Raw genomic sequence first — 42767 nt, 5'->3', positions numbered from 1 at the left:
CCCCCCCCCCCCCACCCCCCCCCCCCCCCCCCCCCCCCCCCGCGCGCCCCCCCCCCCCCCCCCCCCCCCCCCCCCCCCCCCCCCGGGGCAGGGACGCCCCGTCGCGGCGGCCCGCTGCGTAATATCGGAGTGAGGGCATGCCGAGCCACAGCGAGGCACCGAGTGGTGGGGCAAGAGCGTTTTACTTTTGTGCTTTTCAAAAGTGACCCGCTGTAAGAGCGGAACCGATATAAGCCATAACCTCAACAACGGATATGCACCCAAAACCCTCACGATGCAGGCACCTCGGTCCCTCAGACACACCGAATGCGACGCCATCGCGAGCAACCTCGCTGCCACACGTGCACTCAACCCATTTAATTTTCAACGCGCATGGCTTTTTTTCACTGGCCAAAGGTCAACATCCTTCAAGCACCTTTGAACCCAGGAGTAAGCCCCCCATGACCACCCCCAAGGCACTGTTGATCCTCCACGGCAAACAAGCCCTGAACGAGGATGTACGCGCAGCCGTCACGGCCCAACGTGAACTGGGCTGGGAGTTGGCGGTGCGGGTCACGTGGGAGGGCGGCGACGCCCAGCGCCTGGTCAATGAGGCGCTGGCCGATGGTTACACGCACATCATCGCCGGTGGCGGCGACGGCACCTTGCGCGATGTGGCTGAAGCCATGGCGCTGGCCAAAACCGACGCCAGCCTGGTGATGATGCCGCTGGGCACCGCCAATGACTTCGCCCGCGCTGCCGGCGTGCCGCTTGAGCCCGCACAGGCGTTGGCGCTGCTCGATGTAGCGCCCAGGGCGATCGACCTTGGCCAGGCGGGCGAGCAAATGTTCCTCAATATGGCCACCGGCGGCTTTGGTAGCCAGGTCACCGCCAACACCTCTGAAGACCTGAAAAAAGTACTCGGTGGCGCTGCCTACCTGTTCACCGGCCTGACGCGTTTCAGTGAATTGAAGTCGGCTTACGGCGAACTCGAAGGGCCGGGTTTCCACTGGAAAGGCGACCTGCTTGCACTGGGTATCGGCAACGGTCGGCAGGCGGGTGGCGGGCATGTGCTGTGCCCTGGCGCGCTGGCCGACGATGGCTTGCTCGACATCAGTATCTTGCCGGCGCCGCAGGAAGTGGTCGGCACGCTGCTCACGCTGATGAGCGACGGCTGGGGCCTGGACAGCATGTTTGTACGCGCGCGCCTGCCTTGGGTCGAGATCAAGGTGGCCGAGGGGCTTTACATCAACCTGGATGGCGAACCGCTGAAGGGCGATGACCTGCGTTTTTCCGCGCTGCCCAACGCCCTGCGCGTGCACCTGCCCGTGGGTTCGCCGTTAGTCGTCCAGGCTGATGATCTGCTCGCGAATGGCGAATAACACCAGGCCCGCCACATCGAATATTTGCAGGCGCTTCATGATTTGCGAGCGATGCGCCTCCACGGTCTTGATGCTCAAGCCGAGGCCGTGGGCGATTTCCCGGGTGGATTTGCCGCGCACGATCAAACGCAGAATTTCCAACTGGCGCGGCGTGAGGTTGTGGCTGTGGGCGACAGGCGAGGCCGCGCCCTGGCTGCGGGTCAGCGCCTGATTGATCACCGTGTGGGCAATGGCGGGGCTGAGGTAGCGCTCGTTATTGCGCAAGGCCGTCAGCGCGTGTTCCAGTTCGTTGCTCGTGGTGTCTTTGAGCAGGTAGCCGTGAGCACCCGACTCCAGCGCACGCATGATCAGCTCCGGGTCGGTGTGCATCGACAGGATCAGCACTTTGCTTTTGGGGTAGGCGGCCTTGAGTTGCTGTAGCGCGTCCAGGCCACCCGTGTGTTTCATCGACAGGTCCAACAGCACGATGTCCGGCTGCAGGGCCGTGTACTTTTCCAGCAATTGCGCGCCATCGCTGGCTTCGCCAATGACCGTATAGCCTTGGGTATCCTCGATCAGCGCGCGTACGCCGGCGCGGATCAGTGCGTGGTCATCCACTAAAAGTAACGTACAGGTCACTCGAGAACCTTAGGGGAACTGGCCCGTTCGAGGGCGCGCGGCGCCCAGGGGAAAAGCGCGTCGATCCGGGTGCCGTGGCCTGGCTGGCTGCTGACCGACAAGGTGCCGCCCAACTGATCGACCCGCTCACACATGCCGGCCATGCCCCGTTGGCCTTGCGCAGAAGGGTTGGCGGCAGGCCAAAAGCCCATGCCGTCGTCAAACACCATCAGCGACAGGCCTTCGGGCAGGCGTTGCAGGCGTACCCGCAAATTATGCGCTTGGGCATGGCGCAGCATATTGGTGACCGCTTCCTGGGTGATACGAAATGCTGCCACCGCCATTTCTTCCGGGATACCGGTCAGCCGTTGCCGGCATTCCAGGCTCCAGTGAACCGGGGTGTTTTCCAGGGTTTTGAGCAGGTGCGCGCGCAGGCTCGCTTCGAGGCCCAGGCTGGCCAACTGGCGCGGGTTGAGGATAGCGGACACGTCGCGCACCTTCGCCAAGGTTTCATTCAGCGTGTTGCACAGCACCGTGCATTGGCTTTGCAGGTCTTGTGGCAAGCGGCGCTTGAGCCATTCGCTTTGCAATTTGGCGGCCGTCAGCAGTTGGCCGATGTCGTCATGCAGCTCGCGGCTGAGGCGATGGCGTTCGTTTTCCTGCACTTGCAGCAGGCGGTCGGCCAGTTCCTGCGGCTGGAATTTAATCGATTTGCGCGAGCTCCATTGTTGCAAGCCCAGCACCACCAGGGTCGCCAGGTTGAGCAGCAAAATGAGCAACGGCAACGGTGCGCTGTGGCTGTAGGCCCACAGGCTGACCAGCAGCGAACCAAGGCACAGGACGAGGACCATGCTGCGTGCATTGCTGCGCGATGTGGACCTTGCGATAAGCGACTTTAGTTTGGCGTACATAGCGGATGGAGCCAATGAGGTTTGCTGCGGGAAGACCGGTCACGGCGAATGACCGGGCCTTGTTTGGAATACGCTGTTGAAACGTTTTTATACATGATGAAGTTAAGCCACTTCGCGCTGGCCATAGTACCACCACTATTACCGTTGGTCGCCTGGCGACTCGCGTGACAGGCTGACTAAACAGGCAAACATCGTGCGCCCTGATCCCGGTTCAAAGAGTCTCAGAGTGCAAAGGCGGCAGGGGGATTAATTAAGTAGGTGTGTAGCATTTTTAGCGCTGATGGCTAATTGATATGTTTTGCCCGCGCAGCCGTTTGAACCCGCAGGCATATAGTCGTTTTTAGATAGCAAAGATATTAAATGCGACCTGGTCAGCACTCAAAACGCTTGATAAGCGACCGGTGCGGACCGATTTCTTTTTGTGGGATTTGCGCGATGACCGCCTCAATCAGCCGGGTTTGTTCGCCGTCGTCCAGGCTCAGCTCGCCGGTTCGGGGGTCGATCAGAGCCAGTTGCCACGCCACTAGCGTCAGGCAGTCATGCAAGGCATTTAGCGCCTGGTCATGCAGCTGCATCGGGCTCACGGCGTTGGTCATCGGGCATTCGATCAGCCGGCAGAATTGGCTGATAGCGTGCAGGGACAAGCCTTCGGCTTTTTCAGCGATTTTCGCAAGGCACGTTTTCATGCAGTCGATGGCATCGCTGTCGTTGCGGATCAAATGCAGATGGTTCAAACACTCCTGCGATTTGGCCAGGAGCATTTCGGCTTCCAGCAAAAACTCGGGAAGTGCAGTTTGCCATTCATTTGCGCTTTTCATCGTGAAAGTCTCCGCAACATAAGGTCGGGCGATGAGAAGCCGCGCCGGGTGAATGGCGTAAAACTAACGCTGAAATAAGTTTGAAGCTTGTAGCCCGATTCTGAAAATTCAGTAGGACGTTTATTAGATTGATCACAATGGCTGCGCAGGTGCCAGGTTATCGGGGGCGATTCCACAACTTCAGTTGCCGCCACGTGAAAGTCTGAAAGACCCGTGGGCCGTGGGCTTGGTATGGCAAACAAAAGCCTGACTCCATTCATGCAATGAGAATGGCGTCACATTAATGGCTATTAGATATTGCGAATATCAGGTTAGACCTGATTGCGTATAGGGGAATCCCTTACTGCAGGGAACCTCGCGTCGATTTTCAGGTCGAGCGATGATTCTGCAGTAAGCCATGATGTCAGTGTGACATCAATGAGATTACGTGGCATTTTACCGGGTCAAGCTCTGGCGCTTACGGCCGATAACCAGCGTAGCAGCAGAGCTTGCTCGCGCAGAACTCAAAGACGCTGGGCCTGACAGGCGAGGCGCGTTCTCGTTGGCGATGATCGCTAACAAGCTTAATTGAGCTGCACAACCCCTTAGCGCATCAGGAGCTTTTAATGGCCAGCATTCTCGACACTGTAGATCAACGCACGCAACTGGTGGGTGAGAATCGCCTGGAAATTCTCATGTTTCGCCTGGCTGGGCGGCAACTGTTTGCGATCAACGTGTTCAAGGTGCAGGAAGTGTTGCAGCTGCCCAAGCTGACACTGATGCCCCAGCGCCACCCGTTTGTGTGCGGCGTGGTCAACCTGCGCGGCCAGACCCTGCCGGTGATCGACTTGTCCCAGGCCATCGGCATGCGCCCGCTGGTGCCGGGGCCGAACAGCACGATTATCGTCACTGAGTACAACCGCTCGGTGCAGGCGTTTTTGGTCGGCGGTGTTGACCGCATCGTTAACATGAACTGGGAAGCTATCCTGCCGCCACCGGCGAGCGCCGGCCGTCAGCATTACCTCACGGCCATCAGCAAGGTCGATGACCAGTTGGTGGAAATCATCGACGTCGAAAAAGTGCTCGCCGAAATCGTGCCGTACAACGCCAAGGTCTCCCGCGAAAAACTCGAAGACCCAGTGCTGGAACGCGCGCGCGGCCGCGAAGTGCTGTTGGTCGACGACTCCAATGTGGCCCTGTCGCAACTGCGTGACACCCTTGGCCAACTCGGGGTGAATATGCACGTTGCGAGCGACGGCCTCAAGGCGCTGAATATGCTCAAAGCCTGGGCCGACAGCGGCCAGGTGATGACCGACAAACTGCTGATGATTTTCACCGACGCCGAAATGCCCGAGATGGACGGCTACCGCCTCACCACCGAAATCCGCAATGACCCGCGCCTGCGTGGGCTCTACGTCGTGCTGCACACCTCGCTGTCGGGCAGCTTCAACGACTCGATGGTGAAGAAGGTCGGTTGCGATAACTTCCTGTCCAAATTTCAGCCGGACAAGTTGGTCGACGTGGTGCGTCAGCGCCTGATGCTGGACGAAGCATAGGCTTGAGCTTAGGGTGACGGCTTTTACCCTCAGGAATGCAGGCTCATGCTCCGTCTCAGCGCGCTGTACCGTTACCCCTTGAAGTCCGCCAAGGCCGAGGTTTTGCAACGCATCAGCCTGGATAAACTGGGGCTGGACGGGGATCGACGCTGGATGCTGGTCGACGAAGCCAGCGGGCGGTTTCTCACGCAGCGGGCGGTGGCGAAGATGAGCCAGTTGTCGGCGTTGTACAACAGCGCCGGTGGCCTGACCCTGAGTACTTCAGGCGTTGCGCCGCTGGATGTCGGCCTGCCCGACAGTGATGCCGAGTTGCGCGGTGTGACCATTTGGCGCGATACGTTGCGCGTGCCGGATGCGGGCGATGCGGCGGCGGCGTGGGTCACTGACTTTATCGGCAAGCCAACCCGCCTGGTGCACGTGCCGCTTGCGCGGGCGCGCAGCACCGAAGCCGGTTATGGCCGGGACGACGATCAGGTCGGCTTTGCCGATGGCTTCCCGCTGCTGCTGATCGGCCAGGCGTCACTCGACGACTTGTCGCAACGCATCGGCCGTCCCATGGAGATGCTGCGTTTTCGCCCCAATCTGGTGATCGAAGGCAGTGCTGCGTTTGCCGAAGATGGCTGGAAGCGCGTGCGCATCGGCGAGGTTGAGTTTCGCGTGGTCAAGTCTTGCTCACGCTGCGTGCTCACAACCCTCGACCCCGCCAGCGGCGAACGCAGTGCGGACCGGGAACCCTTGACCACCCTCAAGACTTACCGCGAGCAGGACGGCAACGTGCTGTTCGGCCAAAACCTGGTCAACGATGGCGTGGGGCACCTGGAGGTCGGCATGCCGGTGACCCTTCTTGAGTAGTGCGTTGCGCGCATAAAAAATGCCCGTCTCCTGCGAGACGGGCATTTTTTCAGCGGCAAACGTTTAGCCGCGGTATTCGCACAGGTAAGCGGTGTCTACCGCAACCTTTAGCTGGAACTTGCTGTTGGCCGGTACATTGAACTGGCTGCCGGCGTCGAAGGTTTCCCAAGTGTCGGCGTAGGGCAACTTGACGGTCAAGGCGCCGGACACGACGTGAATGATTTCACGCTGGTCAGTACCGAACTCATATTCACCCGGGGCCATTACGCCGATGGTCGCCGGACCTTCTGCGGTGCCGAAAGCGATCGACTTGACGGTGCCGTCGAAGTACTCGTTGACTTTAAACATGGGCGATTCCTCGAAACAGGGGCTGTAAAGGTTGGCCAGTATGCCCAAGGCCAGGGGAGCTGCCTAGACCGGCAAAATCAGCGGCAGCAGGCGCGCGGTATTGCGCGCATCCTCCAGCGCCCGATGTTGCTGGCCCTGAAACTGCATCCCCGCCAATTGCAGGGCGCCATTGAGCCCGAGCGGTTTGTCCAGTCGCCGCGCCTTGGCAAAACGCTGCTTGAGGTTCACATGCAGCGTTTGCGCAAGCGCACTGTTCAAGCCATGGCGTTGCCATTCGAGCTCAAGTTGCTGGCGATCATAGTCACCCCAACTGGCCCAGCCTTCCAGGTGTTTTTGATGCTGGCCCAGCCAGCGTTCGAACAACGGCCACACCTCGGTGAACGCTGCCGCGCCGTCAATATTGGCTTGGGTGATGTGCGTCAGTTGACGGCAGAACGGCGTCAACAGTGGCCGACGCAGTGGCCGCACAAAACGCTGAAAGTGATCCAGCTCGCGGCCCTGGCGGTTTACCAGGCTCGCGCCGATTTCGATGACTTCCATCTCCGTCACGGGCCAGCCGCCTTCATCCGTTGTGGCTTCAAGGTCAATAATCAGCCAATGAGGCATCGCGCAGGTTCCCGTACTCGTCCTTTCCTGATGGGGATAGAGTAGCCCGGCCTTGTAGTTCCGCCCAGCGCTGATTCAATCTCCCCGTCAATTGACAGTGCCCACGCTCTGCGTGGTCATGCCGCTTGGCACGCTGTGCGCCCCGCCTTTGACGCGGATCAAGGCGCAAGCTATTAATTTACCGGTGAAAAGTTGTCTCACCTGACAAAAACGCCTAGCTTATCGCCCTCAGAGTATTAAACGGTGTGTGCCTCAATGTTTTCGCCATGGCGGCTGGCTGCAGGACTAACTTTATGGGCACTGGGCAGCGCAGCGTGGATGCCGGCGTCGGCTGCGCAAATGGTGAGGATAGGCGCCGCGCATTTTCCGCCGTATACCGTGCGCCCGGAGCAAGGCGCCGACACCGGGATATTGCCGCAATTGGTGGAAGCGCTGAACGCTGCGCAAACCGACTACCAGTTTGTGCTGGTGCCAACCTCGATTCCGCGGCGCTTTCGGGATTTCGAGCAAGGCCGGGTCGACATGGCCATCTTCGAAAACCCCGACTGGGGCTGGCAGAACATTGCGCACACCAGCGTCGATATGCACCTTGAGGATGCAGAAGTGTTCGTCGCCGAGCGTAAGCCAGGGCGCGACCAGCTTTATTTCGCTGACCTTTCCGGCAAGCGTCTGGCGGTGTTCAGCGGCTATCACTACGCCTTCGCCAACTTCAACCCCGACCCCAAATACATGGCCGACCATTTCAACGCCACGTTGACCTATTCGCATGACAGCAACCTGCTGATGGTGGCGCGCGGGCGTGCCGACATCGCGCTGGTGACTCGTTCGTACTTGAGTGATTTCATGGCGCGTAATGCAGAGATGGCCGGGCAGTTTCTGGTCTCAAAACGCATTGACCAGGTGTATCACCACTACGCGTTGCTGCGGCCCAAGGCGCCGATCAGCGGTGCGGTGTTTGCCGACCTGCTCAAGCGGCTGCGCGACAGCGGGGAGCTGTTGAAGATCTTCGAGCCGTACCGCATCGACGTGATGGCGCCGCACTGAGTCCACGGCCCGCTCAAACCGCGATCAGACCCGCCGTGCAAACGTGTCGCTGTGTGTGCCCGAGACCTTGCGGCAGTGCACCAGCGCATCGCGAATCATGAAGTTCACCAAGGTCGGCGATACGCCGAGTTCCTTGGCGATGTCCTTTTGCGGCACGCCATGCAGGCGGTACATCTCGAACGCGTAACGGGTGCGTTGCGGCAACTCCGTCAGCGCGTCGGCGATGTTTTCCAGGGTGTTGAAATTAATGTGCGAGTTTTCCGGTGACGCGCCGTGGATAACCACATTCAAGCCTTCCTCTTCCGTCCCGGAGTATTTGAGCTCCAGCGCTTGCTTGCGGTAGTGATCAATCGCCAGGTTGCGCACGATCTGGAACAGATAACTCAATTGGGCCTTGAACGATGAGGTGATCGTCGGTGCCGATTGCAGGCGGAAATACGCGTCCTGCACGACGTCTTCGGCGCGCGAGCGGCAGCCGGTAATACGGGCCGCGATCTTCACCAGAATCAAACGATTGTCGACGAATGCCTGAAGAAGCGGTGAGTCGCACCTGCCTGTGGATACTTGTTCCGTCATGGAAATCACCTGGTCGCAAAATGGGTTAGGGGAGGGCGTCCGTGCTGAAGCCTCCTACACATCGGGCAACAAATTATGCTTAATGATAATGATTGTCAAATGAGAAGACGAACCAATCTTATGCCTGCGCGGTAGGTGTGAACCCCGTCTCGCTGCTGTGAAGGACTAATTATCTGCCGACGCCGTCCGTTCTCATGGGTGACAGGTCCGTTAGCTGAAGGGCCAAGGATCAGCGCCCGCAGGAGGACGAAATGGGTTTTTACCGTGCATACAAGGTGTTTCAGTTTGGCGCCCTCAAGCGATGAGCGCCGCCACTCGACTGCGGCTGTTTTGCCTGCCTTATTCGGGGGCCAGCGCCATGGTGTATGCGCGTTGGCGTCGGGCTTTACCGGATTGGTTGCAGGTCTGCCCGCTGGAACTGCCTGGGCGCGGCATGCGCATGGATGAGCCGTTGCAGCGCGACATCAAGGCGCTGGCTGCGCAATTGGCGGCTGAAATCAGCCGTGACCTGAACACCCCGTATGCCTTGTTCGGCCACAGCCTTGGCGGCTTGTTGGCGTTCGAATTGGCGCATGCGCTGCGTGAACGCGGTTCACCCGCGCCGCTGGCGTTATTCGCCTCAGGTACGGCTGGGCCGGCGCACCGCGATGTCAGCGAATACGCCCTCGAAAAATCCGATGAGCAACTGATCACCCGCCTGCGTGAACTGCAAGGCACCGCCGAAGAAGCCCTGGCCAACCCCGAGTTGATGCAGTTGATGCTGCCGATTCTGCGCGCCGACTTCCTGCTGTGCGGCAGTTTCAACTATGGCCGGCGCGAGCCGCTGGGCATGCCGATTCACGTGTTCGGCGGCAAGCAAGACAGCGTGCGCGCCGACCAGTTGCTCGACTGGCAGGCGGACGCGGCCAGCGGCTTTTCGCTCGACATGTTCGACGGTCACCACTTTTTCATCGTGCAGCACGAAAGCGCCGTGCTGCGTTGCCTGCGCCGCTATGCCGAGGAGCACCTGGCCCGCTGGCGCAGTGTTGCGACGCGGCAAGTGGCCGCTGGCTGAACAGCCGCGCTGTCGATTTTTTGTAGCCGATTTTCCCGTAAGCCGATTTCAGGCAGGAACCCCATGATGGACGCCTTCGAACTTCCCCGCACTCTGGTCCAGTCTCTTCAACGTCGCGCCGCGCAGACCCCGGATCAACTGGCCTTGCGCTTTCTCGCCGAAACCGCCGAGCACACGGTGCTGCTCAGCTACCGCGACCTGGACCAGCGCGCCCGTACCATCGCGGCGGCCTTGCAGGCCAATGCGGCGTTGGGCGACCGTGCGGTGCTGTTGTTCCCGAGTGGCCCGGACTACGTCGCGGCGTTCTTTGGTTGCCTGTACGCCGGGGTGATTGCGGTGCCGGCGTATCCACCCGAGTCCACTCGCCGTCATCACCAGGAGCGCCTGCTGTCGATCATCAGCGATGCCGAACCGCGCCTGCTGCTGACCATCGCCAGCCTCGGCGACGGCCTGGCGCAGCTTGAGGGCGCGCCGCCGGTGTTGCGCGTCGACACCCTCGATGCACAGATCGCCGACGGCTGGGTCGAACCCGAACTGCACGCCGACGACATCGCCTTCCTGCAATACACTTCGGGCTCCACCGCGTTGCCCAAGGGCGTGCAAGTCAGTCACGGTAACCTGGTGGCCAACGAAGTGCTGATCCGTCGCGGTTTTGGCATCGACCTGAACCCGCATGACGTCATCGTCAGTTGGCTGCCGCTGTACCACGACATGGGCTTGATCGGCGGGTTGCTGCAACCGATTTTCAGTGGCGTGCCGTGCGTGCTGATGTCACCGGCGTACTTTTTGGCGCGGCCGCTGCGCTGGCTGGAAGCGATCAGCGAATACGGCGGCACCATCAGCGGTGGTCCGGATTTCGCCTACCGCCTGTGCAGCGAGCGGGTCAGTGAGTCGGCGCTGGAACGCTTGGATTTGAGCCAATGGCGCGTGGCGTATTCGGGCTCCGAACCGATCCGCCTCGACACCCTGGAACGCTTCGCCGAAAAGTTCGCCGCCTGCGGTTTCAGCGCGAATAACTTCTTTGCTTCCTACGGGCTGGCCGAGGCGACCTTGTTTGTCGCAGGCGGCCGCCGTGGCCACGGCATCCCGGCGTTGCGCGTGGATGACCAAGCGCTGGCCAGCAACCGCGCCGAGCCGGGGCAGGGCACTGCGATCATGAGTTGCGGCACCCACCAACCCGACCACGCGGTGCTGATTGCCGACCCGCACACCTTGAGCGAACTGGCGGACAACTGCGTCGGTGAGCTGTGGGCCAGCGGCCCGAGCATCGCCCATGGCTACTGGCGCAACCCCGAGGCCAGCGCCAAAACGTTTGTGCAACAGGCTGGCCGCACCTGGCTGCGCACCGGCGACCTGGGCTTTATCCGCGAAGGCGAGGTGTACATCACCGGCCGCCTGAAAGACCTGCTGATCGTGCGCGGCCACAACCTGTACCCGCAAGACATCGAGCAAACCGTCGAGCGCGAAGTCGACGCGGTACGCAAGGGCCGTGTCGCCGCCTTTGCGGTGAATGACCAAGGCCTCGAAGGCATTGGCATTGCTGTGGAAATCAGCCGCAGCGTGCAGAAAATCCTGCCGTCCGAGGCGTTGATCAACGCCATCCGCCAAGCCGTGGCCGAGGCCTGTCAACAAGCCCCGAGCGTGGTCGTACTGCTCAACCCTGGCGCATTGCCGAAGACTTCCAGCGGCAAAGTGCAGCGTTCGGCGTGTGCGCTTCGCCACGCCGATGGCAGCCTCGACAGCTATGCGCAGTTCCCGGATCTGCGCGTGCAGGTGAGCGATGCGGCGCTTGAAACCAAGCTGCAACAGCAGATTGCGGCGATCTGGTGCGAGCAATTACACGTGTCGACGGTCGCCGCTGACGATCACTTCTTCCTGCTCGGCGGTAACTCCATCAGCGCCACCCAAGTGGTCGCGCGTCTGCGTGAACACCTCGGCCTGGAACTCAACCTGCGCATGCTGTTTGAAGCGCCAACGCTGGCGGCCTTTGCCGCGAATGTCGCGCACTTGCAGCACGCCGGCGGCGTTGTTCAAGGCACGATTCACGCCCTGTCGCGCCAACACGAGCTGCCGCAATCGCTGGCACAAAACCGCCTGTGGATCACCTGGCAACTCGACCCGCACAGCAGCGCCTACACGATTCCCGGCGGCCTGCGCCTGCGCGGTGAGTTGGATGAAGACGCCGTGCGCGCAAGCTTCGAGCAACTGATCCAGCGCCACGAAGCGCTGCGCACGCGCTTCTACGAGCGCGATGGCCAGGCGTTCCAGCGCGTCGATGCAACCACTGACTTTGACTTGCGCGTTATCGACCTGCGCGACCTGCCCGAGGCTGAGCGCGAAGCGCGTGCGCTACAGATTCGCGAAGAGCAGGCGCGCACCTCGTTTAACCTGGAAAAAGGCCCGCTGTTTTGGGTGACGCTGGTGCGCCTGGACGATGAAGACCACCAGTTGCTGGTCACGCTGCACCACATCATCGCCGATGGCTGGTCGCTGACTGTTCTTATCGACGAATTCTCGCGCCTGTACGCCGCCGCCGCGCAGGGCCAAACCCTCGCGCTGCCGCCACTGGCCTTGCAGTACGCCGACTACGGCAACTGGCAGCGTGAATGGCTGGCCGCAGGTGAGGGCCAGCGGCAACTGGCATATTGGCGGGAACAGTTGGGCGATGAGCATCCGACCCTGAGCCTGGCCACCGACCACCCACGCGCAGCGCAACAGCGCCATAGCGCCTCGCGCCACAGCGTGCGCTTGAGCGTAAACCTCAGCGCGGCGCTTCGCCAAACCGCCCAAGCCCACCAAGCCACGCCGTTCATGCTGTTGCTGGCGGCATTCCAAAGCCTGCTGTATCGCTACAGCGGCCAGCGCGATATACGCATCGGCGTGCCGAATGCCAACCGTCCGCGCCAGGAAACCCAGGGTTTGGTCGGCTTTTTCATCAATACGCTGGTGCTGCGCGCCGAACTGGACGGGCGCCTGCCGTTCGATCGGCTGTTGGCCGCAACCCGCCACGCGGCGTTGGGTGCGCAAGCGCATCAAGACCTGCCGTTCGAACAACTGTTGGAAGCCTTCCCGCAAGCCCGCGAACAAGGCCTGTTCCAGGTCATGTTCAACCACCAGCAACGCGACCTGAGCGCTTTGCGCCGCCTGCCGGGCATGCTTGCCGACGAGCTGCCGTGGCACAGCCGCGAAGCCAAGTTCGACCTGCAACTGCACAGTGAAGAAGACCGCAACGGGCGCCTGAGCCTGTCTTTTGATTACGCCGACGAGTTGTTCGACAGCGCAACCATCCAGCGCTTGGCCGAGCACTACATCAGCCTGCTGCAAGGCGTCTGCGAGCAACCGCAACACGCCATTGGCGACCTGAAGCTGATGCACGCAGGCGAAGTGCAGCTGTGCAGCGAAGCGCCGTGCACCCCGGCGCAGGTGTGGTTGCCCGAACTGCTCAACCAACACACCTCGAATAACCCCGCACTGGTTTGGCAAAACGGCAGCCTGACGTTCGCCCAGTTGCACACCCAAGCCAACCGCCTGGCGCATTACCTGCGCGACAAAGGCGTTGGCCCGGATGTGTGCGTGGCCATCGCCGCCGAGCGTTCGCCGCAACTGCTGGTCGGCTTGCTGGCGATCATCAAGGCCGGTGGCGCCTACGTACCGCTCGACCCGGACTACCCCGCCGAGCGCCTGGCCTACATGCTGCAAGACAGTGGCGTGCACCTGCTACTGACGCAAAACTCGCTGCTTGAGCTGCTTCCGGCCACCGACGGCGTGTGCGTGATCGCCATGGACAGCCTGCACCTCGACAGTTGGCCGACCCAGCCGCCGGGCCTGCACCTGCACGGCGACAACCTTGCGTACGTGATTTACACCTCCGGCTCCACCGGACAACCCAAGGGCGTGGGCAACACGCACGCGGCGCTGGCCGAGCGCCTGCAATGGATGCAGGCCACTTACCCACTGAACGACAGCGATGTGCTGATGCAAAAGGCGCCGATCAGTTTTGACGTGTCGGTGTGGGAATGCTTCTGGCCGCTGATCACCGGTTGCCGGCTGGTGCTGGCCGGCCCCGGCGAGCATCGTGACCCGCAGCGCATCGCGCAGTTAGTGCAAGACTTTGGCGTGACCACGCTGCACTTTGTGCCGCCGCTGTTGCAGGTGTTTATCGACGAGCCGCAGGCGGCCGAATGCACCAGCGTGCGCCGCCTGTTTTCGGGTGGTGAAGCGTTGCCCGCCGAGTTGCGCAACCGCGTGCTGGCGCGCTTGCCGGCGGTGCAATTGCATAACCGTTACGGCCCGACGGAAACCGCGATCAACGTCACCCACTGGCACTGCACGGCCGAGGATGGCGAGCGCTCGCCGATTGGCCGGCCGCTGGGCAATGTGATCTGCCGCGTGCTGGACGAGCAACTCAACCCGCAGCCTGCCGGTGTGCCCGGTGAGCTGTGCATCGGCGGCATCGGCCTGGCACGCGGCTATTTGGGCCGCGCCGGGCTGACCGCCGAACGCTTTGTTGCCGACCCGTTGGGCGCGGCGGGCGCGCGCCTGTACCGCACCGGTGACCGTGTGCGCTGGGGCGCGGACGGGGTAATCGAATACCTCGGTCGCCTCGACCAGCAGGTCAAGCTGCGCGGCTTTCGGGTCGAGCCGCAAGAAGTCGAAGCGCGCCTTTTGGCCATGGCCGGTATCGCCCAAGCCGTGGTGTTGGTGCGTGATGCGCAACTGATCGGCTATTACACCGCGACGCTTGAGCTGGACGCACAGGCAGTCAAAACCGCCCTGGCCGCCGAGCTGCCGGACTACATGGTGCCTGCACAGTTGATGCGTCTCGACGCGATGCCCCTCAGCCCAAGCGGCAAACTCGACCGTCGCGCATTGCCGGAACCGCTGTGGCAAACCCGCGAACACGTTGAACCTGAAACCGCGTTGCAGCAGCAAATCGCCGCGATTTGGCGCGAAGTGCTCGGCCTGCCACGCATCGGCCTGCGTGACGACTTTTTCGCCCTCGGCGGCCACTCGTTGCTAGCCACACAAATTATCTCGCGCACCCGTCAGGTGTGTGACGTCGAACTGCCGCTGCGCACCTTGTTCGAGGCCAGCGAGTTGGCGGCGTTTGCCGAGCAAGTCGGGCTGATCCAGGCCTCGGGCCAACGCAACCAGCAAAGCGCAATCGCCAGGGTCGACCGCAGCCAGCCGGTGCCGTTGTCTTATTCGCAGCAACGTATGTGGTTCCTTTGGCAGATGGAACCGCACAGCCCGGCCTACAACGTCGGCGGCATGGCGCGCCTGCGCGGGGTGCTCGATGTGGGGCGTTTCGAGGCGGCGTTGCAAGCGCTGATCATGCGCCACGAAACCCTGCGCACCACCTTCCCAAGCGTCGACGGTGTGGCGTATCAGCGGGTCTCTGCGCAAACCGGCTTGCGCATGGACTGGCAGGATATTTCGGCGCTGAATGAAGCCGAGCGTCAACAGCGCCTGCAAAAACTCGCCGACCATGAAGCCCACACGCCCTTCAACCTGGAAACCGGGCCGTTGCTGCGCGCGTGCCTGGTCAAAGCCTGCGAGCGCGAGCATTACCTGGTGCTCACCCTGCACCATATCGTCACCGAAGGCTGGGCCATGGACATCTTTGCGCGTGAACTCAGCGCATTGTACGAGGCCTTTATTGATGAACGCTTGTCGCCGCTGGCGCCGTTGCCGGTGCAGTACCTCGACTACAGCGTGTGGCAGCGCGAGTGGCTGGAGGCGGGTGAGCGCCAGCGCCAACTCGACTACTGGACCGCGCAACTGGGCGACGAACACCCGTTGCTCGAACTGCCCGGCGACCGCCCACGGCCGCCGGTGCAAAGCCACCAGGGCGAGCTGTACCGCTTCGACCTGAGCGACGAACTGGCCGCCCGCGTGCGTGCCTTCAATGCCGAACGTGGCCTGACCTTGTTCATGAGCATGACCGCCACCCTGGCCGTGTTGCTTTACCGCTACAGCGGCCAGACCGACCTGCGCATCGGCGCGCCGGTGGCCAACCGCATTCGCCCGGAAAGCGAAGGGCTGATCGGCGCGTTCCTCAACACCCAGGTACTGCGTTGCCAACTGACCGGGCAGATGACAGTGGCTGAGTTGTTCGAGCAGGTACGCCACACCGTGATCGAAGGTCAGTCCCATCAGGATTTGCCCTTCGACCATCTGGTGGAAGCGCTGCAACCGCCGCGCAGCGCGGCGTATAACCCGTTGTTCCAAGTGATGTGCAACGTGCAGCGCTGGGAATTCCAGCAGAGCCGCCAACTCGCCGGCATGGCCGTCGAGTATTTGGCCAACGATGCGCGTGCGACCAAATTCGACCTCAACCTGGAAGTCACCGACCTCGACCATCGCCTGGGTTGCTGCCTGACGTACAGCACCGACCTGTTCGATGAGCCGCGCATTGCGCGCATGGCTGAACATTGGCGCAACCTGCTTGAAGCGTTGATTGCAGGTCCCGAGCAACGCCTCAGCGAACTGCCGTTGCTCACCACCACCGAGCAACGTGCGTTACAGCACAGCTTGGGCGCCGAGCCCGGCGAGCATCGCCTCGACCAGTGCATCCATTCACTGTTCAGCCAGCAAGCGCAGGCGCGTGCCGATGCGCCTGCGTTGACCTTTGCCGGCGTGACCCTCAGCTACCGTGAACTGGACACGCGCGCCAACCGTTTGGCCTGGATGCTGCGTGAGCGCGGCGTCGGCCCACAGGTGCGCGTCGGCCTGGCGCTGCCACGCTCGCTGGAAATGGTTATCGGCCTGCTGGCGATCCTCAAGGCCGGCGGCGCCTATGTGCCGCTGGACCCGGAATACCCGCTGGACCGGCTGCATTACATGATCGAAGACAGCGACATCGGCCTGTTGCTCAGCGACGCGGCGATGTTCCAGGCGCTGGGTGAGCTGCCAGTGAATGTGGCGTGCTGGTGCCTGGAAGATGACTCGCCGGTGCTGGCGAATTACCCGGCGAGTGAACCGCCGTTTATCAGCCTGCCGCAACACCAGGCCTACCTGATCTACACCTCCGGTTCCACCGGCAAGCCCAAAGGCGTGGTGGTGAACCACGCTGAAATCGCCATGCATTGCCAGGCCGTTATCCAGCGCTTCGGCATGCGCCCTGACGACTGCGAGCTGCACTTTTATTCGATCAACTTTGACGCGGCCACCGAGCGTTTGCTGGTGCCGTTGCTCAGCGGTGCGCAGGTGGTTTTGCGTGCTCAGGGCCAGTGGGACGCCGAGGAAATCTGCGGGTTGATTCGCGAGCATCGCGTCAACATTCTGGGCTTTACCCCGAGCTACGGCAGCCAGTTGGCGCAATGGCTGGCGACTCAGCAGCAGACCCTGCCGGTGCGCATGTGCATCACCGGCGGCGAAGCCTTGACCGGCGAGCACCTGCAACGCATTCGCGCAGCGTTCCAGCCTGCGGTGTTTTTCAACGCCTACGGCCCCACCGAAACCGTGGTGATGCCGCTGGCCAGCCTGGCGCCGGAACAGTTGGAAGAAGGCGCCAGCAGCGTGCCGATTGGCAGCATTATTGGTGCCCGCACCGGCTACGTTCTCGACGCCGACCTGGCGCTGGTGCCGCACGGTGCCACCGGCGAGTTGTACATCGGCGGTGCCGGCCTGGCGCAGGGTTATCACCAGCGTCCGGGCATCACCGCCGAGCGTTTTGTCGCCGACCCGTTTGCCGCAAATGGCGGGCGTTTGTACCGCACCGGCGACCTGGTGCGCCAACGCGCCGATGGCCTGGTGGAGTACGTGGGCCGTATCGACCATCAGGTCAAGATTCGCGGTTTCCGTATCGAGCTGGGTGAAATCGAAACGCGCTTGCTGGAACACGCGGCGGTGCGCGAAGCGGTGGTGCTGGCGCTGGACTCGCCGAGTGGCAAGCAATTGGTGGCGTACCTGGTCAGCGACGCCGACCACGTCACCTTGCGTGATGCGTTGAAGGCGCACCTCAAGGCACAGTTGCCGGATTACATGGTGCCCGCGCACTTGATTGTGCTCGACAGCATGCCGCTGACCGCCAACGGCAAGCTCGACCGGCGTGCCTTGCCGCAACCCGACCCCGAGGCCAACCGCCAACACTACGTCGCGCCACGCAACGCGCTGGAACAAAGCCTCGCGGCCATCTGGTGCGCCGTGTTGAACGTGCAGCAAGTCGGCCTGCACGACAACTTCTTTGAACTGGGCGGCGATTCAATCCTGTCGATCCAGGTGGTCAGCCGTGCGCGGCAGGCCGGGATTCATTTCAGCCCGCGCGATTTGTTCCAGCACCAGACCGTGCAAACCCTGGCCGCCGTGGCCACCCGCAGCGAGCAGTTCAGCGCCGAGCAAGGCCTGTTGACCGGGCCTTCGGGCCTTACGCCGATCCAGCATTGGTTCTTCGACACCGACATCCCGGCGCGTCAGCACTGGAACCAGGCGTTGCTGCTGCAACCCCTGCAACTGCTCGACCCGCATCGCCTGGAGCAAGCCCTGTTGGCGGTGCTGGAACACCACGATGCGTTGCGCCTGAGCTTCATCCAGCGCGATGCGCAATGGCACGCCGAGCATTTGGCCGTGCCCGAAGGCAGTGTGCTGATGCAGGCGCAGGTGCGTGATATGGCGCAGTGCACCGCGCTGTTTACCGACACCCAACGCAGCCTCGACCTGGCACACGGCCCGTTGCTGCGCGCCTTGTTGGTCGACGGCCCACAAGGCCAGCAACGCCTGCTGATCGCGGTGCATCACCTGGTGGTGGACGGCGTGTCTTGGCGCGTATTGCTTGAGGATGTGCAAAGCGTTTACCGCCAACTCAGCGACGGCCAGTCTGTCAGCCTTCCTGCCAAGACCAGCGCGTTGCGTGATTGGGCCGCGCGGTTGCAAGCGTATGCCGGCAGCGAGTCGCTGCGCGAAGAGTTGAGTGTGTGGCAAGGCCAATTGGCCGGGCCTGCGGTCAGGCTGCCGGTGGATCGCCCGCACGGTTCACTGCGCAACCGTGATGCCGACACGCTCAGCGTGCGCCTCAGCGCCGAGCACACTCGCCAGTTGTTGCAACAGGCGCCGAGTGCCTACCGCACCCAGGTCAACGACTTGCTGCTGACCGCGCTGGCCCGCGTGCTGTGCCGCTGGAGCGGCCACGACTCGGCGTTGATCCAACTCGAAGGGCATGGCCGCGAAAGCCTGTTCGATGACATCGATCTGACGCGCAGCGTCGGCTGGTTCACCAGTGCTTATCCATTGCGCCTGACACCGTTAGCGGAGCAGGGCGCATCGATCAAGGCAATCAAAGAGCAACTGCGTGGCGTGCCGCACAAAGGCTTGGGCTACGGCGTGCTGCGTTACCTGGCAGACGACCTGTGCAAACACAGCATGGCCGCACTGCCGGGCGCCGATATTACCTTCAACTACCTTGGCCAGTTCGATCAGAGTTTCGGCGCCGATGCGCTGTTTCACCCACTCGATGAATCTGCAGGCCAAGCGCATGACCCGCACGCGCCGCTGCCCAATCAGTTGAGCGTCGACAGCCAGGTGTATGGCGGTGAACTGGTGCTGCGCTGGACCTTCAGCCGCGAACGGCATGACCTGCAGACCATCCGCGCATTGGCGGATGCCTACGTGGCTGAACTGCACAGCCTGATCGCGCATTGCTTGCAGGATGATGCCGGCGGCCTCACGCCGTCCGACTTCCCGCTCGCGCACCTGACCCAACCACAACTGGATGCCTTGCCGGTGCCAGCCAGCGTGATTGAAGACGTCTACCCGCTGACCCCGATGCAGGAAGGCCTGCTGCTGCACACGCTGCTGGAACCGGGCACCGGCCTCTACTACATGCAGGACCGTTACCGCATCAACAGCGCGCTGGACCCAGAACGTTTCGCTCAAGCCTGGCAGGCCGTGATTGCTCGCCACGAAGCCTTGCGCGCATCGTTCTGCTGGAACGTCGGCGCAAACATGCTGCAAGTGATCCATAAACCCGGCAGCACCCCGATTGACTACCTGGACTGGAGCGCCGACCCGCACAGCCAACACGAACCGCGTCTGCAAGCGCTGCTCAAGGCCGAGCGTGAAGCCGGCTTCGATCTGCTCAACCAGGCACCGTTCCACCTGCGCCTGATTCGTGTGGCTGAAGCGAGCTACTGGTTCATGATGAGCAACCACCACATCCTCATCGATGCCTGGTGCCGTTCGCTGCTGATGAATGACTTTTTCGACATTTACATGGCCCTCGGCGAAGGCCGCGAGGCGCAGTTGGCCACGCCGCCGCGCTATCGCGACTACATCGCCTGGCTGCAACGTCAGAACCTCACCCAGGCGCGCGAATGGTGGCAGCAGAACCTGCAAGGTTTTGAGCGCACCACGCCGATCCCGAGCGACCGGCCGTTCCTGCGTGAACACGCAGGCCACAGCGGCGGCATGCTGGTGGGCGATTGTTACACCCGCCTGGAGGCACGCGACGGCGCGCAATTGCGTGAACTGGCCCAAGCCCATCAGCTCACCATCAACACCTTCGCCCAGGCCGCATGGGCGTTGGTGCTGCGCCGTTTGAGCGGCGAGCGTGACGTGCTGTTTGGCGTCACAGTGGCCGGTCGCCCGGTTGAAATGCCCGAGATGCAACGCACCGTCGGCCTGTTTATCAACAGCATCGCGCTGCGCGTCAAACTGCCCGAAGACGACCAGCGTTGCAGCGTGCGCGAGTGGCTGAGCGGCTTGCTCGACAGCAACATGCAGCTGCGCGAGTACGAATACGTGCCGTTGGTGACGCTGCAGGAACTCAGCGAATTGCCCAAGGGCCAGCCGCTGTTCGACAGCCTGTTCGTGTTTGAAAACGCACCGGTAGAAGTCTCGGTGCTCGACCGCGCGCAAAGCCTGAATGCGACCTCGGATTCGGGCCGCACGCACACTAACTTCCCGCTGACGGCCGTGTGTTATCCGGGCGATGAGTTGGGCCTGCACCTGTCGTACGACCAGCGTTACTTCGACGAAACCACCGTGCAAGGCATGCTCGGCGAGTTCAAGCGCCTGCTGCTGGCGCTGGTGCAGGGCTTCCATGGCGACATGGCCGACCTGCCGTTGATTGGCGCGCAAGAACGTGAGTTTCTGTTGCATGGCTGCAACCAGAGCGAGCATGACTACCCGCTTGAGCGTAGTTACATCGAGCTGTTTGAAGCGCAAGTCGCCGCGCATCCGCAGCGCATCGTCGCCAGTTGCCTCGATCAGCAATGGACCTATGCCGAGTTGAACCGGTGCAGTAACGGGCTGGGCCACGCGTTGATCGCGGCGGGCGTGGGCCTGGATCAACCGGTGGCGTTGTTGGCCGAGCGTAACCTCGACCTGCTGGGCATGATCATCGGCAGCTTCAAGGCCGGTGCCGGTTACCTGCCACTCGACCCTGGCCTGCCGAGCCAGCGTTTGAGCCGTATTATCGAGCTGAGCCGAACGCCGTTGCTGGTGTGCAGCGAGGCGTGCCGTGAGCAGGCCATTGAACTGCTCGAAGGCAGCGACTGCCAGTTGCTGGTGTGGGAGGAAGTGCCTGGCCGTGGTGAAAACCCCGGTGTTTACAGCGGCCCGGATAACCTCGCGTATGTGATCTACACCTCGGGCTCCACCGGCTTGCCCAAAGGCGTAATGGTGCAACAGCGCGGCATGCTTAATAACCAGTTGAGCAAGCGGCCGTACCTCGATTTGAGCGACGCCGATGTGATCGCGCAGACCGCCTCGCAAAGCTTCGATATTTCGGTGTGGCAGTTCCTCGCCGCGCCGCTGTTTGGCGCACGCGTGGCCATCGTGCCGAACACCGTTGCGCATGACCCGCAATGCTTGCTGGCGCATGTTCAGGCGCAAGGCATCAGCGTGCTGGAGAGCGTGCCGTCGCTGATTCAGGGCATGCTCGCCGAGGAACCCATGAGCCTTACCGGCTTGCGTTGGATGTTGCCGACCGGTGAAGCAATGCCGCCGGAGCTGGCGCATCAGTGGTTGTTGCGTTACCCGCAAATAGGCCTGGTGAATGCGTATGGCCCGGCGGAATGCTCGGATGACGTGGCGTTCTTCCGCGTTGATTTGGCGTCGACGCGTGGCACGTACCTGCCGATCGGCACACCGACTGACAACAACCGTTTGTACGTGCTTGATGGCGAGCTCGCGCTGGTGCCGCAAGGCGCGGTCGGTGAGTTGTGCGTGGCGGGTGTGGGGGTTGGCCGTGGTTATGTCAGCGACCCGTTGCGCACCGCCCAAGTGTTTGTGCCGAACCCGTTTGGCGCACCGGGCGAGCGCTTGTACCGCACGGGCGACCTGGCGCGTCGGCGCAGCGATGGCGTGCTGGAATATGTAGGGCGCATCGACCATCAGGTGAAGATTCGTGGCTACCGCATCGAGTTGGGTGAAATCGAGGCGCGCCTGCATGAGCAGCCGCTGGTGCGTGATGCGGCCGTCGGCGTGCAGGAAGGCGTCAACGGCAAGCACTTGGTGGGCTACCTGGTGGCGGCTGATGCAACGCTGAGCGCAAGTGAGCGGCTGGACCGCATCAAGCAACACCTGCGCGCCGAGCTGCCTGAATACATGGTGCCGCTGCACTGGTTATGGCTCGACCGTCTGCCGCTGAATGCCAACGGTAAACTCGACCGTAACGCCTTGCCGGTGTTGGAGATGGGTCAACTGCATGACCAAGACTACGTGGCGCCGCGCAATGCGTTGGAAACGACCTTGGCAGGCATTTGGGCCGAGGTGCTGAACGTCGAAAAGGTGGGGGTGCACGACAACTTCTTCGAACTGGGCGGGCACTCGTTGCTGGCCACGCAGATTGCCTCGCGCGTGCAGAAAACCCTGCAACGGGATGTGCCGCTGCGGGCGATGTTCGAATGCAGCACGGTGGCGGAGTTGGCCGAGTACATCGATGGGCTGGCAGCGAATGAGATCAGCGCGGAGAAGGTGGATCGGTTGAGTGATTTGATGGCGGAGCTGGAGGGGTTGTGATGGGGGTTGCAGGCTAGGGCATCTATCAAGATCACAAGAGTGATTTGCCTACACAGCCGATGTGCTTTTGCGTTTTGTGGGAGCGGGCTTGCTCGCGATGGCGGTGTGTCAGATAAGTATTTTCACCTGATACACCGCCATCGCGAGCAAGCCCGCTCCTATCAAACTACAAATAACCTATTGTTTTTTATTGAAATTTATCCAGGGTTGTGGCTTTGGTTTTGAGTGCATATCCGTTATTGAGTTTATGGCTTATATCGGTTCCGCTCTTACAGCGGGTCACTTTTGATAGAGCGCAAAAGTAACCAAAACGCTCTTGCCCCACCACTCGGTGCCTCGCTGTGGCTCGGCATGCCCTCACTCCGATATTACGGAGCGGGCCGCCGCGATGGGCCATCCTTGGCCCAGCGCGGCTAAACCGGCGTCCTGCCGGTTTACCCGCTCCGTAATATCTGCGTTCGGCCATCGTGGTTTAACGGGGCGCTTCTAGATCAAGATCAAAATCAAAATCACAAGCAGGCGGCCCGAAAGCCGACCCAATCCCCCAAGCAGAATGCAGTCAAACTGTGGGAGGGGGCTTGCTCCCGATGGCGGTGTGTCAGTTGAAAAATATTTATCTGACCCGCCGCCATCGGGAGCAAGCCCCCTCCCACAAAAGCGCGTTTGATCCTGGAAGCGCCCCGCTCACTCAACCACACTGAATTCAACCCGGGCAGTCTGCCCGGCCTCATCAAGCACACTCAGTTGGTAACGCCCCAACTGCTCAAAACCGGCATTGATGAACGCCTGATTACCGCTGTCCCCCAACGGCGCCCCGTTCAGGAACCACCAACGCCGGCCACTGCCCCCCAGCGCCGAAATTTTAAGCCGCAACCCCTGCTGGCTCCCCGCGGGAAGCCGCAACTGATCCCCTTCACGCACACCAACAATCGATAACGGCGACGCCGCCGCCAACGCCGGTGGCGGACAATCGGTATCAGCCGCCGGAATGCGCGCCTCACGGCGCTCCACCCTGGGCAACCAAGGCTCCAACGGCGCAGGCCACAACGCGATGTCCTTGGCCACAGCCCCCGGGCATTGAGCGTCCACCCGCAAGCCCTTGGCATTCACCCAAACCGTTTCCTTCAAACCCACACTCAAAGGCTGATCCAACGCCTGCAACGTCGGCGGCGTGGTGTTATCCAGCGTCCAGGCAAAACGCTGGCGACGACAATTCGGGTCGCTGCGGCTCATCGGCTGGCCCAGTGGCCAACAGATCGCAGCCACCCCCACATTGGCAGGCACCGGTTTGACTGGCGCGCGGACCCCACGCTGGCTGTCGCGGTTGGTCAACACGTCGTGCACTTGCAGCATCAACGGCGCCGCCGAAGCCAGGCCGAACTGGCCCGGCACTGGTGTGCCGTCTGGTCGGCCGATCCACACGCCGATCAAATAGCGCGGCCCCACGCCAATCGCCCAGGCATCGCGAAAGCCATAGCTGGTGCCGGTTTTCCAGGCCAGCGCCGGGCGCTGCACCAGCTCGGCACGCGCGTCGCGATCAGGCCGCGCCTGGCCGCTGAGGATGCGCCGTACAATCCAGGCAGCCCCCGGCGAGAGTAACGGCCGTTCGCGCAGCGCATCGTCCGGCTGTAATCGAATAGTGGCGCTCTTGCCGTCCCGGGCGAAGGCGCTGTAACCCCCCACCAGATCTTCCAGACGGCTACCCGCGCCGCCGAGGATCAGCGCCAGGTTCGGTTCGGCCAACGCCGGCAACGCCAGTGGCATGCCGCCGATGCGCATTTGGGCGGCAAAACGTTTTGGCCCGTAGGCCTCCAGCAACTGCACCGCGGGCAGGTTCAGCGAACTGGACAGCGCCGTACTCGCCGGCACCGCGCCGCTGAAACCCATCGAGAAGTTGCCCGGCCGGTAATCGCCATAGCGCCGGGGCACGTCTTGTAACAGCGACTCGGAGTGGATCAACCCATCGTCCAGGGCCATGCCATACAGAAACGGTTTCAAGGTGGAACCCGGCGAACGCAGCGCGCTGATCATGTCCACATGGCCAAAGCGCTTGGCGTCGTTGATGTCCACCGAGCCCAAGTACGCGCGCACGGCCATGGTTTCTGCCTCGACCACCAGAATCGCGGCGGAGGTGTGCTCCGGCAAACGTGCGCGCCAGCCCAGCAGCAAATCTTCAAGACGCCGTTGCAGCGTGGCGTCCAACGTGGTGCGGATCAGCGGCGGGCTGTCGGCGCGGTTCAGGCGGCGCGCGAGCAAAGGCGCCAGGCTGGGTTCCAGGCGTGGCGCGAGCAACAGCGGTTCTTCGAGTGCTTCATCGACCGCCGATTGCGGCCATACCTGGAACTCAGCCAAACGGCGCAGTACTTTGTCGCGCGCTTGCTGGGCGCGCAGCGGATGGCGGTCGGGGCGCAGACGGCTCGGCGCCTGCGGCAACACGGCGAGCAAGGCGGCTTCGGCGTGGGTCAACTGTGCCGGCGACTTGCCCAAGTACGCCCAACTGGCCGCCGCCACACCCTGCAACGTACCGCCGAACGGCGCACGGTTCAGGTACAGCGTAAGAATCTGCTCTTTGGACAGGTGCCACTCCAACTGCGCGGTGCGCCACAGTTGGCGCAGCTTGCCGTGCAAGGTCCGCGAGTGCGGGTCGAGCAACCGCGCCACCTGCATCGACAACGTGCTGCCGCCCGACACCACCCGCGCGCCCGTGAGGTTTTGCCAGGTCGCGCGCGCAAGCGCCAGCGGGTTCACGCCGGGGTGCTGGTAAAACCAGCGGTCTTCGTAGGTCAGCAACGCGTCGAGGTAATACGGCGACACCTCGCTGCTTTGCACCGGGTAACGCCACACGCCGTTGGCATCGGCAAACCGCCACAATGGCGTGCCATCCTCAGCCAGTACCACACGGGCCAAATCATCCGCAGGCAACGGCAACGGCCAAATACGGTCAGCCAGCCACAGCAGCGCAACGACCAACAGCACCGCCGCAACCGCCCAGCGTAATAAACGTGGTAACACGCCGGCTCGCGACAGCGGCTTATGCGCAACCTCACTCACCGCGCAGCCACCGCTTGAATCGAATCAAGCCCAGGCCACGCTGAGCCACAACTAATCGCAAATTCAAACCCGCAAACCTCTATGCTCAGGGAACTAGCCGCGCGCCGTCGCGACCAAAGGCTGGGTCCTGACAATTTTGTCCACTCAATCATCGAGACACACCTATGCAAGCAGACTTTTTCGGATGGCTGGGCCACACACTTGGCTTGATCATCCATTACATCGTCGAGTTCTTCAGTGGGCTGTTTAACATGCTGTCCAATGCCGGCGGTGATTTTGTAGGAGGCATGTCCCGAGCGCTGGGCATGGACACCTCGATTATCAGCATCATCACCTTGATCATCGGCCTGCTGTTTCTGTATTCGGCGGTGCGCGCGTTCATGCGCGCCTCGATCATCGCGGGCATCATCTGGTTGATGCTCGGCCTGTGGCTGCTCAGTTGGGTCGTGCACTAACGCGAAAACACCCCGGCCCCTGTGGGAGCCGGGCTTGCTCGCGATGGCGGCGGGTCAGTCAACCTCTGCGCTAACTGGCCCACCGCTATTGCAGGCAAGCCAGCTCGCACCTTCAGCGGCCCTTGATCACCAAGTCCGCTGGCGTTTCGCCAACCGCCTGCCAGTTCGGCCGGTACATCGACTCCACTTGCGGCGGCGGCACACGGTAAGTGCCCGGCGTCACCGCCCGCGCCAGATACAACAGGTGCGTGGTGCCGTAGCCGTCCAAGTTCAGCGCCGCCACGTAGCGGTCATCGCGGAACTCCTGATGTTTGAGCGACGCGTTCTGCATCGACTCGCGCCATTCCTTGACTTGGCTGCTGGCGTTTTCCAGGCTGGCAGCGCTTTGCGCCAGGTTCTGGTTTTCCAGCTCCAGGCCTGCCGGCAACAGGTCCACCACCAAGGCATCCGGCACGCGCTGCTTGGCGCTGACCGCCAAATGCACCAGCACCAGGTCACCGCTGTTAACGTTACGCAGATTCAGCGGCTGGCCGTTCATGCCCAGGTATTCGCGGCGGATGCTCAAGTTGTCGCCACCCGCTGGCGGTGGCACTTGTGGATAACCCGAGATCGTCAGTTGCTGATACACCGGCGCCTCGCTCTGATTACTCAGGCTCAAGTCAGCGGACAGTTGCGCGCCTTCCAACGCTAACGTCGACTGTTGATTATTCAACGCATGTGCACCGCCACTGCCGGTCAGCGCCACCTGCCAGTTAGTCTCAGGCTGTGAGAACCCAAGGCGCCCGGCGAGGAACAGTGAATTGCGCTCCTGCGTCGAGAGGTATGGGCTGGCCGCCAACTGGTCCGACAGCGTAAACAAGCGCTGCTCACGCTGGCCTTTGGCCAAATCATTCTCTTCAAGCAGCGCCAGAATCATCGCCTGATCGCGCAACGGGCTGCCGTAGTCGGCCAGCCATTCATTGGCATTGCGCTGCGCCGCCAACCCGGCGAGCAAGGCTTGATCGGCGCGCGGCTGGTCACCCATTTTTTGCAGGGCGATGGACAACTGCACCAACGGCAAGCCGGAGCGCGCATCGCTGCGACGTTCGAAGATACTGCGCAACGCGCCCAATGGCGCTTGTTGGCTGCGCGCCAGCACCATGCCCGCGTAGGCCTGCACAGCAAAGCGGGTGTGGTCGGCATTCTCGCTGTAATCCACCTCAATCAAGTTGCGTTCCTGCACATAACGCAGCAGGCGCTCGCTGGCTTTTTTCAGCGCGTCGGGCGGCACCGCAAAACCCTGGTCACGCGCGCGCAACAGGAAGTCGGTGACGTAAGCGGTCAGCCAATATTCCTCTTCGCCATCGGCGCCCCACAAGCCAAAGCTGCCGTTGTAGCGTTGCATGCCCAGCAGGCGCTCGATGCCCAGTTCAATCTTGCGTTTGCGCTCGGCATCCGGCTCGCCCTTGACCCCAAGGCGCTTGAGCAACGCATCATCGGCATACAACGATGGGTACAGGCCGCTGGCGGTCTGCTCCAGGCAGCCATAAGGGTAAGCCTTGAGCGCGCTGATCTGCGCGCCAAGGTTCAGCGGCGGTCGGCTCGACAGGCTCAGCAGCGCTTCACGCCCCGAGGCATCAAACTGATCCAAGGCGCCCGACGGCAGGCTCCATGGCTGATCCTTTAGCACTGCGCGGTAATGCTTGAGCAGCGCCGGGTAGGCTGGGCGCACACCCAAGGTCCATTCGCGGCTGAAGGGCGGCAGGTTTTCGCCCGGCAAGTCGAGGCCGTTCACCGTGACCTTGAGCTTGCCCTGCCCCAAACCGCCCCAGGCTTTCACCGGGATACGCAGCGTGGTGCGCTGGCCTTGTTTCAGTTCAATCGACTGCGCAGCGCCGTTAACCAATTCCAACTGCCCTTCGGCGGTCAATTGCACGTCGAGTTTCTGCGCCTTGCCCGACAGGTTGGACAGGTCCAGGGCCAGGCTCGTCTGGTCACCACCGGCCAGAAAACGCGGCGCCGACAGCTCTGCGATCAGCGGCGCGGCAATCACCGTCTTGCCTTCGGCCATGCCGTAGCGATCATCACTCCAGGCCTGCGCCATCAGGCGCAGCTCGCCGTTGAAGTCGGGGATATTGACGCTGACTTCGCCCTCGCCCTGCTCATTCAAAGTCACCGGAGCGCTCTGCAAGGCAACGATGGTGATACTGGTGTCCGGGCGCTTGCCGCCCTTGGCCAACGCGGCGTCACCACCGAACGCCAGGCTGGCCAAACGGCCCTGACCCGCTTCGATCAACTGGCCATAAATATCGAACTGGTCGACGCCATACGCCTTGCGGCCGAACAGGCTGGAATACGGGTCCGGCGTCGGGTATTCGGTGATATTAAGGATGCCCACGTCCACCGCCGCCAGCAGTACATGCACCTGCTTGGGCACGCTGCCATCGGCATTTTTGGCGGCGATTTTCACCGTCAACGGTTGTTTGGGGCGCATTTTTTCCGGCGCGGTAAGGGTCAGGCCGAGTTTGCGCTGGGTACGATCCAGCGGCAGGTGCAGCAGGCCCACCGCACGTTTCGGGGTGATGTTGGTTTTGCGCTCACCGGGGCGAATCACCAGCGCGCTGACGTACAGGTCGTGGCGCGACCATTTTGGATCGAGCTTCACGGCGAAGCTTTTGCCTTCGGCCGGCACATCGATTTCCTGCCACCACAACGGCCCTTCGCTGGATTCAACCAACAAGTAGCCCTTGCCGGCAGCCGGCGGGGTAACGGTAATGTTGGCGGTATCGCCATCGCCATAGGCCGGTTTATCCAACGCCAGCTTGACCTGATCCGGCCGCACAGCGCCGCCTTCGGTATTGTCCTGGGCCTGGTAGCCTGCCCAGAAACGCAGGCTGCTGACCAACCCGGTTTTTGGGTCTTCAACTTCGACGCGGTAAGGGCCCCATTCCACCTGGAAGCTGACCTTGGCGGTGTCACCGGCCTTGATAGTCAGGGTCTGTTCATCGAGGTTGAGGAATTTCTCGTTGAAGTGGTAGCTCCAGCCGTCGTTGTCGGAGTAGTTCCAGTAGTAGTCGCGGCGTTCGCGCACCAGGCGCACCTTGAGGTCTTGCGCGGCGAGTTTTTGCCCGTCCTGGTTGGCCACCAGCACTTCGAATTCCGCAGGGCCGTCGCCATTGGTTTCCTTGCCGTCAAACAACCCGCGCAGGCCCGGCAACTGCTCAGCCGGCCAGATCGGTTGCACCAGGCGCCGAGTGATCGGCCGCCCGCCCGACTCTTGCAGGCTGGCCTGCACGATCAGTTGCAACGGCGACTTGGCGTCGGCCCATTTACTTTCCAGGGTCAGCGCTTGCTCGCCTTTGGCGTCGAGCACGCTTTCGTCCAGTTCAAAGTCCTGGCTCAGTTCCTCTTCGGTGACGGAGCCAAACTGGTAACCCGGCAATGCCTTAACCGCTTCACGCAGCGGCCGCACATAGACTTGCCCACTGACCCGGTTACCCGACGCCGGCGCACCATAGAGGTAACGACCGTTGACGTGAATGACCGGGTTATCCGCCGGGCTCAACGCCGTGTCGCTGCCCTTGAGCTCCAGCGCCAGGCGCTCGGGCAGGAAGTCTTCAACGAGGAACTCATACAACTGCGGCTTGCCATCGCCCAGGTCAAACACCAACTGCCAGCGCCCGGTCGGCGCTTCGCCGGCCAGTTGCAGTTGGTATTGATACAGCCCGGTTGCATCGGCATCCCACACAAACTTGCGGCTCACTTGTTCATCCGGGCGGCGAACTTCAACACTCACCGGTTGCGGCTTGACCGCGTTGCCGTCTTTATCGCGCAACAGGGCGTTGAGCAGCACGGTTTCGCCGGGGCGATACAGGTCGCGCGGGCCGAACACAAAAAATTGCAGCGGGTGCGCCGGCTGGCCACCAATGTCGAACTCCGCCAAATCCAGCGCGGCGCTGTCGAGGCGCAGCAGGCTGGTTTGTTCGCCTTGCTTGGCCAACAACACCTGCGCCTTTTTCGGCAATGGCAACTCAGCGTGGCCGCCCTTCTCGGTCTTGCCCTGGCCGAGCACGCGGCCCTCGGCATCCAGCACTTCGAGGTCGACGCCATCGAGAGCCTTGCCGCCTTCCAACGCTTGGGTAAAGACATCCAGGCGATTGGCATAGCGGTGCACCGACAAGCCAATATCACTCAGCGTGAACAGCGTGGCCGGTTGCGAATAGGTGTAGGTGCCCGAGGCACGCATCACCGCCAGGTACACGCCCGGCTGCTGCAATTGCTTGAGGCCGGCGATTGGCAGCAGCAAGGTTTCGCGGGTGTTACGTGCAGGGTTCAGGTCGAAACGGCCGCCGTAGACCAGGTCGGCCATCGGCAGCAATTCGCTGGCCTCATAACTTTGCAGGCTGGTATTGCGCCCCCATTTCGCCAGAAACGCGGGCAGCGATTCGGGCTTGATGCGGAAGAATTCGACATCGATCTTGTCGACGTTCAGCGCGATCACCGGCAGGCCTTCAGCAAGGCGCGTGGGCAGCAAGGTGCCCCGGCTGGCGAACCCGACCGTGGCTTGCAGGTCTCGGGTTTCCAGGCGCGCGCTGTACTCGGCGGCGAGCGTGTTGGCGTTGACCGCCTTTACACCGGCGTCGACCGTCAGCACCAGTTTGCGCTGCGGCTCGAGGTGGCGCAGGCGCAGTTCCATCAAGTTATCGGAAATCTCCCAGGCACCGTCGACCTTGCCGGTCTTGCTGTCCACCAGGTGGAGTTTGTCGGCGAACTTCTGATCAGGGTCCAGGGGAATGGAAAAACTCACGGACAACGTGCTGGCGCCGTCCAACTGCACCTCGGACACGTCCACCACGCTCAACTCACGCCCGGCATAGCGCTGCTTCAACGCCGCCACATCCACCGCCGCGCTGGCCGGTTTCGGTACTGCCGTGGTCGCCGCCGGTGCGGGCGGGGCAGCCGGTTTGTCGGAGGAATCGCAGGCACTCAGCAGCGCTAACGCGCAGGCCAGGAACAATCCTTTGTTAAGCATGGGGGCACTCGTCGTAAGAGAATCCGGGGGGTGAACTATATATCAGCCAGGGCCGGGCCGATGCGGTGCTGGTCACATTGACCGACAGAGGGAGGTTTGGTTCTGCGAAAACTTGAAGCCGGGCCAAACCCTGCAAGCGCTGCAGAGCTTAGGCTGATCAGCAGCGGGACGCGGAGCGTCCAAGGCGGCATTCCCACGCAGAGCGTGAATGATCACAACGATCATGATGACGCAGGTGTGCCCATTCCAAGCGCCAGTTACAATGCCGCACCCCAAGGAGCCAGCCCGCATGCCCACCCTGCTCACCGACTGGCGCCACCGCCCCACCCACCGCCGCGTCTGGGCCTTGGCCGCACCGATGATCTTGTCGAACATCTCCGTACCGCTGGTCGCGCTGGTCGACAGCATGGTCATCGGCCATCTGCCCCACGCGCACCAACTGGGCGCCGTGGCCGTAGGCGCCAGCCTTTACACCTTCCTGGCGTGGGCCATGGGTTTCTTGCGCATGGGCGCCACCGGCTTCTCTGCCCAAGCCGCCGGGCGCAATGACGGCGCGGCATTGCGGCAAATCCTGCTGCAAGGCCTGCTGCTGGCACTCGGCCTGGCCATCGTGTTGGGCACCGTCGGCATCCCCCTCAGCCACCTGGCGCTGGAATGGATGCAACCCTCGCCCGAACTGAACCAACTGACCCGCGAGTTTTTCCACACGCGCCTGTTCGGCCTGCCCGCAGCGTTAGCCAGCTACGCCTTGGTCGGCTGGTTCCTGGGCACGCAAAACGCCCGCGCGCCGCTGGCGATTCTGTTGACCACGAACCTGGTCAACATCGCCTTGAACCTGTGGTTCGTACTCGGGCTGGAGTGGGGCGTAGTCGGCTCCGCACGCGCGTCGGTCATCGCCGAATGGACCGGTGCCCTGCTCGGCCTGGCCCTCACGCAAAAGGCCCTGCGGGCCTACCCCGGCCATATCGCCTGGGCGGCGCTCGCGCTGTCGCAAAGCTGGCGCCCGTTGCTGGCAGTGAACCGCGACATCTTCATCCGCAGCCTGGCACTGCAATCCGTGTTTTTCATGATCACCGTGCAAGGCGCACGCCTGGGCGATGCCACCGTGGCCGCCAATGCGCTGCTGCTCAACGGGTTGCTGCTGACCGCCCACGCTTTGGACGGCCTGGCCCACGCGGTCGAGGCCCTGTGCGGTCACGCCATCGGCGCGCATGATCGCCAAGCGTTGCGCCGCTCGCTGGTGGTTGCCTGCGGGTGGTCGTTGATCGCGAGTGTGGGGTTCGCCCTGCTGTTCACCTTCGCCGGCCACCTGTTTATCGCGATGCAAACCGACATTCCCAGCGTGCGCGACACCGCCGACATCTACCTGCCCTACCTGGCGGTACTGCCATTGATTGCGGTGTGGAGTTACCTGCTGGACGGCCTGTTTATCGGCGCTACCCGCGCGCGCGAAATGCGCAACGGCATGCTGCTGACGGTACTGTTGGCGCTGCCGTTCGCCTGGGCCTTGCAGGGGTTGGGCAACCACGGCCTGTGGATAACCTTCTTGCTGTTCATGGCCTTGCGCAGCCTCACGCTGTGGGTAATTGCCTGGCGGTTGAGCAAGAGGAATCAATGGCTCGGCGATACGACCTGTCAGATTTGACAGGTTACAACGCCGCGCAACCCGCGTTGAATAAAGGTAGAACCTGAAGAAAGCTGAGTTTTTCAGGCCCACCTTTATCTCAATTCAGGGACGAACAAACATGAGTGCCACTACCTACTTCATCATGGGCGCTGCGATCGTGGTCGCGGTCATCATTGCAGCCCTGATGCGTGCGACCGCGGCGAGAAAATCCAAGCGACCCAGCGACGACATCGCCGAACCAATCGACGAACCTCTCACCGTCCCGGCAGCGCACATCACGCCGGAGATGAGCATTTCAAACATCACACTGGACCCGGAACCAGCCGCAAGCCCGCCGTTGTCCGAGACCTCGGCAAACGTAGAGGTCTGGAATCAAACTGATTTTCAAGTGTTCGTCACGCAACAAGGCATTAGAGCAACACTGCCGGCCCAAGGCAGAGCGCAAATGGATAGCCGGTTCCCTCTGACCGTCATTCCCGCGACATCGGATAACACCTGGCACTCCGTCTCGCTGCAGGGCACCGGCACCGGGGGCGAACGCCAATGCCTGATCGTGCACAGCCTCGAAAAATAGCGTGGTTTACGGTGTGGACGCTTGCCGGGTGCTTGCAGCGCCAGGGTCCGTGGCGTGGATAAACGCCGTGACGCGATCCAGCACCGGGGCCAGCCAGCGCAGCGGCTTTGCCAGGGATGCCACCAAGGTCGCGTGGTTGGTTTTGGTCACGTAAAACGTTTCAACCGGCACACCCGCTTCGCGCAGTTTTTTCGCCAGCCCGCCGGTGTTGCGCGTGGGGTTGACCAGTGTGTCGCTGACCGACGCGATCAACAGGCTCGGCGGTGCGTCATGGCTGACGTGGTTGATCGGCTGCGACTCCGGCGGAGAGTCGGGAAAGAAAAACACCGGCCGCACGTCCTTGTTCTCAATCGGCAGGAAGTCATACGGCCCGGCCAGGCCGATCCAGCCCTTGAACATCGACGGCGACAGGTTCACTGCCTTCAGCCAGCGCGCATCCAGCGCCAACATCGATGCGTTGTAGGCACCGGAGCTGTGGCCCATCACATACATCTGCTGTGGGTCGGCGCCGTAGTCGGCAATGTGTTGGTGCGTCCAGGCCACCGCTCGCGCGCCGTCCTGAAGAAACGCCGGGTAACGCACTTGTGGGTAGAGCCGGTAGTCGGCGATCACTGCCACAATGCCGCGTGATGCCAAGGCTTCGCCGACAAACGCGTAGTCTTCCCTGGCGCCGCTGTTCCAACTGCCGCCATAGAAAAACACCACCACGGGGGCATTGGCCAGGGCGGGGGCAGGTCGGTAAACGTCGAGTTTTTGCCGTGGGTCATCGCCGTAAGCGATGGCCGAGGTTTTAGTGAAGGTGCTGGAGGGCGTCAGTGCGTTGAGCACTTTGATCGGCGAGCAGGCCGCCAGCAACGCGGCGATCGCCAGGGTGAATACGTGCAGGAGCGGTTTCGACATTATTCAGGCCCTATAAAAACTGTAGGACTTGCAGCGACGCACATGTGGGAGGGGCCGTGAGCCCCTCCCCCACTGTTATGACGACAGGTAAGACGAACGCGTGAGGCCCAAGCGCAGTGCGTCGAGGAACTGCGTACGCTCACCGGCGCTGATCTTCGCGCTCGCGCACTTGTCGCGGTAATGCGTCATCAGTTCTTCCGGCGACAAGTGCACGTAGCGCAGCATGTCTTCGATGGTGTCGTGGGTCTCGATCCCGGCGCTGTACACCGAGCCGTCTTCACGCTGGTAGATGTTCACCGAGTCGGTGTCACCAAACAGGTTGTGCATGTCGCCGAGAATTTCCTGGTAAGCGCCCACCAGGAAGATCCCCAGCAAGTAGTCTTCACCTTCGTTCAAGCCGTGCACCGGCAAGCTGGTCTCGATGCTCTGCTCGTCGACGTATTGCTTGATCTTGCCGTCGGAGTCACAGGTCAGGTCTTGCAGCACGGCGCGGCGCATCGGCTCTTCGTCGAGGCGGTGCAGCGGCAAAATCGGCAGCACCTGGCCGATGGCCCAAGTGTCCGGCAGGCTCTGGAATACCGAGAAGTTACAGATGTACTTGTCGGCCAGCTTGTCGTTGAGTTCGTCGAGCACTTGGCGGTGCGAGCGCTGACGGGCTTTCAACGAGTTGTGCAAACGGCGGCACACTGCAAAGTAGCACTGTTCGGCCAAGGCTTTTTCGGCCAGCGTCAGTTTGCCATCGGCGTACTGGGTGGCCACGTCGCTCATGTAGTGCGTGGCGCGCCAGTAGGTTTCGGTGACCATCTCAATGTCGGTCGGGCCCAGCAGGTCGACCAGCCATTGCACGGTTTCCGGCAGGCTTTCCTTGTTCTCGATCAGCGGGATTTCGTCGTTATGTTTTTCGACGTCGGTGACTTGCACCACCAGCATGGCGTGGTGCGCGGTCAGCGAGCGGCCGCTCTCGGAGAAGATGTGCGGGTGCGGCAGGCTCTGCGCGTCGCAGAATTCCTTGAGCATACCCACGACTACACCGGCGTAGTCGTCCATGTCGTAGTTGATCGAGCTGGCGTTACGCGAGTGCGTACCGTCGTAGTCCACGCCCAAGCCGCCGCCGACGTCGATGTGGTCCACCGGCAGGCCGAGGTTACGCAGTTCGCCGTAGTAACGAATGGCTTCCTTGAACCCGTGCTGGTAGTCGGCCAGGTTGGCGATTTGCGAACCCATGTGGAAGTGCAGCAGGCGGATGCCCTGGTCCAGGCCCGCCGCGCGAAAGCGCTCGACCACCGACAACAGTTGCGCCGCCGACAAACCGAACTTGGATTTTTCGCCGCCGGTGTCAGCCCACTTGCTCGACGCCAGGGACGACAAACGCACGCGCAGGCCAACCTGAGGCTTGACCTTGAGGTTGGCGGCCTCCTCGATCACCAGCGCTACTTCGGATTCTTTTTCGATCACGATGAACACGTTGTGGCCAAGCTTTTGGCCCATCAGCGCAAGGCGGATGAACTCACGGTCCTTGTAACCGTTGCAGACGATGGTGCCGCCCTTGGGTGCCAGGGCCAGCACGGCCAGCAGCTCAGGCTTGGAGCCGGCTTCCAGGCCAATCGACACGTCTTGCGTGGCGATAATGTTTTCGATCACGGCTTCTTGCTGGTTCACCTTGATCGGGTACAGCGCGGTGTACTTGCTTTGGTATTCGAGGCGTTCGATGTTGGCGTCGAACGCACCGGTCAACTGGCGCACGCGGTCTTGCAGGATGTCGGGGAAACGCACCAGCAACGGCAAGGACAGGCCGCTTTTGCGCAGCTCGTCGACTTGCTCGTACAGGTCGACGGGCGTGCTGTTCGGGCCGTTCGGACGGACTTCAACGCGACCGGCTTCATTGATCGCGAAATACCCGGCCCCCCAATGGCGAATCCCGTAAACACTGCGGCTGTCCGCAACTGTCCATTGGCTGCCATCGTCTTTGCGTGTGCGTCGTACGGACATCGAAGTCCCCTATATATGAAGGCGAAGGCGCCACCTCTGGTAGAGGCTGGCGCAGTCTAAAGAATGAAAATGACGATTTGCCTGTAAGCAAGGTAAGACCGCGCTCGCAGGACAGAGTTTAGACACAGGTTGGGAAGAGGCTTTCAGCCGCCGGACTTCTTGGCCTTGTAACCCAGCTTGATCAGCTCGGCTAACAGCAATTCGACGTGATCGCCCTGAATCTCGATAACCCCGTCTTTCAACGCGCCACCGGTGCCACAGCGTTTTTTCAGCGCAGTGGCCAGCTCCTTCAGGGCGTCTTCGGCCAGGGGCGCGCCGGTGATGGTGGTCACCGTCTTGCCGCCACGGCCTTTGCTCTCGCGTCGCACGCGGGCAATGCCGTCACCTTCAGGGATCAGGGTGTGTTTGCAGGTGCACGAATCCACGGGCTGACGACAGTCCGGGCAGTGTCGACCTGCGTCGGTGGAAAATACCAAGCCACCAAGGGCGGCGAAGGATGCGGCTTTTTTGGCCACCGGCAATCCTCTTGGGAGGACAAAGACTGATCGGTACCCGCAAGGCGCCTACCGACCGCGAAGCCCCACTCAGGCAGGGGCAGCGCTACCGAACCGCCTAGGTGGTTCGGGTGAAAAGTCGCGCAGTGTAACGGCAAAAAGCCAACTTGCTAAGGGCCAAATCGCGCCAATTTATGCAAGTTTAGCGACGTGAGGCCAGATAGCGCCTCAAGCCCTCTTGGGCGTCCGGGCAGTAAGGCTTGTGTTGCGCTTCCTGCAGCACTGTTTCTATCGGCAAAAAGCGCGCTTCCATGACTTCTTCGGGCTGCAGACGCAAGGCACCATCCCACACCGCGGAGTAGGATTTGCACCAGAGCCGGCTGTCACCGTCCTCAAAGTAGAAATGGTCATGCTCGACCAATTCCACGCCGCCCACCCCAAGCTCTTCTTCCAGCTCACGGGCTGCCGAATCGGCGTAACTCTCGCCTGGCGCGACCATCCCGCCCGCCGCCGTGTCCCAGAACCCGGGATACATGGCTTTGCTCAAGGTACGTCGATGCACACAGAGCAGGCCGGCCGAATTGAACAGGAAAATAAACGTGCAGCGGCCAATCAGGCCGCGCTGGCGAAGGTCGGACCTGACCAGGCTGCCGAGCACGTTGTCGCGCTCGTCGACCCAGCAGATCAGTTCAGCGTCGGAGGCCGCGCGGTGCGCGGCCTCCTTTTGGGTAGCGTCCATCATCACCCTTGGTTAAGCAGCTGACGCAAGTCGATCACTGCGGCATTGGCCCGGGAAATATAGTTGGCCATGACCAGCGAGTGGTTGGCGAGAACGCCGAAGCCGCTGCCGTTCAGGATCATCGGGCTCCACACCGGCTCTTGCGAAGCCTCCAGTTCACGAATGATCTGGCGCACGCTGACGGTGGCGTTTTTCTTCGCCAGCACGTCGGCAAAATCGACTTCGATGGCGCGCAGCAGGTGGGACAAGGCCCACGCCTGGCCACGCGCTTCGTAGAACACGTTGTCGATTTGCATCCATGGGGTTTCGACCACTTCTTCATCAACCTGCGGCACTTCGCCCGGTTTCAGCGCTTCGGTTTTCAACGTGGTGTTCAGTTTGACGCGGCCCACGCTGGCCGACAGGCGCTGCGACAACGAGCCCAAACGGGTAGCGACGTCGCCCAGCCAGTTATTCAGGTTATCGGCACGCGCGTAAAACAGCGCGCCGCGCTGGTTGGGGTCAGACAGGCGCGCCTCGTAGCGATTCAGCGAATTGATACCTTCCTGGTATTCCGACTCACTCGACGGCAACACCCAGCTCTTGTTATCGAAGTTGAAGCGCGGCTCGGCCTTGGCCAAGTCAGCATCTTCGGCCGACTGCGACTGTGAGCGGGCGAAGTCTTTACGCAAGGCACGGGTCAGGTCACGCACCTGCACCAGCACGCCGTACTCCCAGCTCGGCATGTTGTCCATCCACAGGCCTGGCGGGAAGCGGTCATTGGAAATGTAACCGCCGGGCTTGTTGAGCAACGTACCAACCACGGTTTTGAGGGTTTCAACGGTGGTGTAGCCCACCACCATCTGCTTGCCTTCCTTTTCGGCGGCAAGCTGGGCATTTTGCTGGACCGGGAACAGCGCGGGTTCTTCACTCCAATACCAACCCAGGCCGCCTGTGACCAACAAATACACCGCCAACACGCAAAGCAAGGCTTTGCTCATCAGCAGGTTGCGAAAGTAGCCGCGGTTGGCCGAGGTCGATTCAGGGGCGGGGCCTTTGGCACTGTCTGCACGGTTTTTCCAGTCCAGCATGGCGTTATCCTTTCAATCACTTGAGTTCATGCACGTCAAATTGTCCGGGTGCGTTCAAACATTCCGACCGCAACCCTACCCCATCGTGCCCATCGGTGCGGGGCTTTTAGCCAAAAGTGGCACACAGGGCAGGTTCGACTATAAAGGATGCACGCTTTTTACGCTGCGCGACCACGAGGTCGGAAACTGAATACCAAAGACTTGTACTTAATTGACGTATGACACTCATGTAACAGAAAAGAGGTGCTAGCATAGCGCCATCAGTCGACCTCAGCATGCACCCTACCGTAGTAGTCAGGATATGACCGAGTCAGAAGACCCCAGCCGTGAGCGTCTCAAGCAGCATTTTGCCCAGCGGGTAATTCATCAGGCACGTCAAATTCTTGAGATATGGCAGCGTCTGCAACACAGCGAATGGTCGAGCGCGGACTTAGCCGAGCTCAGCGATGCCAATTTGCGCTTGCTGCGCTTTGCCGAGCGCTTTGAACAGCCGGAGCATGGCCACCTGGCGCGGCATATCGGCGAGTCCCTGCAGGCGGTCGACGAAAATCGTGGCCGCCTCAGCAGCCATGTCATCACCGAACTCAACCGCCTGATGCAGCGCTTGTCCCGCACCGGTCTGCGCCAGGGCGACCAGCTTGAGCAAACGCTTTTGCCGCCGATGCGCAAGCCGATCTACGTGATGCTGGCCGATCACGACCGCGCCGAGCGCCTGGCCAAGCAACTCGAATTCTTTGGCATGAGCGCGCAGTCCCTCGACAGCGTGGCGGCGTTTCACGCCTCGATGGCCGAGCGCCTGCCGTCGGCAATTGTGATGGACGTGGACTTTTGCGGCACGGGGCTGGGCCTCAAGCTCGCCGCCCAAGCCCAGGAAGGCCTGGAACAAAAGCTGCCGCTGCTGTTTTTCAGCCTGCATGAAACCGACACGCCGACGCGCCTGGCCGCCGTGCGCGCCGGCGGCCAGGAATTTCTCACCGGCACGCTGGAAGCCTCAAGCCTGCTGGAAAAGATCGAAGTACTCACCTGCGTCGCGCAGTACGAGCCGTATAAAGTGCTCATCATCGATGACTCACGCGCGCAGGCGCTGCACACCGAGCGGTTGCTGAACAGCGCCGGCATCGTCACCCGCACCTTGATCGAGCCGATCCAGGCCATGGCCGAGCTGGCGGATTTCCAGCCGGACCTGATCATCCTCGACATGTATATGCCCGCGTGTACCGGCACCGAACTGGCCAAGGTGATTCGCCATAACGACCGCTATGTCAGCGTGCCGATTATTTACCTGTCGGCCGAAGACGACCTCGACAAACAGCTGGATGCCATGAGCGAAGGTGGCGACGACTTCCTCACCAAGCCGATCAAGCCGCGCCACCTGATCACCACTGTGCGCAACCGCGCCGCGCGCGCGCGCAACCTCAAGGCGCGGATGGTGCGCGACAGCCTGACCGGGCTGTACAACCACACACATATTCTGCAATTGCTCGAAGACTGCAGCTTTCGCGCGCGCCGCGAAAACAAGCCATTGAGCTTTGCCATGCTCGATATCGACCACTTCAAGCGGGTCAATGACAGCCACGGCCACCCGATGGGCGACCGCGTGATCAAAAGCCTGGCGCTGTTTCTCAAGCAACGGTTGCGCAAGACCGACTACATCGGCCGCTACGGCGGTGAAGAGTTCGCCATCGTGATGCCCGACACCGACCTGGAATCGGCCTGCAAGGTGCTCGACGAAATCCGTGAGCGCTTTGCCGAAATACACTACCCGGCGCAGCCCCAGGATTTGTGTTGCACCTTCAGCGCCGGCCTGGTTGAGCTGTACGACGGTTCCGACAGCTTGATGATGGCGGCCCAAGCGGATGAGGCGTTGTACCGCGCCAAGGACGCTGGGCGTAACCGAGTCCAGGCCGTACATGCGTCAAAGCAAAGTGCCATCTTTTCACCCGAATTCACTTAGCCCGTCATCACTCTGTAACTAAAACGCAATAAGTTCAGGCACTTATCTTTTGCTGATGGTTGAAACCACGCATGCGCCTGAAGCTGCTGACCAATCTGAATACCCTTCTGCTGGTGGCCGTATGCTTGGCACTTGGGGCGACGTTGTGGTGGTCGCAACGCGCGCTGGAGCGGCCTTACCTGCTGATGGAACGCTACCTGGGCCTGTCGCAGACGTTTCAGAACCAGGCCGCGCGCAATATCGACGACTACCTGGCCAGCGGCGACGCCTTGCGCTTGAGCAGTGCCGGCCAGAGCCTCGAAAGCCTGTTAAAAAACCTTGATGAACTGCCCGCCGAACTGGCGCAAAACCTGCGCCCCAGCCTGGTAGACCTCGACACCTTCAGCAAGACCGATTTGCTTGCCGCCGGCAAGCTGGCCGGTGACCCGCAAGCGCTGCTGCTGCAAGCCGAACGCGAACTCGGCGCCAACCTGGAGCAACTGGGCCAGTACGCTATCGGCGTTAATTCCCCAGACGCCGCACGCTACCTGCCGCCGCTGCTGGCTGCGGCCCAGCACTTGGGCAAACTGTCGCTGGCGCGCGACAAACTGGTAAGCAGCGGGCGCGCAGAACTGGCCGATGAGGTTGAGCGCGAAGTCGCCAGCATGCGCACACAGGCCGACGTATTGGCGCAATTACCGTTGCTCGGCGTGAAGGCCAGCGCGGAATCCAGCGCTGATGATTTCTCCGCCATGATGGGCCTGGAAAACAGCGAAAAAACTGAAGCACAAGACACCGGCGTCGACCTTAAACGCGAACTCAACAGCCTGCTGACCCGCTACCCCGGCGAACTCAAGCGTACCCGCGAGCAAATTCAACTGCGCACGGCGCTGGCCGACCGCACCCACTTGAAAATCGCCGCCGTGCAACACGCTATCGCCGGCCTGGAGCCGGTGGTGCGCGAGCAGCACGGCAAGATCCAGGGCGAAGTACGCCTGATGCAAGGCGTAATGATCGGCCTGATCCTGCTGATCGCGCTGCTCATCGACACCCTGCAGCGGCGCCTCGCACGCGTGCTGACCAACCTTGCACCGGCGCTGTCGACCTGGGCCGAAGGCGACTTCAGCAAGCCGATTGCCTTGGGCAAAACCAACCGCGAACTGCGCGACATCGAAGCTTCGCTTAACCGCCTGCGCGCTTATCTGGTGGACTTGGTGGGGACTATTCGTGGCAATGCCGAAGAAGTCGCCGGCACCAGCCGCGCGCTTGCCGAGCTGAGCAGCGGCCTGCATGACGGCGCCGAACGCCAAGCCGGCGATACCGCGCAGATCCGCGACTCGCTGGGCGAGCTGGAAGCGACCATTCAGCAAGTGGCCGGTGACGCCAGCCAGGCCGCCGGTGCGAGTCGCAGCGCTGGCCTGGCGGTGCAACAGGGCCAACACGTGATCGGCCTGAGCCTGACCGGGCTGCATGCCTTGGTCGGCGAAGTGCAGCACAACGCGCAAATGATCGAAAAACTCGCCGAAGAATCCGCCACCATTGGCGGTGTACTCACGGTGATTCGCTCGATTGCCGACCAGACCAACCTGCTCGCGCTGAATGCCGCCATCGAAGCAGCGCGTGCCGGTGAGGCCGGGCGCGGGTTTGCCGTGGTCGCCGATGAAGTGCGCTCGCTGGCCCAACGCACGGCCGGTGCGACAGCCGAAATCCAGACACTGATTGCCAGCCTGCAAACCGCTGCCGGCCAATCGGTGGCAGGCATGCGCGCCCAAGTCGAACACGCCGAAGCCACCGCACAGCAAGCCCAGGCCGCCGACGGTGCGCTGGATGAAATCGTCGAGGCGATCCAGACTATTTCCGATACGGCGGTGCGCATCGCCGATGTGACCGCCCAGCAAAGTGGCGCGGTCAGCGAGATACGCGATAACAGCGAGCGGATTCACCAGTTGGGTGAGGATAATTTGCTGCGCATCGGCGAGGGCCGTCGCCAGGGTGAACACTTGCTGGTGCTTGGCGGCCAGCTCAGCACCGCGGTGCAAGCCTTCCGGGTCTGAGCCGGGTGCTTGCCGGGGGGCTATCAAAAAACCTGCGCAGGGCTGCAGGCACGGCGGCCTGAAAGCCGACCTGAGTGGTTGAAGCAGATCAAGGGCGGCTTTGCATACACAGTAGATCTGCTTTTTTTGCTTTCTGTGGGAGGGGGCTTGCTCCCGATGGCGGCGGGTCAGATAAATATTTTTCAACTGACACACCGCCATCGGGAGC

At 61.9% G+C, this 42767-nt stretch carries 24 protein-coding genes; 11 read left to right on the top strand and 13 right to left on the bottom strand.

Translation table 11 applies throughout. The features are described 5' to 3' along the window. The first annotated feature begins 440 nt into the window (after window positions 1–440). Window positions 441–1361, top strand: a complete 921-nt coding sequence (gene yegS / locus ACOZK9_RS25855; protein WP_058415097.1) for a lipid kinase YegS — start codon at window positions 441–443, stop codon at window positions 1359–1361. On the opposite strand, the gene ACOZK9_RS25850 is transcribed toward yegS, so the two are convergent. The 3 genes from ACOZK9_RS25850 to ACOZK9_RS25840 all read right to left on the bottom strand — a co-directional run bounded on the left by ACOZK9_RS25850 (window position 1320) and on the right by ACOZK9_RS25840 (window position 3687). Then, window positions 1320–1979 (bottom strand): response regulator transcription factor, encoded by a 660-nt coding sequence (locus ACOZK9_RS25850; protein ID WP_058415096.1) that lies wholly within the window; start codon window positions 1977–1979, stop codon window positions 1320–1322. The genes yegS and ACOZK9_RS25850 overlap by 42 nt on opposite strands. Beyond that, the gene (locus ACOZK9_RS25845; protein ID WP_152750919.1) at window positions 1976–2869 is read right to left on the bottom strand and encodes a sensor histidine kinase; all 894 of its coding nucleotides are present in this window, start codon (window positions 2867–2869) and stop codon (window positions 1976–1978) included. The genes ACOZK9_RS25850 and ACOZK9_RS25845 overlap by 4 nt, the downstream gene beginning before the upstream one ends. 371 nt (window positions 2870–3240) lie before the next feature. Next, on the bottom strand, window positions 3241–3687 hold the full coding sequence (locus tag ACOZK9_RS25840; RefSeq protein WP_421556872.1) for a hypothetical protein: 447 nt from the start codon (window positions 3685–3687) through the stop codon (window positions 3241–3243). 605 nt (window positions 3688–4292) lie between these two features. Here ACOZK9_RS25840 and ACOZK9_RS25835 point away from each other — a divergent pair. Both ACOZK9_RS25835 and ACOZK9_RS25830 read left to right on the top strand, forming a co-directional pair. Continuing rightward, window positions 4293–5222 carry a chemotaxis protein CheV gene (locus ACOZK9_RS25835; RefSeq protein WP_058415093.1) on the top strand — a complete coding sequence of 310 codons (930 nt, stop codon included), beginning with the start codon at window positions 4293–4295 and terminating at the stop codon, window positions 5220–5222. Between the two features lie 45 nt (window positions 5223–5267). Next, window positions 5268–6074, top strand: a complete 807-nt coding sequence (locus ACOZK9_RS25830) for an MOSC domain-containing protein (protein WP_421556871.1) — start codon at window positions 5268–5270, stop codon at window positions 6072–6074. 63 nt (window positions 6075–6137) lie between these two features. Here ACOZK9_RS25830 and ppnP read toward each other — a convergent pair whose 3' ends face one another. Continuing rightward, window positions 6138–6422, bottom strand: coding sequence for a pyrimidine/purine nucleoside phosphorylase (gene ppnP, locus ACOZK9_RS25825; protein WP_421556870.1), 285 nt, complete (start codon window positions 6420–6422; stop codon window positions 6138–6140). Between the two features lie 63 nt (window positions 6423–6485). After that, window positions 6486–7028: a 3'-5' exonuclease gene (locus ACOZK9_RS25820; RefSeq protein WP_058415090.1), complete on the bottom strand. Its 543-nt coding sequence runs from the start codon at window positions 7026–7028 to the stop codon at window positions 6486–6488. A 255-nt stretch (window positions 7029–7283) separates the two neighbouring features. On the opposite strand from ACOZK9_RS25820, the gene ACOZK9_RS25815 reads away from it, so the two are divergent. Beyond that, a complete protein-coding gene (locus tag ACOZK9_RS25815) occupies window positions 7284–8072 on the top strand; it encodes a substrate-binding periplasmic protein (RefSeq protein WP_152745983.1) in 789 nt (262 codons plus the stop codon). 24 nt (window positions 8073–8096) lie between these two features. On the opposite strand, the gene ACOZK9_RS25810 is transcribed toward ACOZK9_RS25815, so the two are convergent. Next, a complete protein-coding gene (locus ACOZK9_RS25810) occupies window positions 8097–8648 on the bottom strand; it encodes an RNA polymerase factor sigma-70 (RefSeq protein ID WP_058415088.1) in 552 nt (183 codons plus the stop codon). A 301-nt stretch (window positions 8649–8949) separates the two neighbouring features. Here ACOZK9_RS25810 and ACOZK9_RS25805 point away from each other — a divergent pair, with 301 nt between their 5' ends. Together ACOZK9_RS25805 and ACOZK9_RS25800 are read left to right on the top strand one after the other, a co-directional pair. Next, complete coding sequence (locus ACOZK9_RS25805; RefSeq protein WP_421556869.1) at window positions 8950–9702, top strand: thioesterase II family protein; 753 nt, start codon at window positions 8950–8952, stop codon at window positions 9700–9702. A 63-nt stretch (window positions 9703–9765) separates the two neighbouring features. Then, a complete protein-coding gene (locus tag ACOZK9_RS25800; RefSeq protein ID WP_421556868.1) occupies window positions 9766–22662 on the top strand; it encodes a non-ribosomal peptide synthetase in 12897 nt (4298 codons plus the stop codon). Between the two features lie 684 nt (window positions 22663–23346). Here ACOZK9_RS25800 and pbpC read toward each other — a convergent pair. Next, window positions 23347–25674 carry a peptidoglycan glycosyltransferase PbpC gene (pbpC, locus tag ACOZK9_RS25795; protein ID WP_421556873.1) on the bottom strand — a complete coding sequence of 776 codons (2328 nt, stop codon included), beginning with the start codon at window positions 25672–25674 and terminating at the stop codon, window positions 23347–23349. A 203-nt stretch (window positions 25675–25877) separates the two neighbouring features. On the opposite strand from pbpC, the gene ACOZK9_RS25790 reads away from it, so the two are divergent. Beyond that, complete coding sequence (locus ACOZK9_RS25790) at window positions 25878–26168, top strand: hypothetical protein (RefSeq protein WP_058414647.1); 291 nt, start codon at window positions 25878–25880, stop codon at window positions 26166–26168. A gap of 112 nt (window positions 26169–26280) precedes the next feature. On the opposite strand, the gene ACOZK9_RS25785 is transcribed toward ACOZK9_RS25790, so the two are convergent. After that, a complete protein-coding gene (locus ACOZK9_RS25785) occupies window positions 26281–31179 on the bottom strand; it encodes an alpha-2-macroglobulin family protein (RefSeq protein WP_421556867.1) in 4899 nt (1632 codons plus the stop codon). Window positions 31180–31468: 289 nt separating this feature from the next. Here ACOZK9_RS25785 and ACOZK9_RS25780 point away from each other — a divergent pair, with 289 nt between their 5' ends. Then, the gene (locus tag ACOZK9_RS25780) at window positions 31469–32824 is read left to right on the top strand and encodes an MATE family efflux transporter (RefSeq protein ID WP_421556866.1); all 1356 of its coding nucleotides are present in this window, start codon (window positions 31469–31471) and stop codon (window positions 32822–32824) included. Between the two features lie 100 nt (window positions 32825–32924). Continuing rightward, window positions 32925–33380, top strand: a complete 456-nt coding sequence (locus tag ACOZK9_RS25775; RefSeq protein WP_421556865.1) for a baseplate J/gp47 family protein — start codon at window positions 32925–32927, stop codon at window positions 33378–33380. Window positions 33381–33386: 6 nt separating this feature from the next. Here ACOZK9_RS25775 and ACOZK9_RS25770 read toward each other — a convergent pair whose 3' ends face one another. The 5 genes from ACOZK9_RS25770 to ACOZK9_RS25750 form a co-directional block, all read right to left on the bottom strand. After that, window positions 33387–34280, bottom strand: a complete 894-nt coding sequence (locus ACOZK9_RS25770) for an alpha/beta hydrolase (RefSeq protein ID WP_122252066.1) — start codon at window positions 34278–34280, stop codon at window positions 33387–33389. A 75-nt stretch (window positions 34281–34355) separates the two neighbouring features. Next, window positions 34356–36269, bottom strand: coding sequence for an arginine decarboxylase (gene speA / locus ACOZK9_RS25765; protein WP_058414652.1), 1914 nt, complete (start codon window positions 36267–36269; stop codon window positions 34356–34358). A gap of 143 nt (window positions 36270–36412) precedes the next feature. Beyond that, a complete protein-coding gene (locus ACOZK9_RS25760) occupies window positions 36413–36784 on the bottom strand; it encodes a translation initiation factor Sui1 (RefSeq protein ID WP_122252064.1) in 372 nt (123 codons plus the stop codon). A 181-nt stretch (window positions 36785–36965) separates the two neighbouring features. Continuing rightward, a complete protein-coding gene (locus ACOZK9_RS25755) occupies window positions 36966–37502 on the bottom strand; it encodes an NUDIX hydrolase (protein ID WP_058414654.1) in 537 nt (178 codons plus the stop codon). 2 nt (window positions 37503–37504) lie between these two features. Next, window positions 37505–38572, bottom strand: coding sequence for a DUF2333 family protein (locus ACOZK9_RS25750; RefSeq protein WP_058414655.1), 1068 nt, complete (start codon window positions 38570–38572; stop codon window positions 37505–37507). A gap of 301 nt (window positions 38573–38873) precedes the next feature. Here ACOZK9_RS25750 and ACOZK9_RS25745 point away from each other — a divergent pair, with 301 nt between their 5' ends. Next, a complete protein-coding gene (locus ACOZK9_RS25745; RefSeq protein WP_421556864.1) occupies window positions 38874–40526 on the top strand; it encodes a diguanylate cyclase in 1653 nt (550 codons plus the stop codon). 71 nt (window positions 40527–40597) lie between these two features. Beyond that, window positions 40598–42559, top strand: a complete 1962-nt coding sequence (locus tag ACOZK9_RS25740; protein WP_421556863.1) for a methyl-accepting chemotaxis protein — start codon at window positions 40598–40600, stop codon at window positions 42557–42559. The last annotated feature ends 208 nt before the right edge of the window (window positions 42560–42767 follow it).

Source organism: Pseudomonas kitaguniensis (assembly GCF_049199985.1).
Lineage (GTDB): Bacteria > Pseudomonadota > Gammaproteobacteria > Pseudomonadales > Pseudomonadaceae > Aquipseudomonas > Aquipseudomonas kitaguniensis.
This window is presented reverse-complemented; position numbering and strand designations above follow the sequence as displayed.

Bases quoted from the DNA above. Each gene is read 5' to 3' on its own strand.
- yegS (WP_058415097.1), top strand. From the start codon at position 441: ATGACCACCCCCAAGGCACTGTTGATCCTCCACGGCAAACAAGCCCTG.
- ACOZK9_RS25845 (WP_152750919.1), bottom strand. From the start codon at position 2,869: ATGTACGCCAAACTAAAGTCGCTTATCGCAAGGTCCACATCGCGCAGC.
- ACOZK9_RS25840 (WP_421556872.1), bottom strand. From the start codon at position 3,687: ATGAAAAGCGCAAATGAATGGCAAACTGCACTTCCCGAGTTTTTGCTG.
- ACOZK9_RS25835 (WP_058415093.1), top strand. From the start codon at position 4,293: ATGGCCAGCATTCTCGACACTGTAGATCAACGCACGCAACTGGTGGGT.
- ACOZK9_RS25830 (WP_421556871.1), top strand. From the start codon at position 5,268: ATGCTCCGTCTCAGCGCGCTGTACCGTTACCCCTTGAAGTCCGCCAAG.
- ppnP (WP_421556870.1), bottom strand. From the start codon at position 6,422: ATGTTTAAAGTCAACGAGTACTTCGACGGCACCGTCAAGTCGATCGCT.
- ACOZK9_RS25820 (WP_058415090.1), bottom strand. From the start codon at position 7,028: ATGCCTCATTGGCTGATTATTGACCTTGAAGCCACAACGGATGAAGGC.
- ACOZK9_RS25815 (WP_152745983.1), top strand. From the start codon at position 7,284: ATGTTTTCGCCATGGCGGCTGGCTGCAGGACTAACTTTATGGGCACTG.
- ACOZK9_RS25810 (WP_058415088.1), bottom strand. From the start codon at position 8,648: ATGACGGAACAAGTATCCACAGGCAGGTGCGACTCACCGCTTCTTCAG.
- ACOZK9_RS25805 (WP_421556869.1), top strand. From the start codon at position 8,950: ATGAGCGCCGCCACTCGACTGCGGCTGTTTTGCCTGCCTTATTCGGGG.
- ACOZK9_RS25800 (WP_421556868.1), top strand. From the start codon at position 9,766: ATGATGGACGCCTTCGAACTTCCCCGCACTCTGGTCCAGTCTCTTCAA.
- ACOZK9_RS25790 (WP_058414647.1), top strand. From the start codon at position 25,878: ATGCAAGCAGACTTTTTCGGATGGCTGGGCCACACACTTGGCTTGATC.
- ACOZK9_RS25785 (WP_421556867.1), bottom strand. From the start codon at position 31,179: ATGCTTAACAAAGGATTGTTCCTGGCCTGCGCGTTAGCGCTGCTGAGT.
- ACOZK9_RS25780 (WP_421556866.1), top strand. From the start codon at position 31,469: ATGCCCACCCTGCTCACCGACTGGCGCCACCGCCCCACCCACCGCCGC.
- ACOZK9_RS25775 (WP_421556865.1), top strand. From the start codon at position 32,925: ATGAGTGCCACTACCTACTTCATCATGGGCGCTGCGATCGTGGTCGCG.
- ACOZK9_RS25770 (WP_122252066.1), bottom strand. From the start codon at position 34,280: ATGTCGAAACCGCTCCTGCACGTATTCACCCTGGCGATCGCCGCGTTG.
- speA (WP_058414652.1), bottom strand. From the start codon at position 36,269: ATGTCCGTACGACGCACACGCAAAGACGATGGCAGCCAATGGACAGTT.
- ACOZK9_RS25755 (WP_058414654.1), bottom strand. From the start codon at position 37,502: ATGGACGCTACCCAAAAGGAGGCCGCGCACCGCGCGGCCTCCGACGCT.
- ACOZK9_RS25750 (WP_058414655.1), bottom strand. From the start codon at position 38,572: ATGCTGGACTGGAAAAACCGTGCAGACAGTGCCAAAGGCCCCGCCCCT.
- ACOZK9_RS25745 (WP_421556864.1), top strand. From the start codon at position 38,874: ATGACCGAGTCAGAAGACCCCAGCCGTGAGCGTCTCAAGCAGCATTTT.
- ACOZK9_RS25740 (WP_421556863.1), top strand. From the start codon at position 40,598: ATGCGCCTGAAGCTGCTGACCAATCTGAATACCCTTCTGCTGGTGGCC.